Here is a 55,169-nt window from a genome sequence, read left to right as displayed (position 1 = left end):
GCAGCCATGTCTGCCTTGGCAAAAGAGGTGATCCGCCTTGGGCATCGGCGGATCGCGATGATTTCCGGGATCAGTCAGGGCAATGACAGGGCAAGGGAGCGTATCGAGGGCCTGAAGGACGCGCTGAGGGAAAGCGCGCTAGACGTGGATGATCTTGAGATCATTGAAACAACTTACGAAGTTGAGAACGGCGCAGAGGCGTTCACTCAACTCATGTCACGCGACGTACCGCCAACGGCCGTGCTCTGCGGCAATGATGTTCTGGCCGTCGGTGCGTCGCTTGGTGCCAAACGTCTTGGGTTACGTGTACCGCAGGATGTCTCCATCACAGGTTTTGATGATATTGAACTGGCCCGAATTACCAGTCCGGCCCTGACGACAGTCCATGTGCCGCACCGTGAAATGGGACGTAAAGCTGCGGATGCCCTTATTGACATGGTCGAGGGCAAAAAGAAGGTCGTCTCCGCCAAACTGGAGACCTCAATCAAAAAGCGGCATTCCCTGGGGCCCTGCCCCGGCACGAATGACGACCCCGATCACCCCTGAGTGTTCAGCCGTTCGACAATGCTTTGAGCGGTGACTGTCCCAAGAGGTGTATCCCCCTCGACGACCGTCAGAGCGCCCTCATCGCCGCTCAGTTTCTCAATCAGCTCTGACACCGGTGTTTCGACCGGGACATTCGGCGCATCGGGATTGATCGTGTCGCCCATCACATCCCGTGCTGTCAGCACACCAAGCGGGTTCATATTCGCCACAAAATCGGCCACGTAGTCGGATGCAGGGTTCGAGAAAATCTCGCGCGGGGTGCCAAGCTGGACGATCCGTCCGCCTTCCATGATCGCAATGCGCCCGCCCAGTTTGAACGCCTCATCCAGATCGTGGCTGACAAAGATGATGGTGCGTTTCAAATCACGTTGAAGGTCCAGCAATTCATCCTGAAGCCTTGTGCGGATCAGCGGATCAAGCGCCGAGAACGGCTCATCCATCAGCAAGATCGGGGCTTCGGTCACAAAGGCGCGGGCGAGGCCCACGCGCTGCTGCATCCCACCAGAGAGTTCGCCCACCTTGCGATCGGCCCAGTCTGACAACCCAACCAAAGCAAGCTGCTTGTCGGCACGTTCCAGCCGCTCTTTCTTGGGCACATCGGCAAGCTCAAGTGCGAGCGCCACGTTGTCGCGCACCGTACGCCATGGCAGCAGACCAAATTGCTGAAAAACCATCGACACACATTCGCGCCGCACCCGACGCAGGTCATTGTCAGAACATTCCTGCACGTTCGCCGACCATTTTCCGTCGTTGACCACCACATGTCCCCGCGCCACCGGGTTCAAACCGTTCACCGCACGCAGCAGCGTGGACTTCCCCGATCCCGACAGGCCCATGAGAACAAGGATTTCACCCTCCGCCACATCGAGCGTGCAGTCATGAACCCCAAGGACCTGTCCTGTTGCAGCTTCGATTTCGGACCGGGATTTCCCGGCGTCCATCAGCGGCAGCGCCTTGCCGGGTTTTTCGCCAAATACGATCGAGACGGAGTGGAATTCTACAGCGTTGGTCATTTCTCACCCACCCGCAGCATCCGGTCCAGCATAATGGCAACCACAACGATGATGAGCCCCGATTCAAAGCCCAAACCGGTATTGACCTGATTGAGCGCCCTGACCACCGGCACCCCAAGTCCATCCGCCCCTACGAGGGCCGCAATGACGACCATCGACAGAGACAGCATGATGGTCTGGTTCAGACCCGTCATGATCTGGGGCAGCGCATATGGAAGCTCGATCTTCCAAAGTGTCTGGCTGGGTTTGGCCCCGAATGCCTGCGCCGCTTCCAAAAGTGCCTTCGGCGTTGACGATATGCCAAGCTGCGTCAGGCGGATCGGCGCAGGCAACACAAAAATTACTGTCGCGATCAAGCCCGGCACCATGCCGATCCCAAAGAACACGATGGCGGGGATCAGATACACAAAGGTGGGCAATGTCTGCATCAGGTCGAGCACGGGCCGCATGAAACGGTAAAGCCGCGGGCGGTGTGCTGCAGCGATGCCGATGGGCACGCCCAGCCCCATACAGACCACGCAGGCAGAAAGAACCAGCGTGAGGCTTTCGGTGGTTTCCTCCCAGTAGTCCTGATTAAGGATGAACAAAAAACCCAGCACGATAAAAACAACGGTTTTCCAATTGCGCTGTATCAGCCACGTCAACCCTGCAAAAAGTGCGATGATGATCAGTGGGTGCGGGGTTTGCAGAACCCAGAGGATCGCCTCGATCAACTGCTCCATCAACAATGCAAGGCCGTCAAAAAACCAGCCGCCGTTGATCTGAAGCCATTCAAACGCACCTTCGGCAACGTCGTCGATGGGCACCTTGTTGTCGGTCAGCCAATTCATCCTGTCGAGGTCCTATTGATGAGTAATTGATACACCAATGCCCGCCCGAAAACCGGGCGGGCATCCTTTGAAGCGAGGAGGCTTTTACTCCATCGCCGCTTTCGCAGCTGCCATCGCATCACCACCGTCCTTGGTGGTGACACCATCCAGCCAGCCGTTTAGAACGTCCGCGTTGGCCTTGATCCATGCGGCTGCCGCCTCTTCAGGTTCTTCGCCGTCATCAAGGATCGCGCCCATGATCTCGTTCTCCATGGCCAGCGTGAACTCCATGTTCTGCAACAGCTTGCCAACGTTTGGGCATTCCTCGACATACCCTGCGCGGGTATTGGTATAGACCGTTGCACCGCCCAGGTCGGGACCAAAGAAGTCGTCGCCGCCCTCAAGATAGGTCAGCTCGAAATTCGCGTTCATCGGATGTGGCTCCCAGCCGAGGAAGACGATGGGATCACCCTTGCGGGTCGCACGCTGGACCTGCGCCAGCATGCCCTGCTCAGAGGATTCGACCACTTCGAAGTCGCTCAAGCCAAAAGCATCGCCATCGATCATCGACTGGATCAGACGGTTGCCGTCATTTCCGGGCTCAATGCCGTAAATCTTGCCATCCAGTGCATCAGCCTGGGCGACAATCGTATCAAAGGACGTGATGCCCATGTCGGCCGCCGGCTTGTTTACTGCCAGGGTGTACTTTGCGCCTGCAAGGTTCGCGCGGACGGTGTCGACGGTCCCTGCTTCACGATAGGGCGCGATATCTGCCTCCATCGTGGGCATCCAGTTGCCCAAGAACACGTCAATGTCACCGGCTGCCATAGAGGTATATGTTACCGGCACGGACAGGATTTTCGTTTCTGTGTCATAGCCCAGCGCATCCAGCACGACCGAAGCCGCTGCGGTTGTGGCGGTGATATCTGTCCAGCCGACGTCCGAGAAGGTAATCGTGTCGCATCCTTCTGCGGCAACAGCGGTGCTAAACGTCACGGCAAGAGCCGTTGAGGCGAGCAAACGTTTCATTAGAAATTCTCCCGTTCTTTTTATGGGTTGATGCGTGAATAGAGAGCGAAAGGGCGTTGAAATGCAACTCGAAACATCCGCAGCTGATGCACCGCACCGGTTTTCACCGGCGCACACACGACATTCCGTTGCGATATCTAACTTCGATGAGGAATTGAGTTTTCGTGTCAGGCTGTTACCCTGCGCAAAGCCAAAACCGAGGGGCACCTGAAATGACGCTGGCGCAAACCAGTACTGACTTTACCTCCTGCTCAGACTGTAACATCCGCTATCGCGCGGTATGTGCGACCTGTGACACAGATGAATTGCGGCGTCTGGAGGACATCAAGTATTATAGAACATTCGACGCAGGCCAGCCCATCATGTTTGAGGGTGATGACATGAATTTCGTGGCCTCTGTGGTGTCCGGCGCCGCGCGGCTGTCGCGGACCTTGCCTGATGGGCGGCTGCAAATGCTGGGGCTTTTGCTGCCTTCGGATTTCATTGGTCGTCCGGGTCGCGATACGGTCACTTATGATGTTGAGGCGATTCAAAAGGTCACGCTGTGCTGTTTCCGCCGCAAGCCTTTCGAGGATCTTGTCGCAACGACACCCCATATCGGTCAGCGCCTTCTGGCAATGTCGCTTGATGAACTTGACGTGGCCCGCGAATGGATGATGCTGCTGGGTCGCAAAACCGCTCGGGAAAAGATCACCTGTCTTCTGTCGTTGATCGGCCGCCGGACCGCCTCTCTGCATTTGCAGCCCATTGCAGACGGGTTGTCGTTTGAAATGCCCATGTCACGCGAAGCGATGGGTGATTATCTGGGGCTGACTATCGAAACGGTAAGCCGCCAGATGACAGCCCTTCGCAAGGACGGCGTCATTGAACTTGAAGGCAGCCGCATCATTACGATTCCCGATCTTGCCGTGCTGATGGCAGAAACCGGCGACGATGCCGACGGTGGGATGCTGGCCTGATCTGTTTCTGCGCTAATGCGCCATGAAAACAGGTGCCTTTGCGTTCATAAGGATGTCTCGGGTGGTGCCGCCAAAGATGGCCTGCCGGAGACGAGAGTGGCCGTAGGCACCCATGACGATCATGTCACAGCCCAGTTCTTCTGCCCGGCGTTCAAGCGTGGCCGAGATGCTGTTGTCGGTCCGGTTGCAAACCGACACTTCGCATTTGATCCCATGCCGTGACAGGAACTGGGCAAAGGCACCACCAGGATCTGACCGGTCAGGCGCGTCCTTGGGCGGATCGACCAGCACGACGTGCACATAGGCCCGGTCTGAGAGCAGCGGAAGCGCCTGTCTGGTCGCCCGGAGTGCCGCCGCACTTTCATCCCATGAGATCATGATCTTGCTTGGTGGCGCGATCAGGCTTGTCTCTGCAGGCAGCAGCAAAAGCGGCGTATCTGCATCGAAAAGGATCGTCTCTGCAAGGATACGCGTCTGCTCATGGCCCTCACCTTGTGGCAAGCGCTGCTGTATTACCAGATCGCTGAACCGCGTATGTTGAACGATTTCTGTGGTACTGCTGGCAGCTGGCGTGGTCACTGTCTCGACATTCCAGCGGATATCTTCCTTGGACAGATGATCCGTCACCAGTTTTTCGATCTCTTGGACCTGTGCTTCGTTTTGCTCCAGCCCGACGCCCACAGGCAGCGCTTCGAGAGCGGAAGGCATCAGTCCCGACTGGTCCATACCCGACACAATAATAAGTACATGCAGGTGTGCATCCATCGCACGTGCGAATCCGGTAGCAGCGACAAGCTGTGTGGTCACCTGATCCGCATCGGTCAAAATCGTTGTAACCGTCTGAATTGACATAATTTCTACATTCCCGAACTGATTTCCGGTCACTCTGCAAGCAAGCAGAACCCGCGTCTTTGACCTTGCCCAAAAAGAAAACCATTGGGCTTTGATACAGATCAAAGACCCCCTTCCCCTGCTTTGAAAGAAACATGCAAAAGCGAACAACCCATCCGTGCGACATCAGGCTGCGTGCGGGTGAAAGAAGGGACAGCAAAATGACGTCTGACTATTTCAAACTCATAGCATTGGGTCTGATCACCCTGTTTGCGGCGCTTGCCGCAAGCTGGGGCCGCGATCTGGCCTATCAGGTGCATGCGGTACTGATCATGGTGATCTCCGCAGGCATGTTCATCTGGGTACTGCGCAATACGGATGAGCCGGTGACGGCTGGCGTGGATGCCAACGGCTATATGGACGATGTTGTCCGGGCCGGTGTCATCGCCACGGCGTTCTGGGGCGTCGTGGGTTTCCTCGCGGGAACCTACATTGCGTTTCAGCTGGCATTTCCTGCGCTGAACCTTGAATGGGCACAGCCCTACGCAAACTTTGGGCGGCTGCGCCCCATCCACACCTCTGCGGTGATTTTTGCGTTTGGGGGCAATGCCCTTTTGATGTCGTCGTTTTACATCGTGCAGCGCACCTGCGGCACGCGCCTCTGGGGCGGCAATCTGCGCTGGTTCGTGTTCTGGGGCTATCAGCTTTTCATCGTGCTGGCGGCAACCGGATACCTGCTGGGCTCGACCCAGTCCAAAGAATACGCCGAGCCTGAATGGTACATCGACATCTGGCTGACGATCGTCTGGGTGTGTTTCCTTGCCATCTACATGGGGACGCTGATCAACCGGAAGGAAAAGCACATCTATGTGGCCAACTGGTTCCTGCTGAGCTTCATTATCACCACCGCGATGCTGCACCTGGTGAACAACCTCTCACTCCCGGTGAGCATCTTTGGCTCCAAGTCGGTGCAAGTCTTTGCAGGCGTGCAGGATGCGATGACGCAGTGGTGGTACGGCCACAATGCCGTGGGCTTCTTCCTGACGGCGGGCTTCCTTGGCATGATGTACTATTTCGTGCCCAAGCAGGCCGAACGCCCCGTCTTCAGCTATAAACTGTCGATCATCCACTTCTGGGCGCTGATCTTCCTGTATATCTGGGCCGGTCCACACCACCTGCACTACACCGCCTTGCCTGACTGGGCTTCGACCCTTGGCATGGTGTTCTCGATCATCCTTTGGATGCCCAGCTGGGGCGGCATGATCAACGGTCTGATGACGCTGAACGGCGCATGGGACAAGCTGCGTACCGATCCGATCATCCGGATGATGGTGATTTCGCTGGCCTTCTACGGCATGTCGACCTTCGAGGGTCCGATGATGTCGATCCGCGCGGTTAACTCCCTGTCGCACTATACCGACTGGACCATCGGCCACGTACATTCCGGTGCTTTGGGCTGGAACGGCATGATCACCTTTGCCGCTCTCTACTTCCTGACACCACGGCTTTGGGGGCGTGCGCAAATGTATTCCATGTCTGCGATCAACTGGCACTTCTGGTTGGCAACCATCGGCATCGTCCTCTACGCGGCGTCCATGTGGGTCACCGGCATCATGGAAGGCCTGATGTGGCGCGAAGTCGACGCACAGGGTTTCCTCGTGAACTCCTTTGCCGACACCGTGGCTGCGAAGTTCCCGATGTACCTTGTGCGGGGTCTGGGCGGGGTCATGTACCTCACCGGTGGCCTGATCATGGTCTGGAACCTCTGGATGACCATTCGTGGCGGGGAACGCGTCAACGCCCCCGTCGGTGTGCCAGCTGAGTAAGGAATAGAGAAATGTCTGATACACCAAACAATCCATCCACCAAGGGCATCCTTGGCAAGCACGCAGTGATTGAACGCTCTGCAACCCTGCTTATGGTTCTGTCCCTGCTGGTCGTCACCATCGGTGGCATCGTGGAGATCGCGCCCCTCTTCTACCTTGAAAACACGATCGAGGAAGTCGATGGGATGCGCCCCTACACACCACTTGAGCTTGCAGGGCGCGACGTCTACGTCCGGGAGGGTTGCTATGTCTGCCACTCCCAGATGGTCCGCCCGATGCGAGACGAAGTGGATCGCTACGGTCACTATTCACTTGCGGCGGAAAGCATGTATGACCATCCGTTCCAGTGGGGCTCCAAGCGCACAGGGCCAGACATGGCGCGTGTGGGCGGGCGGTACTCGAACGCTTGGCATGTCGATCACCTGATGGACCCACAGTCCGTGGTACCTGAATCGATCATGCCGAAATACGCGTTCCTGTCACGCACCCCGATCGATGGGGAGCACATCGAAGATCTGGTCAAGACACACCGGGCCGTTGGCGTACCCTACTCCGACGAAATGGTGGAAAACGCACGCGCTGACTTCCTGGCGCAGGCTGATCCTGACAGTGACTTTGACGGGCTGATTGAGCGCTACGGCGAGACTGCGAATGTCAGCAACTTCGATGGCCAGCCAGAGTTGACCGAGATGGATGCGCTGATCGCTTATCTGCAAATGCTGGGCACGCTGGTGGACTTCTCCACCTTCACGCCAGACGCAAGCCGCTAAGGGAGGATCTGACAATGGATACCTATTCCTGGATGCGCCAATTCGCGGACAGCTGGATGCTTTTGGCGATGACGCTGTTCTTTCTGGGTGTGATTGTCTGGGCCTTCCGGCCCGGCAGCAAGGCCACCCACCGCGACACGGCCAACATCCCGTTCCGCAATGAAACCCTACCTGTCAGCGACAACGAGCAAACCGCCGCTGGCAAGGACGACATCCTCAAGATGGGAGGCGCGTCATGAGCGACCCTAAAGCCAAAAAACCCGTTGATGACGTCACAGGCACCGAGACCACCGGCCACACCTGGGACGGCATTGAAGAACTGAACTCCCCGCTGCCGCGGTGGTGGCTGTGGACCTTCTACGCCACGGTCGTCTGGGGCATCGCCTATACCATCGCCTACCCAGCATGGCCGATGGTATCGAGCGCAACATCCGGGATCCTGGGGTATTCGACCCGCGGTGAAGTTGCGCAAGACATCGACGCCTTCCGCGAGGCAAGTGCGGCACGCGATTCGCAGCTGGCGAGCGCTGATCTTGCGACCCTGTCAGAGAACGAAGATCTCTATAGGTATGCGGTCTCGTCCGGCGCTGCGGTTTTCCGCAACAACTGCTCGCAGTGTCACGGCTCAGGTGCTGCAGGCGCCAAGGGGTATCCCAACCTGCTGGATGACGACTGGCTTTGGGGCGGCAATCACGAAGCGATTGCCTATACCGTGCGCCACGGCATCCGAAATGAGGCCGACGACGATGCGCGCTATTCTGAGATGCCCGCCTTTGGCGAAATACTGGAAGAGGGTGAAATCCCGATGCTGGTGGAATATGTGCGCGGCCTTGCCGGTGCAGAACATGATGCCGCCATGGCCGAAGGGGCCGCCGAGCTTTACGCCGACAATTGCGCCGCCTGCCACGGGGACAATGGTATGGGCGACCGGGAACAGGGTGCGCCCAACCTCACTGATGCGATCTGGCTTTACGGCGGTGATCGCGACGCACTGACCGAAACCATTACCTACTCGCGCTACGGCGTGATGCCACCTTGGGGTCCACCCCGCCTGACCGAGGCGCAGGTGCAGGCTGTTGCCACCTACGTTCACCAGCTCGGTGGTGGCGAGGCCGACCCGGCAGAGTAGCACAGAGATACGTCAGGCGGTTCTGTTCGCACCAATCCCGTTTGACGTTAGGGGTGCCTTATCAAGGCGCCCCTTCTTCTTTTTTCGAACATTCTGACACACTATCCGGCGCTATTGACCCAGATCAAAGCACCTGAACCCACACCTTGGCATGAGAAAGGGGCGAACAGAAACAGGAGCCCAAGATGGCTGACACTCCCCCTTCCCTCTACGTTGCGCGCGAGCCGATCTTTCCGCGCCGGGTGTCGGGCTTTTTCCGAACGTTGAAGTGGTGGATCATGGGTATCACCCTCGGCATCTATTACCTGTTGCCCTTTGTCCGTTGGGATCGTGGTCCGAACATGCCCGATCAGGCAGTGCTTGCCGATCTGGCAAGCCGCCGTTTCTTCTTTTTCTGGATCGAAATCTGGCCGCATGAGTTCTATTTCGTGGCGGGCCTTCTGATCATGGCGGGTTTGGGGCTGTTCCTGTTCACCTCGGCACTGGGCCGTGTCTGGTGTGGCTATACGTGCCCTCAGACGGTCTGGACTGACCTTTTCCTGCTGGTCGAACGCTGGATCGAGGGCGACCGGAATGCGCGCATTCGCCTGAACCGGGCAAAGTGGGATTTCCACAAATTGGGCCTGAGGGTCAGCAAATGGGTTGTCTGGCTGCTGATTTCGGTCGCGACCGGCGGTGCCTGGGTCTTCTATTTCACCGACGCACCGACGCTGGCGGTGAACCTCGTCAATTTTGATGCGCCCTACGTGGCCTACGCCTCGATCGCCATACTGACCGCGACGACCTTTATCTTTGGCGGCTTCATGCGCGAACAGGTCTGCATCTACATGTGCCCTTGGCCGCGCATTCAGGCCGCAATGATGGACGAAGGCACACTGACTGTCGGCTATCGCGACTGGCGCGGCGAGCCCCGTGGCAAGCACCGCAAGGGCGCGCGCGCCGCTGCCGCATCCACCACAACGACCGCTTATGCCGAAGCAGACGTGCCTGACATAGAGCCACTGGGCGACTGCATCGACTGCATGGCCTGCGTCAACGTCTGCCCGATGGGCATCGACATCCGCGACGGGCAACAGCTTGAATGTATCACCTGTGCGCTTTGTATCGATGCCTGCAACGAAATGATGGACAAGATCGGCAAGCCGCGCGGCCTGATCGACTATCTTGCACTGGACGACGTCCCCCCGACCGAGCCTGGCGATCTGGCTGCCGTGCGCCCTATGGGCACCGACGCCGTCGATCCCGCACCTACCGTTTCGGTTCCGGTTGAAGGTCGCGTGGCTGATGTGCCTGCGGGCAATCCTGCGCCCACGATTGCGGTTGCCAGCACCGAGTGGAAGCCAAAGCCGATCTGGAAGCATATCTTCCGACTGCGAACCATGATCTACACCGCGCTTTGGTCGCTCGTGGGCATCGGCCTTGTGGTCGCGCTCTTCATCCGTTCTGATATTGAATTGACGGTATCACCCGTGCGCAACCCGACCTTCGTGATGCAAAGCGACGGATCTATCCGCAATATTTACGATGTGCGTCTGCGCAACAAATCGGGCGACAATCGGTTGTTCCACCTGTCGCTGACCTCGGATGAAACACTGCGGATCGAACTCGAAGGAAGGCCCGAATTGAGCGTGACCGTCCCCGCCAACGAAACCCTGCTGCAGCGGGTCTACGTTACTGCACGGCCACAGGACCCCGCCTCAAGCGCGGACCGGACCGATCTGCGGCTCTGGGTTGAAGACGTTGAAACCCAAAGTCGCGCCAGCAGCGCAACGATCTTTAACGGTACAGGAGTGGAATAATGAAACGCACGTTGAACGGCTGGCACGTCCTTGCGATTTTTGGCGGCTGCTTTGGTATCATCATCGCTGTGAACCTCACGCTTGCATTTAAGGCCGTTTCGACCTTTCCGGGGCTTGTGACCAAGAATTCCTATGTCGCCAGCCAAAGCTTTGATGCGGACCGGGCGGCACAAGATGCCTTGGGGTGGACGCTGGAGACCACGCTGGAAAATGACGTGCTGATGCTGGCAATCACAGATGTTGACAACAGGCCAGTTCGCCCAGAACAGATCAATGCAACGTTGGGACGTGCGACACATGTCGCTGAGGACATCAAACCGGTTTTTGAATGGGACGGCACAGCACTCAAAGCGGCCGCCCCCGTTGAGCCGGGATATTGGACACTCTGGCTTGAGATCACAGCTGAGGATGGCACACCGTTTCGCCGCCGCATTCCCCTGACCGTGGAGGAGGCTGCATCGTGAGCCTTGCCGAAAACCCCACTTTTGCCGCCTGCCCCGGCTGTCTGGCAGCACCAGCCACAGGGGGCGAGGCATCTGACGCGGTTGGCGAGACCCTTTATCTGTCGCTGCCCGGCATTCACTGCGCTGCTTGTATTGCCTCGGTCGAACGGGGGTTGCTGTCACGCGATGACGTCTATCAGGCGCGTGTGAACCTCAACCGCAAACAGGTCCAGATCACTCATTCGCCGCTGACCTCGCCCGAAGCCTTGATGGATTACCTTGGAAGTATCGGTTTCGAGGCGCGCCTGTTGGACGCCAACGCACTTGGGCAGACAGGCGACGCCGCCGGGCGCGCTCTGCTGTTGCGGATCGCCATTGCCGGTTTTGCGATGATGAACGTAATGCTGATGTCCGTCGCCGTCTGGTCAGGCGCGGAAGAAGCGACGCGCACTCTTTTCCACTGGATTTCCGCAGCGATCACGCTGCCAGCCATAGGATACGCCGGACAACCGTTCTTTCGAAACGCCTGGACGGCGCTGCGCGTAGGTCGGCTCAACATGGATGTGCCTATTTCGCTGGCGCTGATCCTTGCGTCAGGCATGTCGCTTTATGAAACTGCCGCAGGGGGTCACGAGGCCTATTTTGACGCCGCTCTATCTCTGACCTTTTTTCTGTTATGTGGCCGCTACCTTGATCACCGCTGCCGCAGCACCGCGCGGTCCGCTGCACGGGAACTGGCCGCCCTTGAGGTGCCGAGGGTCACACGCCAGACTTCTGAGGGACGCGAGACCATCAACCTGTCAGAGGCAAAGATCGGGGATCACATCGTTGTGTTGCCGGGCGCGCGCGTGCCGGTCGATGGTATCGTCACCGAAGGGACCAGCAACCTTGATCGCGCCTTGCTGACAGGCGAAAGCCTGCCCGTCGCCGCCGACGTGGGGAGCAGTGTAAACGCGGGCGAAGTCAATTTAAGTGGTCCGCTGGTCATTCGTGCAACGGCTGTTGGTTCGGACACCAGCCTGCGCCGCATGGTTACGATGATCGACGCAGCTGAATCAGCGCGCAACAAATACACGGCCTTGGCCGACAGGGCGGCACGGGTCTACGCACCTGTTGTCCATTTGCTGGCACTCGCGGCTTTCGTGGGGTGGTTTCTTGGTGCTGGCGACGCACGCCTTGCGCTTAATATCGCGATTGCAACTTTGATCATCACCTGCCCCTGCGCATTGGGTTTGGCCGTCCCCGCGGTATCCACAGCTGCAGCGGGACGCCTGTTTCGCGAAGGCCTGCTGGTTAAAAACGGGACCGCAATGGAGCGGATCGCCGAGACCGACGTCATCGTTTTCGACAAGACCGGCACACTGACCGAAGGCCAGCTTGAGGTTGAAGCCCTTGAAGGTCTGACCGATGCGGCACGCGACGTAGCGCTGGCGCTGTCACAAAGCTCAACGCACCCGATTTCCCGCGCACTCGCGATTGGCCTTTCCGCGAACGGGGCGCAACCTGCCACGCTCAACACTATCAAAGAGCATCCCGGCAAAGGGCTCTCTGCTGTCTGGAGCGGCAAGGATGTGCGCCTTGGCTCTGCCGATTTTGTCGGGGCTCCCCCGACAGACAGGCCGGGTGCATGGCTGAAAATCGGGGCCGCGCCTGCCCAGCATCTGACCTTGCGGGCTGAGCTGCGCAAAGGTGCCGCCGAAATGGTCACAACTTTGTTGGCCGATGGCCGGGAATTGCACCTGATTTCCGGAGACACCCCAGAAGCAACAAGAGCCGTCGCGCAACAACTGGGCATCACGCAATATCGCGCAGCGCAAAGCCCGGCGGACAAGATCACCTATCTGAACGCGCTCGCTGAAAAAGGGCACAAGGTGCTGATGGTCGGGGACGGTCTCAACGATACCGGCGCACTTGCCAGCGCCTACGCCTCGGTTGCGCCAGCGGCTGCGGCGGATGCAGCGCGTGCCGCATCAGACGTTGTGCTGCTGGGCGAAAGTCTCGCCCCCCTTCCAGACCTTATTGACACCTCGCGCAAGGCAAAGCGTCGGATCCTTGAAAACTTCGGCATCGCGGCAGGTTACAATGCCTTCGTCATCCCACTGGCCCTTGCCGGGTTTGTCACCCCACTTTTGGCTGCCATCGCGATGTCCACCTCCTCCATCACTGTGTTGCTAAATGCTTTGCGGGTGTCGCGAAAGGCAAGATCATGAACATCCTCGCCATCCTGATACCGGTGTCCCTTGCCCTTGGCGGTCTTGGCCTCCTCGCCTTCCTGTGGAGCCTGCGGTCCGATCAATATGACGATCTGGATGGGGCGGCGTGGCGTGTCCTGCTGGACGACGACGCGGCAGACCCAGTTGACCAAGATCAAAGACAGGATCCAGACCGTGCTGGATGATCGACCTATGTTGAGTTTCGATACCCTCAAGGCCCGCGGCCTATTCGATGAGCGCCTGCCGCGCTACACAAGTTACCCCCCTGCCCCCGCTTTTCACAGCGACACCGGGGCAGCGTTTCAGGTCAAGGCTCTCGAAGGTCTGGATCCGGATGCACCCATATCGTTGTACCTTCACATCCCTTTTTGTGAGCGGCTGTGCTGGTTTTGCGCCTGTCGTACGCAGGGTGTGCGCAGTATTGCACCGGTTGAGCACTACATCGGCACGCTTGAAGCCGAACTGGCGTTAATCGCCAAGCACCTCCCCGGGAAATTGCGCGTCAAGCAGATGCACTGGGGCGGCGGTACGCCCACCATTTTGCCACCACATTTGATCGAACGATTAGCCGCCGCGCTGCATGATGTCTTTACCTTCGAAGATGACACCGAATTCTCGGTCGAGATTGATCCCACGCTTGTCGACAAGGACAAAATCGCAGCCCTACGCGCCGCTGGCATGACACGGGCCAGCATCGGTGTGCAGGACTTCGCAGAAGTCGTCCAGTCCTGCATCGGTCGCTTACAAACCTTTGAACAGACACGTGAGGCAGTCGAGATGTTGCGCGCTGCCGGGATCACGTCGTTGAACATTGATCTGGTCTATGGCCTGCCTTTCCAGTCACTGACCGGCTTTGGCAAAACACTCGAACAGGTCTGTGCGCTGGACCCCGACCGCATCGCGCTGTTCGGATATGCCCATGTGCCGCACATGGCACAGCGCCAAAAGCTGATCCCCGAAGCGGCATTGCCAGATGACCGGGCGCGGTTCGATCTTTTCAACAAAGCAACCGAAATGCTTGGGGCGCACGGGCTATTGCCCATCGGCATCGACCATTTCGCCAAGCCGACAGACAGTATGGCGATTGCCGCTGATGCGGGTCAGCTGCGCCGGAACTTCCAAGGATATACCGTCGATGGGTGCAGTACTTTGCTGGGCCTCGGAGCATCTTCGATATCTCGGTTCGAAGGAGGGTTCGTTCAGAACACGGCCCAAACCGGCCCCTACACCAAGCTGATCCGCGCAGGCGAACTGGCCGGTGCGCGGGGATATCAACTGACCGCCGAAGACCGCTTGCGCAGCCGGGTGATCGAAATGCTGATGTGCGACTATGCGATCAACTTCAAGGAATTGGCGCTGAGCGACGCCGAACAGGCGATGCTTCGCTCTGGACTGGAAGCACTTCGTACGGAATGCCAAGGATTGATCACCGAAACACCTGAACGATTGTCATTGTCGCCCGAAGCCCGCCCCTTGGTGCGCAGGCTGGCCCATTTCTTTGATACCTTCACGCTACAGAACGTCAGCTTTTCGCGGGTGTCCTGAAGGATCGTTAAGTCGAGGACTGCAACAGGTCTTTGGCGATCATCATATGCACGCCCTTTTCACGGTTCACCGTCTGGGTGATCCGCAGATCGGCGGCCAATGAACACAGCATATACGCCTCCGCCCGGCTGATCCCGATCCGGTGCGCCACCTCTGTGATCATTCGGCGCAGGGCAATCTCAACTGCTTGGTCAAGGTCGGCATGCATTCCCATCGTGATCAGATGCGATGGCGTTTCCGCCTGTGGATAGGTGATATCCAGATCCGTGCGTCGGGTCAGACGGAAGCGGCCCTGCAACGCCGTTTCAATCGCCGTGACGCAGACCTCTCCATCGCCCTGTGCGCCATGCCCGTCCCCGCAGGAAAACAACGCCCCTTCGACATGGACGGGCAGATAAAGGGTCGTGCCTGCGACGAGTTCCTTGTTGTCGATGTTGCCACCATGCGCGCGCGGCTCAATCGTTGATATCCGGCCCCACTCAGCGGGTGGTGCGACACCCATGACCCCAAAGAACGGGGCCAGAGGCAACTCGAGCCCCCATGGCAGCGTGGCGATCCCGCGCGCCTTGTCCAGCGGCAGGATTGTCAAATGTGTTTCGTCAAAATCCAGCGGCAAGGTGCCGGACAGAGGTCGGATGACGTTGTAGCCCCAGTCCTGCCGCAAGCTCGCTTCGATAATATCGATCTGCAAGACATCTCCCGGCATCGCCCCTTTGACCGCGACAGGTCCCGTCAGGATATGCCCCGGCATCGGCGGCGGGCCGGCCGCGTGGATGGCAAGAAGTTCCGGCGGCACATCATAGCCCTCTTCCGGCAAGACCTGCGGCGCACCTGAGACGGTATTGATAGTGATCTCAGCCCCGCTGTCGATCTCGGCAACGGACGCGCGACCAGCGTCGAAATACCCCCAATGGCAGGTGTCGGGTGAGGCGTCGATGATCATGGGTGCGACCTTTCGCTGTTTCATTGCAGTTACCCCACACCACAGGCATAACGCAATCTTACCTTGGCGGGGCTACGCAATGATGGTCCTTTCATGCCAATCCAGAACAAAGGTCAAATCTCATGGATCTACGCGCCCATCATCATTACCCCTCTCGCCGCTCCGCCGTAGCGGCGGAAAACATGGTGGTCACGTCTCATCCCCTTGCCGCACAGGCCGGTTTGGGCATGTTGGCCCAAGGTGGTAACGCTGTGGATGCCGCCCTTGCCACGGCCATTGCGCTGACCGTGCTGGAACCAACAGGCAACGGTATCGGATCGGATGCCTTTGCCATTCTGTGGGATGGATCAGAGCTTCACGGCCTGAACGCCTCTGGCCGTTCTCCGGCGGCCTGGAATGCAGAGCGGTTCGTCGGCCACTCTGAAATGCCCTATCGCGGCTGGGAAAGCGTCACGGTTCCGGGCGCGGTATCCTCTTGGGTGGCCCTGTCAGACAGATTTGGTAAATTGCCCTTCGCCAAGTTGTTTGAACCGGCGATTGGCTATGCAGAAAAAGGCTTCCCGGTCTCTCCCGTGATTGCCACCTTGTGGGCACGGGCGGGCGAAGAACTGGGCAAACAGCCTGGATTCGCCGAGACCTTCATGCCAGGTGGGAGCACGCCCAAGGCCGGAGAGTTTTTTGCAAGCCCGGGCCACGCCCGCACGCTTGCCCGCATTGCCGAGACGAAAGGCAAAGCCTTTTATGAAGGCGAGATTGCAGAGGAAATCGCGGCCTACGCCAAGCAGCATGGGGCGGCTCTGACAGTCGAAGATCTTGCTGCGCATGAAGCAGATTGGTGCGGGACCATTTCGAAACGCTTTGATGACGTCACGCTTCACGAAATCCCGCCGAATGGTCAGGGTATCGCGGCCCTAATGGGGCTTGGGATCCTTGGCCAGACCAATATCCGCGATCTGGACGCTGACGATCCGGCGGCGTTTCATCTACAGATCGAGGCGATGAAACTCGCGCTCAGCGATGCTGAGGCTTTCGTGGCCGACCTTGAACACATGCGCAGGATCACAACGGATGACTTGCTGGACGACGGATATCTTGCCTCACGCGCCAAGCTGATTGACCCTAACAAGGCGACGGATTTTGGCGCTGGCGCCCCGAAATCTGGTGGGACCGTCTATCTGACGGCTGCGGACGCCTCTGGAATGATGGTCTCCTTTATACAGTCCAACTATGCCGGGTTCGGTTCTGGTGTAGTGGTGCCGGGAACAGGCGTTGCCTTGCAGAACCGTGGTGCTGGATTCTCGCTCGATCCCGGTCATCAAAACCATGTCGCGCCCCGCAAGCGCCCTTTCCACACCATCATCCCAGGTTTCCTGATGGGCGCGACCGGTCCCCTGATGAGCTTTGGCGTGATGGGCGGGCCGATGCAGGCGCAAGGGCATGTGCAGATGGTGCTGCGCACGCATCTTTGGGGACAGGACGTTCAGATGGCCGCAGACGCGCCCCGTTGGCGGGTGACGAAAGGTCTGGGCGTGGCCTGCGAAACGACGTTGCCAACGAACACGATCGAGAAACTCCGCGCGCTTGGCCATCAAATCACGCTTGAGGCGCCTGACAATGCCTTTGGCTTTGGCGGTGCGCAATTGATCCATCGGCTTGGTACGCGGGGGTATGCGGGCGGATCGGACCCACGCAAGGACGGGGCAGCCATCGGGTTTTGACGCATCAGGGTGAGCGGCAGTAACCGTGCCGCCACCTTTGGCCCTGCGTTGCTCAACACTGGACGTCCTGCACCGACACCGGGCCGATGCATTTTGCTTTGTGGTTGCTTCATTCAGGAGTACATTGGAGCCTTCTCAAGGAATGGGCGGGCACAATGGGCATAAAGGCGACCAAACCCAAACGAAAGCTGTTCGGCAAGATCAAGGATCTGGACAGCGCTGTTGCAAAGTCCAAGACCACCGCTGCGGATACCAAGGCGCTAAGCACCGCTGCCAAGGAATTTGATGCAACGAAAAAGGTTCTTGGGAAAGCGGTAGAAAAGACCTTCAAGTCTTTCGATGGTGCCTGCAAGACAATCCCCGATCCTGAAAAAACCCCATCGCCAGCCGGACCAGTACCGATTCCTTATCCGACCTTCTCGAAACTCGAAAAGGAAACGAGAGGCGCAGTTCAGGACGCTGAGAAGGCGCTGAAAAAGCATGAGAAGGCCTACAAGAAGTTGGTCAAAGTGATTGATAAGGAGCTGAAAGTACTGAAAGCGAGTGCCGCATCCTCCAAGGGTGACGAAGCTGGCACGATGAAGGGACTGGTTTCAGCCAAAAACACGGCCAAGTCGCATATGACGGCGTTTTCATCGGACGTAAAAGCGGAAGGCAAGGCAGTGACACGCTTTTTCGATCTGGCGAAAAAGAACTATTGATGGGCTGCCTGGCGCGTGGATGTGGCAAAATCAGGCCCAGACTGGATCGAAGCGGCTGGGACTAAGGCCAGAGTTTTCTTCGCCATGATCATGGCAATGGTAATAAGCGTGGCCTTCGGTGGCACGATCACGCTTGGCAATGGCTGAGCCCAAATCATAGTCTCCACTGTCAGTGGCAATCGCCACCCCCTCTTTCACATCTGGTGTATTTACCCGATTTGCGAATTTGCATTTGCCCTCTACGATTGTTGAGGAGAACAGGTTCTTTTGCGTCGCGACATTTAGCCTGCTCTAGCCGTCAACCGAGATCAGGCCCAGCTTGATCGCCTTCATCAGGAGCATCGCCGACGAATGAACCGACAGCTTTTTCATCAAATTAGTCCTGTGGGTGTCCACGGTCTTGGAACTGATGCCCATGTCATCGGCCATCGCGGCATTCGACAGCCCTTTCGCGATGCCCTGTGGCACCTGCAATTCCCTATTGGTCAGCTCAGGCATATCCCTTTGCGGCGTGACGATGGTGATCACAGAGGGTGACAGAACCGTTTGGCCCTTCAGTACGCGCGCGATGCCAGAACAGATTTCCGCCGGATCATCAGATTTAAGAAAGATACCGTTCACCCCCGCCTCAACGAGGTTGGCAAAAAGAGTGGCCGATGGATGCGCCGTGAGGATTGCAAATTGGGTCTTGGGAGACCATCGTTTCGCTTCCAAAAACACCTCTGCCCCGTTCGCACCGGGCATGTTGATGTCTAGGATCGCGCAGTCCGGTTGGAGCCTTTTGATCATTGAAATGGCATCAAGGCCATTGTCGACAATCGCCTCAACGTTATGGCCCCGAAGTTTCAGCTCAACAGCCAAACCGGAAGCGATAAGTCGATGATCATCCGCGATAATGAAGCGATGCTGATTGCTTTGTCCCATGTACTCCCGGTACGGCTTACCGCTTGGTTCTGCCATATCATCGTGGTTTTTCTCATCGTCGCAAGCGTTTTAACCGCCTCCGTCAGCTTGGCCTCAGCAGAGGTTCCGGTGACAGACCTAAACGGACCTCACCTGCCAGAGACGCTGGAGGGGCACATCGAGTTTCTTCTCGACCCGACGAAATCGCTGACGATTGAGAACGTGACCGACACGCAAGCGTCAGGATTCCAGCCTGTAAGGACAATATTTCCGGACTTCGGCTACGTTGACCAGAACATCTGGCTTCGCTTGGTCGTCCAGAACACCACAGACGATGTCCGGTCATGGCGCATCCACTTTCGTGAGAATTTCAAACAGTTCATGGCGGTCCATATCATCAGGGACGATGGCGCGATCGAGACGGTCTATGACGTTGGATTCACCGATGGGTTCTCGCAACGCCCCGTCCAATATCCCGAAATGGTTGCCCCGATGGACCTCGAACCTGGAGAGACGGCAGAAGTCTATATCACATATTGGTCCGAAGGATCATCTCACCTTGCGTTCGGATTTGAGACCGAGATCAGTTTCGCCACCACTGCTGCCAAGCGAACGGCAAAAAATTTCCTGTACTACGGGATGATGATACTGCCGGTGTTGCTCGCACTTTTGGGGTTTGCCGTCTATCGGCACGGCGTCTTTCTTGCCTATGTTTCCAACTGGCTGGCCGCACTTCTTTACGTCATGCACGCCGATGGGGTGACGTTTCAGTATCTCTGGCCTGACAATCCGTCCTTTAACAGTTTCGCCTCGATCCCTATTGGCGCGGCAATCATCATCTTGTCGCCAAATTTTGCGCGCGTCTTCCTGAACACACGGGCAAACCATCCCATAATCGACAAGCTGCTTTGGGCAATCATGATCGTAGCCATTGCCTTGACAGTGTCATCCATATTCCTGGACCGGCAAGTGTTGAAAAAGCTTCTTGTTCTGCTCTCACTGATCTCGGTCAGTATGTGCGCGTTCTCTGGTTTCGTTGCCGCCCTGACCCGTTTCAAGGAGGTGCGGTTTTTCGTGATTGCATGGGTTGGTTTTCTTGGCGCTGCCGCGATCATGAGCATGCGGCATTGGCTCGGCATAGAGATCTCTCAGGATTTCCAGAATGATGCGATCCGATCTGTTATGGTGATTGACGCCACGCTGATGGGATTATCAATCGCGGATCGGTACAATCAATTGCGCCTCTCGCGACAGAAGGCTGTCGCTGAACGGTATGAAGAGGAAAACCGAAATCTGAAACTCCTTGCCCGCCTTGCGGACCTTGAGAAACGCTATGCTCAGGAAACTGAAAAACTGCGCGACCGCGACACCGCAAGCGCCGATACCTTGCACGATCTGCAGCAACCTCTTGCAGTGCTCCGGCTGAACATTCGCGCCCTCTTGGACAAAAAGCGCGAAGCCCCGGCCGCCATGGACGAAATGGAAGGATCATTTGCCTATATCGAAGAACTGATGGCTGCCGCCACACGTCAGCGCGAGAATGAGGTGACACCAGACAGCCTGACTGCGCTTGGCCCGGAACAGGACCGTAATATCTACGGATTGCGCAAGGTCACTGACAGCGTGATGCAGATGTTTCTGCCAGACGCTGCCACCAAAGGGCTTGAACTGCGCTATTATCCTTCAGGCCATGACATCACGGTGCAGCCCTTGGCAGCAATGCGGATCATTTCCAACCTGCTCTCCAATGCGATCAAGTACACTGAGGACGGCAAGATCCTGTTCTGCGTCCGCAAGCGGGGTGACGGGTTGCGCGTGGAAATCCATGACACCGGTCCCGGCCTCAGCAACGCAGAGTTCGAACGGGCCAAGGGACGATCAACCCGGATTTTCGAGACCGCCGAAGGAAAGCACGGCGAAGGGTTGGGTCTGGCGATCGTGAACGAAATAGCAGAAAAACCAGGCTACGAGGTGACGACGCTCTGCAACCGCAAGAACGGGCTTAGCGTTGGAGTGACCTTTCCGTCCAGTGTGACCACACGCGAGGGGGTCTAGGTGAAGACTTCAACCCTCAGACGAACGCCCGATACCTCTGATCAGCGAATTGCCCTGTGGCGGAAACACAGGACGGCAGAGGCAACTTTCTGCCCTCTGGTCTGACTGAACGCCGTGATTTCAAAGATCAGATCTTGGTAGGGTTTATGATGGGGATACTCAAATTCACAGAAAAACGCGGCCATCCGATCCCAGGTCTGGGTCCGATGCCGAGTTTCTTGAGTAAATCCAAATGAGCCTCTGAAACATGGACTGGGCGGCTGGATGCCGCCCAGCCCGTAGCTATCACCAGCTGTTATATCCCAGATATTTGCCCGACATCTCGACCTTGACGCGGTCACCCTTGGGATTTTCGACCCGCGTCACTGACATGTCAAAATCGATTGCCGACATGATCCCGTCACCGAATTTCTCTTGGATCAATGCCTTTAGTGTCGGGCCATAGACCCCGACAATTTCATAAAAGCGATAGATGCATGGATCGGTCGGCACCGCCTGTTCCCAGATCTTGGTCGGGCTTTCGGCAAGCACGCTTTCGGCCTCTTGTGGCAGGCCCATCACGCTGACCATCAGGTTTGCCTTTTCAACCGGAAAGGCATTCATTCCCATTGCCGCAGAATGGGTCCAGACCGGGGACATGCCGATCTTGTCAGCGATGTCTTCCCATGTCAGCCCAGCCTGCCTTTTGGCAGACAGGATCATTGCGGTCACGTCTTCCTTGGTCATCATGTCGTTCATGGCGAGGTCTTTCATCTGTTTCTCCTCCAGTTCTTAATCGTTCACTGCGCGCAAAACGGGTTGCTTGTTGTCGGGGTCGTCGTCTGGTTCCGTCTTGTCGATATGAATGGTTTCAGGCGTTGTTTGGGTGGTTGTCTTGCCGGACAGCTCCTTCGAACGTTTGCCAAGGAACTGCACCAGATGGTTGCGGATCGCATAATAGTTGGGGTGGTCGATGATCTCTGTCCGGTTGCGCGGCCGCGGGATGGTGATATCGACGCTTTCGGCAACCCGCGCAAAGGGCCCGTTTGTCATCAGCAGAATTCGGTCGGCCAGCAGGATCGCCTCGTCAATGTCGTGGGTGATCATGAAAACGGTCTGTTCGGTTCCGCCCCAGATCTTGAGCAGTTCGTCCTGAATCGTACCGCGCGTCAAAGCATCAAGCGCCCCGAACGGTTCATCCAGCAAAAGCAATTTGGGGTGGTTAGCAAACGCACGTGCAATGGATACCCGTTGCCTCATACCGCCTGAAAGTTGGCTTGGCTTACGATGGATCACATCACCTTCCAGACCGACCATCGCAAGGTACTTGGTCGAATGCTCCACCACCTGCGCCTTTGACCATTCCGGATACCGGGCAGCCACGCCAAAGGTGACGTTCTTGAGCGTGGAAAGCCACGGCAACAGCGAATAGTTCTGGAACACGACCCCGCGATCAAGGCTCGGCCCTCTGACCTCCTTGCCATCCATGATCACAACGCCGCCCGTCGGATCAGCAAGACCGGCCAGGATGTTCATGATGGTGGATTTGCCGCAGCCAGAATGGCCAAGGATGACGACGAATTCGCCCTTTTCGACGCCGAAGGTGGCGTCTTCGAAGACCGTCAGTTCACCGCCCTTGCCGTCCGGATAGCGTTGGGTAAGGTTTTCAATACTCAGGTACGGTTTCATCTTTTACTCCTATTCGGCGTAAGCGACGCGGCGCTGCAAGAGACCGAAAATGGCGTCCAGCAACATGCCGACAATGCCGATCATCAGGATTGAGAATATGACGGAGGTCAGGTCGAGATTGTTCCACTCGTTCCAGACGTAGTATCCGATCCCCGTGCCCCCAACCAACATCTCGGCCGCTACGATCACAAGCCAGGCAATGCCGATTGAAATTCTCATACCCGTGACAATCGTCGGTGCAGCTGCGGGCAGAATGACGGTAAACGCGGTCTTGAGCGCACCAAGTTCATGCGTGCGGGCAACGTTCACCCAGTCTTCTCGCACACCTGCCACGCCAAAGGCCGTGTTGATCAGCATCGGCCAGATCGAGCAGATGAAGATCACGAAAATGGCAGACGCTTCGCTGTCTTGAATGATGAAAAGGGCAAGCGGCATCCACGCAAGTGGAGAGATCGGTCTGAGGACTTGAATAAACGGGTTCAGCGCCTTGTATGCGACACTGGACATGCCGATCAGGAACCCCATCGGGATTGCGATAAGCGCTGCCAGAAAATAGCCCGTCAGAACACGATAGATCGAATAACCGATCTGAATACCGATGCCCTTGTCATTCGGACCTGCATCATAGAACGGGTCAGACAGTTGCTCCCAGGCCTTGCCAAGGACCTGACTGGGAGGCGGCACCCCTGCCTTGGGCTGACCGCCGCCTGTGAGCAATTCATATTCCGTCAATTCCCCCGCCGCCTTTTGGGCGGGGATAGACAATTCCCATATCAGGCAGCCCACGATCAATAACAGAATTGAAAGCAGGGCTGCCTTTTTGTTTTCGGACAAGACTGTCATCAGTTCGCCTTGATCGCAAAGCTGTCGACATAGGCTTCAGGCGTTTCAGGATCAAAGCTTTTGCCCATGATCATATGTGATTTGTAGGTGATATCGGGCGCATCATAGCCAAGGTCTTCCATGACTTTCTTGGCATCTGAAGCCAGATAGACCTGCTCGGCCACTGCCTTGTAATCGACATCGCCGTCGATATAGCCCCAGCGTTTCATCTGGGTGAGGATCCAAACCCCCATCGAATGCCACGGGAAGGGGTCAAAATCGATCCGGTCAGGCACGCGCTTTACCTCGCCCAAGCCATCGGCATAGGTTCCTGTAAGCACCTGCTGGATCACGGTCACCGGCTGGTTGAGATAATTTGTCGGTGCGATTGCCGCTGATATCTCGACCCTGTTGTCCGGGTTCGACGCATATTGTGTGGCGTCAATGATCGACTTGAGCAATGCGCCATAGGTGTTGGGCAGTTCGGTCGCAAAGGACAGTGGCGCTGCGAATGCGCAGCACGGATGCCCTTCCCAGATTTCTTTGGTCAGTATGTGGATAAAGCCGATGCCCTCATAAACCGCGCGCTGGTTGAAAGGATCAGGTGACAGATAGCCATCCAGGTTCCCAGCCCGCAGGTTGGCCACCATCTCTGGCGGCGGAACGACACGGATCTGGATATCGACATCAGGGTCCAGACCGAATTCGGCGACGTAGTAGCGCAGCAGGAAGTTGTGCATCGAATATTCAAATGGAACACCAAAGGTGAAGCCCTTCCACTGGCTGGGATCACGCTTGTCGAGGTGTTCGTTCGACAGCACGATGGCCTGGCCGTTGATATTTTCGACCGCTGGCATGATGTAGGGTTCGGCGACGGACCCTGCCCCCAATGTCATTGCCAAGGGCATCGGCGTGAGCATGTGGCTTGCGTCGTATTCCCCGGACAGTGACTTGTCCCGTGCCACAGCCCAACCCGCGGTCTTGATGACCTGCGCGTTCAGCCCGTACCGTTCGTAAAAGCCAAGGGGTTGCGCCATGATGATCGGCGTCGCGCAGGTGATCGGCACAAAGCCGATATTCAGATCAGTCTTTTCAGGCGGTCCCAGGTTATCAAGAATGGCCGCCTTGGCTTCGTTCAATGGAAAGACAGACGCAAGCGCCGCCGCCATGGTGCTGCCGCCCATCATCCCCATGAATGAACGGCGCCCGATATCGCTTTGCCCGAACACAGACCGCACAATTGCGCTTTCCACCGCGCGCTCCATCATTCCTTCTGACGTGCTGAGGTCAATTTGATCATCCGGCTCGATCGGGGATGTCGTACAGCTTTGACAGCTGCAATCTGCGCCATGTCGCAGATCAGTTTTCGATGAGAATGGATTTCCAAGACTTTTGATTGGCATTGTGCTCTCCTTGGCTGGGTCACTCCAATGCTGCTGCAGAAAATTGCCTGTGTTAATGTCGATGCAAAAAAATCGAGAATTCAATTAAATTAATTATTATCAGTTACTTGATAAATATTTCCCCGCAAACAGTATTACGATAATTCGTAAATTACGAAATATCGTATTGCTGCAAGTGCACTGATGCAGAATACTCGCGACATGAAGGATTCCGCTGCTTCATACGATTCTGCCCTTGCCGGAGCATTTGGTGCGACGGTCATAATTGATCCCGCCACTGACCGCATTTGCGCGGCAACGCGGGATGCTGAACACTTGTTCGAAGACAACGGGCTGGTCGGGTCAGTTTTCTCGACCCGCATCGCCAGCAACTTCGCCGCTTTCGTCGTATTCGTCGATGAGGTGTGTCATCGGGGCGCTGCATGGACCCGTGAACTGACATTACAAAACAGCCAGCATCAACCGCTCAATTGTGAAATCAATGCGCGCATACTGACCTTGGATGGCGCCGACGTGCTGCTGCTGAATATCGTCGACCTGCAAGCCTTCGAGCGCCGTGCAGAACAATCCGACGCGGCCCGCATCTACAGCGGCGGACTGGTTGAGTGGCAGCGCGCGCAGGCGTTCTTTTCTGACCTTGAGCGCGAAAATCAACTGATCCTGAATGCCGCAGGGGAAGGTATCTATGGTGTCAACGCGGACGGCAAGACAACCTTTTTAAACCGCGCCGCGCAGGAAATGCTGGGGTGGACGGCCGAAGACCTGTTGGGCCGAGACATTCACTCGATGATCCACCATCATCACCTGAATGGCGAAACCTATCCGTCACATGACTGCCCGATCTATCAATCCTTTCGCTATGAGCAGGTCAATCGCATCGAGGATGAAGTCTTTTGGCGCAAGGATGGCAAACCGATCCGCGTCGAATACGTATCAACCCCGATCTACGACGGACCTGTTCTGGTCGGCGCTGTGGTGATCTTTCGCGACATCACAGAGCGTTGGGAGAATGAACGCAAGCTGCGCGATGCGATGGATGAGGTGGCCGCCTTGCGCGACCAGCTGATGCAAGAGAACGCGTACCTGCAAGAAGCCATCAACATTGAACGCGCGCACCATGATATCATAGGCCACTCACCCCAGATCCGATACCTCATCTCTCAGATCGAACTGGTCTCGCGGACCGATGCAAACGTTCTGATAACCGGTGAAAGCGGAACAGGAAAATCACTGGTTGCAACGGCGATCCACAATGACAGCAGCCGAAGCCGCAGGCCGCCCATTCATTTCCGGGGCGGCGCAGTGTCAGCCGAGATGATCGAAAGTGAGTTGTTCGGGCATGTCCGTGGTGCTTTCAGTGGCGCATTGAAGGACAAGCCAGGCAAACTTGAGCTGGCCCACGGCGGCACGCTCTATGTGGACGAAATCGCCGATATTCCCATCGAACAGCAAGCCAAACTGCTCGATGCCCTGCAAAACGGCGCAGTCGCACGCATGGGCGACGACAGAATGCGCGCACTCGACGTGCGTCTGATCGCATCAACCAGCCGCAATCTGGAGCGCGAGGTACAGGCGGGCCGGATCAGGCAGGATCTGTTTCTCTACCTCAATGTGTTTCCAATTCACTGCCCCCCGTTACGGGAACGGCCCCAGGACATTCCGCCATTGGTGGCGCATCTGCTCAGGCTGGTATGCAAACGGCTTGGCCGCCGCCAGCCCATTGTGACCGAAGGCATCATGCGCAAGCTGCAAAGTTATGACTGGCCCGGCAATGTGCGCGAGTTGGCGAATGTCATCGAACGCGGTGCGATTGTGTCCCAATCCGGCAAGCTGATCATTGATATCAACAACCCCGCTGCGCCCGCGGTTCGAAATACATCTGCTCTGTTGACGGAAGCCGATATCGAACAGATCCGCATTGCCAACACAATCGCCTGCATGAAAGAGGCAGGCGGGCGCGTTTCGGGCAAAGACGGTGCCGCCAGCCTGTTGGACATACGCCCGACAACGCTTTACTCGCGCCTTCAAAAGCTGGGGATTCGATCCGAAGACTGGTCATGACTGCGCCACCAACGCGACCGACTTCATGGCCGCGAAAGGCGAATGACGAGCTCTTTGGATGAGTGGCGTTTAGGCGCATGACCAGATGGAAATCAGCCCTGCTACGTCGGAAGCTGACCTAAAACGGTCATAGCCCTCAAACTGGAACCAATGAAGTAAGCACTTTGATATGGTGCTCTGGCGGAGGCTCAGGGATTCGAACCCTGGGGACGCTCTCACGCCCGCCGGTTTTCAAGACCGGTGCATTCGACCACTCTGCCAAACCTCCGCAGTCCGCCTCTCCTAATCTGCTGCGTTCGATTCGGCAAACATGCAAATGCAGGTGCACGCATCTTTCTCATCAATGCTGAAAATTGCTCACCGGGGCGTTCAGTCTTTTCAGGTAGGCCTATGCAGGTTACAGTGCCGCCAAGATCCTCCTCAGAGGACCCTTAGGTGTGCCGTGAATGACGGCAAAATGAGGCCGGGAACGGCCCGCAGGCAAGGATGAAACCATGACGAGCAGGCCCATGGACAACCCGCGCACCCCCACCGGGCGGCGATACCTAAGAACAATTAGTGCGTTCGGCAGCAGCCTGCTGGCGTTGGCGGTTTTGGGTGCATGTGACGATGCGGGACAGTTCAGACTGCCGTTCGCACAAGCAAGCAAGGCAACAAGCACAGAGGGCACTACCGCATCGAAGAAGCTGATCGAGCGTGATGTCGAGGCACCGGAGGTGTTCTCCGCGACCGATCAGGGGCTTTGGGACGGACGCCCGTCACTGGGTGGCGTTTGGGTGGCGCATCCGGATGTGTCCGAACCGGAGCGGGTGATCATCCGCAACGAAGCCAACGGCAAATTCGTCATCGGCGCATTGTTCCGTAAGGAACGTGATTTGCCTGGCCCCAAGTTGCAGATATCTTCGGACGCGGCTGCCTCGCTTGGCATTCTGGCCGGTGCGCCTGCGCCCCTGAACGTGACAGCCCTACGCCGGGAAGAAGCCGAAGAGCCGGTAGCGACCGAGGAGACCACGGCCCCGGCCGACACTGTCGCTGCCCCTGCCGAAGTGACCGAAACATCGCTTGATCCGATCGCGGCTGCGGGCGCGGCGATTGAAGCGGCCCCGACGACACCTGCGGTCGCTACAGCGGCTGCCAAACCTGCTGCAGCCCCCGCGCCTGCATCAAAACCCGCCTCGTCGCTGGCCAAACCTTTCATTCAGATCGGCATTTTCAGCATCGAAGGGAATGCGGACCGCGTCGCCAAGCAGATGCGCGGCGCAGGCATCATCCCGACAGTCAAGAAATCGCAGATCAACGGCAAACCGTTTTGGCGGGTGTTGGTTGGCCCTGCCACGAACAAATCCGAACTGAACAGTCTACTCAAGGCAATCAAGGCCGAAGGTTTCTCTGATGCCTATGCCGTGACGAACTGATATCTGACAGGAGCATATACAAATCATGATCCGCCTTATTGCTGCCAGTCTGGCGCTGATCCTAACCACCTTTTCCGCTGCCGCCTTCGAAACCAAGGCGACGGCAGCCTATGTGCTGGACCAAACCACCGGTACCGTCTTGCTGTCCAAGAACGCCGATGAGCCATTGCCGCCTGCGTCTATGTCCAAACTCATGACGCTCTACATGGCGTTTGAGGCCGTATCGACGGGCCGGCTGGAGCTGGATCAGGAACTTTTGGTGTCATCAGAAGCGGCGCGCTACGGCGGCTCGACCATGTTCCTGCAGGAAGGCGAGCGTGTGTCAGTCGAAGACCTGCTGCGGGGCATCATCGTGCTGTCCGGCAATGACGCTTGTGTAGTGATTGCAGAGGCGCTGTCAGGTACGGAATCCCGCTTTGCCCGCGATATGACCATGCGCGCCCAGCAGATGGGGATGACAAATTCGACGTTCATGAACTCAAACGGCTGGCCGAAACCGGGGCACCGCATGTCGATGCGGGATCTTGGTTTGCTGGCGAACCGCTTGATCAGCGATTTCCCCCAGTTCTATCCAATGTTCGCCGAACGTGAGTTCCTGTTTGATGAGAACGAAAGCGCGAACCGCTTTAACCGCAACCCGCTACTGGCGCTGGACATCGGCGCAGACGGTCTCAAGACCGGGCACACGCAGGAAGCGGGCTACGGTCTGGTTGGCAGCGCAAGGCAGGGGGACCGCCGCGTGATCTTTGTGATTTCAGGTCTGCAGACTGTCGCAGAACGTGCGCGCGAATCGGAATCGATCGTCAATTGGGCCTTCCGTCAATTCAGTCAACAGACGCTGGGCACGGCAGGTACGCAACTTGCCGAAGCACCGGTTTCGATGGGCATGCAAACCTCTGTCGGTCTCGAACTGGCCGAAGACCTGTCCGTCCTGACCCCGATCAGTGCCAGCGGCGGCCTGGAAGGGGAGATCGTTTATACTGGTCCCTTCCGCGCCCCGGTTGCCAAGGGGGATGCCTTGGCCGAACTGATCCTGACCCGTGAAGATCTGCCGGAAATCCGGGTGCCGCTTGTTGCGGCTGAAACTGTGCCGGTGGGCGGTTTCATGGTCAAGGTGACGGCGGCTGCCAAACACCTCTTGGCCCGACTGAACGCCGGGCCTCAGGACGCTTCGTGAGAACGGACGGCCTTTTTATCAGCTTTGAAGGCATTGACGGGTCGGGTAAGTCCACGCAGGCGAGGCTTCTGGCTGAGCATCTGCGCGCCCAAGGCCGCGATGTCGTCCTGACCCGCGAGCCCGGTGGCTCTCCTGGGGCTGAGGAAATTCGCGCGCTTGTCTTGCAAGGTGATCCTGACCGCTGGTCCGCCCGCACCGAAATCCTGCTGTTCACCGCAGCCCGGCGTGACCACCTGGAACGCACCATTCAACCCGCACTGGATGCGGGCAAAGTTGTGATCTGTGACCGTTTCGCAGATTCTACACGCATGTATCAGGGCCTGTCGCGGGGCAATCTGCGCGGCTTGGTCGATGAACTGCACCGCCTGATGATTGGAATTGAACCGGACATGACGATCCTCATCGATATGGATCCAGCCAAAGGTCTATCTCGGGCCCTGTCCCGACAAGGGGTGGAGGAACGGTTCGAGGACTTTGGCGAAGAACTGCAGCAGGCGATGCGGGATGGTTTTCTGGCCTTAGCGGGAGAGTTCCCGGAGAGGTTTGTTACCATAGACGGGGGGCGCCCCATCGAGGACGTCGCCGAAGATGTTCAGCGCACAGTGGCAAAGCGTCTGAATGCCTGACGGCACCCATCTTCCCTCTGCATGCAAACGTGCTACACCCGCCCCATGAGCGACGATGTCCCACAGCCTGACCGCATCGAAGGTGCCCTTCACCCGCGAGAAACCCCGCGTCTGATCGGGCAAGATGCGGCGCAGACGGCGTTTCTGGATGCGTTCAACGCGGGCAAATTGCATCATGCTTGGTTGCTGACGGGTCCGCGCGGTGTGGGCAAAGCAACATTGGCCTGGCGCATTGCACGGTTTCTGCTGGCAACCCCAGATGACGATGGCGGCATGTTCGCAGCACCCCAGCCGACAACGCTGGACATCGATCCAGATCACCCTGTTGCGCGCCGCATTGCATCGGGCGGCGAAGGCGGGCTGAAGGCCATCACACGCACGATGAACCCGGATACCAAGCGGATGCGCAAGCAGATCGTGGTGGATGATATTCGCGCGTTGAACGGCTTTTTTCAGATGTCATCCACCGACGGTGGCAGGCGAGTCGTGATCATTGATGATGCGGATGAGATGAACGTCAACGCAGCAAATGCTCTGTTGAAAATGTTGGAAGAGCCGCCTGAGCGCGCCACGCTTCTCTTGCTCAGCCACCAGCCTTCCAGCCTCCTGCCGACGATCCGGTCGCGGTGCCGCACCCTGCGGCTGAACACGCTGACGCCTGCGCAGATGGCCGAAGCGCTGGATGCCTCCGGCGTGGCCGTCGAAGGCGACCCAGCAGCCCTTGCCGCCTTGTCCGGTGGATCTGTTGGTGGCGCGTTGCGCTTGTCGCTGATGGGCGGTCTCAACATCTATGCAGAACTGATGGGCCTGATGTCGACCCTGCCCCGCATGGACCGCGCCCGCGCCATCAAACTGGCCGAAGCAGCGGCCCAACGCGGTGCTGAGGAAAAGCTGGCCCTGCTTTTCACGCTGATTGATCTGATGCTCAGCCGCCTTGCCCGGACCGGTGCCACCGGCGCACCACCCGCAACAGAAGCGGCACCGGGCGAAGCTGAGGTGATGAAAAGGCTGTCTCCCTCTGCGTATCAGGGGCGCAAGTGGGCCGATCTGGCCCAAGAGATATCTGCCCGGGCCCAGCACGGGCTGGCGGTCAACCTTGACCCTGCCGCACTGGTCCTAGATACCCTGCTGAAGATAGCCGATTGCGCGCCAAAATAGCATTCACGGACAGGCATGACCGACGTACCCCAGATCACAGACAGCCACTGCCATCTCGACTTTCCTGACTTCGAGGGCCACCTGCCAGAGGTGATCGCCCGCGCAGCCGAAGCGGGCGTGACGCGCATGGTGACGATCTGCACGAAACTCAAGAACGTGGACACTGTCCGCGCGATCGCCGAAGCCCATGCCCCCGTTTTCTTTGCCGCGGGCACACACCCAATGTCTGCCGCCACCGAACCTCTAGTCAGCGCCGATGATCTTATCGCGTTGACGCAGCACCCCAAGATGGTCGGGATTGGCGAGACCGGATTAGACTACCATTACACAGCGGAAAGTGCGGAGATCCAGCAAACCTCCCTGCGCATTCACATCGCCGCAGCACGTCAAACCGGTTTGCCACTGATCATCCACGCACGGGACGCGGATGATGACATGGCCCGCATTTTGACCGAGGAATACAGAAACGGCGCATATTCTTGCGTCATGCATTGCTTTTCCTCATCCGCCGATCTGGCCAAGGCCGCGCTTGATCTGGGCTTTTATCTCAGCATGTCGGGCATCACCGCATTTCCGAAATCGAATGAGCTGCGCGACATCTTTGCCGCGGCGCCGCTGGACCGGATACTGGTGGAAACGGATGCGCCTTATCTTGCGCCGCCGCCGCACCGGGGCAAACGCAATGAACCAGCCTACACCGCGCATACCGCCCGTCGCGCGGCCGAAACTTTCGGGATCGATTACGTCCAATTCGCCGGGCAAACACAGGCAAACTTTGAACGCTTGTTCGCCAAGGCCGCCCAGTACAAGGCGGCTGCCTGATGGCTGAACTACGGATCACCATCCTTGGCTGCGGCTCATCCGGAGGGGTGCCGCGCCTGGGCGGTCACTGGGGCGATTGCGACCCGGAGGAGCCGCGCAACCGGCGACAGCGATGCTCCATTCTGGTGGAACGGGTAACTGACGCTGGCACGACCACTGTCCTGATCGACACCTCCCCCGACATGCGCAATCAGCTGCTGGAAGCGAACGTCGGTCGCCTGGACGCGGTGCTCTATACGCACGCCCATGCCGACCATGTGCACGGCCTCGATGATCTGCGGATGATTGTCATCAATATGCGCGAACGTCTGCCCGTCTATGCGGATGCCCCCACCAAGCAAGCGCTTCTGGATCGCTTCGGCTATGCCTTCATCCGGCCCGAAGGGTCCATGTACCCACCGATCCTGAACCTGCATGACATTGATGGCGACGTGGCCATCGACGGGCCTGGCGGATCACTGACCTTTACGCCGTTTCTTGTAAAACACGGCGGAATGGATGCGCTGGGTTTCAGGTTTAGCGACGTCGCGTATCTGCCTGACGTGGCAAGCATTCCTGACGGCGTGTGGCCACACCTTGAGAACCTAACCTGCTGGATCGTCGACGCCTTGCGCCGCGAGCCGCACCCGACGCACAGCCACCTTGATCAAACCCTTGGCTGGATCAAAGACATGGCACCAAAATCCGCCGTACTGACCAACATGCACAATGATCTGGATTACCGTACCATAGCTGCCGAAACGCCCGATCACATCGCCCCGGCTTATGACGGGATGGTGCTGACCTTCCCAATTTCCTGATTTCCTACCTTCTCTGATCTAACAGTGCCGTCCTGTCGGCCAAATCCAAGGCCCGCACGTGCAAACCCTTCTTGATGTCATTCTGCCGGTCTTTCTGGTCATCGGGTTCGGCTATGTCGCCGTGTGGCGCGGGCTGTTCCCTATAGAAGGGATCGACGGCGTGATGCGGTTCACGCAGAACTTCGCCATCCCCTGCCTGCTGTTTCAGGCCATTGCCTACATCGACATCGGCACTTCTTTTAATCCGCGCTTGTTGCTCAGCTTTTACTCTGGCGCGGCCATGAGTTTTGCACTGGGGATTGCCGGTGCGCGGGTGTTTTTCAAACGCGACTGGGAGGACTGTATTGCGATTGGCTTCTGTGCGCTCTTCTCAAACTCTGTGTTGCTGGGATTGCCGATATCCGAACGTGCCTACGGCCCGGATTCCCTGACGGGGAATTATGCGATCATCGCCTTCCATTCGCCTTTTTGTTACGGCCTTGGCATCACGGTGATGGAAATCGTTCGTAACCGGGGGCAGTCGGGGCTCACCCTGGTCCGCTCCGTCAGCCGCGCGATGTTTCGGAATGCCTTGGTGCTTGGGATCCTTGCCGGATTTGCGGTCAACATCAGCGGTATCGCCATCCCCGACGTGGTCGATGACGCGCTGTCGCTGATCGTGCGCGCGGCCCTGCCCGCCGCCCTTTTTGCGCTTGGCGGCGTCCTGATCCAGTACCGGCCTGAAGGTGATATGAAAACCATCGCGATGGTTTGCGCGATTGCATTGCTGGTTCATCCGGCGATCACCTGGAGCATGGGCAAAGCATTGGAAGTGGAGCCTGAACTTTTCCGCGCGGGGGTCTTAACGGCAGCCATGGCGCCGGGGTTCAACGCCTATATCTTTGCCAATATGTATGGCCGCGCCCGCCGAGTAGCGGCATCAGCTGTGCTGATCGCCACGGCAAGCTCGATTCTGACTGTCTGGTTTTGGCTCTCGGCACTGTCATAGCAAAAGGCCGAAGCACTCTGCTGCGCAAGATTTTGAGCCTTGTTAGAAAGTGGTGCGGTCGGAGAGACTCGAACTCTCACGGGTATTACCCCACAGCGACCTCAACGCTGCGCGTCTACCATTCCGCCACGACCGCAAGCCATGGTTGGTGGCGAGGGTGTAGCGGGGAACGCCGCAGTTCTCAAGAGCAAAAAAGTACGAAAGAACACGGCGCCGCTAGGCGCCGGGGTTGGTTGATTTCGCGTCGACCAGCGGTGTTATTCGCTGATTGAAAATGTCGGCAAGCCAGTGCTTGACGCAGGCTGAGGCTGGGGCAAGTTCCCTGCCGCACCGCCGTTCGTCATTCGCTGGGCAGCGGCACGGATCAACTCCGTCCGTTCTGGCTGACCGGGAACGAAAACAGCAGCAGCGCCCGCATCCACAGCTGCCAATCCCGCATCATACCAGCTTGTCGCCATGTCCACACGCTTGGCTGGACCAAAGCCCTGGCTCAGGTGGTGGCCCATCAACTCACCGTAGACACCCTCGCCCATCGCATAGAGCAGCAGCGCCGATCCAACGGCCACATCCATGTTATCCGTCCGGTACCCGACGCCCATGCAAATCCGTGCGGTTCCGGCCAGCTGCGCCGGAGACATACCGGTGGTCAGGATGAATGAAGACACATCCGCCACGACCGCATCACGCGGCTTGAGCGACAACGACGAAACGTAGTCTTTCATCGCCGGTCCAAATCCTTCGCACTGTTGGGCGATCTGATCGGGGGTAAATCCCTGAATTTGACTCACCAGTTCTTCAGATTTGGCAATGGCATAGGTGCGTGCAAGGCAGAACTGTTCGTTTATCGCCACATTGGGGTCAGACATGCTGGCCAAAGTGGTGAAACCACTGTTGGTATTGGTGATCAGCGAGACGGTGTTGCAATGCGAGGCAAGAGAGGCCTGCGTTCCCGCGCCCATGAAATTCGGCAAGCCGGTCGAAGGCGCCACTGCAGCGGCAAGTCCTGCAGCCGCGCCAAGTGGTGCTGCGGCCACAGTTGTACTCGGTACCGGCACGGGCTGCGGCGCAGGTTGCGGTGCAGCAACGATTGTCGTCTGAGGCGCAGGCACACCAGCGGGCGACTGACCCGCCATCTCGGCCCGGTACGTCTTGAGCAAACCACGCGTGCCGTCCGGAGTGGCCGCAACTTGCTGCTGAACAGCATAGCCACCTGCCTGAGCCCGGTTGTAGCTTGAGATCAGCAGATTTTGTTCAAACGCTGACAGCTGTCCCGTAACCGGATAGCCAAGATAGGCCTGATATTGGGAAATCGCATTTCGGCTCTTGCGGCCCAACTGACCGTCTACGCTACCTGCATCAAAACCAAAGTAGTTCAGCGATGCCTGAATACTCCGACCCTGTTGTGTGGACGGGATCGTCGAACGATACGTCTTCTTCCTGTAGGTCCGGTTGGTTGAACTGCGTTGTTTCTTGGCATTCGCCCCTACAATGCCGCCAATGATGGCACCCGCGATAAAGTCGCCGGCATCCGCCCTGGCTGTATCTGCGGGAACTATGGCAAGTGAGGCGCCAAGTACGGCCCCTGTGATCATCTTGAAATACATCAATACGCTCCGTGAAAAATGAATCGTGGTATTATTGGAAAGTTAACACAGCTTTTGCGGGTGCCAAAGCGCGATCACGTCCGAAATTGAGGGTTCCCCTTGAAACAGGGTCCGGAATTCCCGACCTTGGCACCTGAACACGTCAGAAAGGTCTAGCATGACAAACGCCGAAACCCCGACCGATGGGCCCGTCGTTCAAATCGACATCGTCTCGGATGTGATGTGCCCATGGTGCATCGTCGGCTTCAGGCAGCTGGAACAGGCTTTGGGGTTGGTCGGGGCTGGCGCCTATATCCGGTGGCATCCCTTCGAACTTAATCCCCAGATGCCAACCGAAGGTCAGTATCTCACCGAACACATTGCGGAAAAATACGGAAGCACACCGGAACAATCAGCGCAGAATCGCAAGATGTTGACGGACCTAGGCGCATCGCTTGGCATCACTTTCAATTTCTCAGACGACAGTCGCATCGTGAATACCTTCGCAGCACATCAGCTGTTGGGATGGGCACAGTCGCAGGGCCTGCAACACCCCCTGAAGATGGCGCTGTTTGATGCGCATTTCACCCAAGGTCAGAATGTGTCGGACATCGACGTTTTGCTAAACGTGGCAGAATCGGTCGGTTTGGACCGCGAGGCAGCGGCAAAGGTTCTTTCAACGGGCAGTCATGCAGAAGAGACCCGCGCGCACCAGCAGTTCTGGACATCACGCGGCGTTTCTGGCGTTCCTTCGATGGTTTTTGACGGACGTTATCTTTTGACCGGCGCGCAAGGGGCCGAGACATATGCGCAGATGCTGACGAAAGTGATCGGCGAAAAGGACGCAGCCTAAGCAGCGCTCTTGCCGGTTCCCCTGCAACTGTCATAGACCCGCGTCATGGTAGAATGGATCACAACAGACGGGCTGACCGATTACCGCGAAGCCGAACGCTGGATGGAAGCGCGTGTCGCGGCAATTGCTGCGGGCGAAGCGGATGAATGCATCTGGCTGGTTGAGCATCCACCCCTTTACACGGCGGGCACATCAGCCAAAGCGGCTGATCTGACTGATCCTGATCGATTTCCTGTCTTTTCGACCAAACGCGGCGGACAGTATACGTACCACGGACCGGGACAGCGCGTGGCCTACGTTATGCTTGATGTCGGCAAACTGGGACGCGACGTACGCTGTTTCGTGCGGGATCTTGAAGCCTGGGTCATCGCGACGCTGGATCAGTTTAACCTGCGCGGAGAAATACGACCGGGGCGCGTTGGCGTTTGGGTACAAAGACCTGAAAAACCAACGCAGGCCGATGGCAGCCCCGCCGAAGACAAGATCGCCGCCATTGGCATCCGTCTGCGCAAATGGATCAGTTATCACGGCATTAGCATCAACGTTGAGCCGGACTTGACCCACTTTGGCGGTATCGTGCCCTGCGGCATCACCGAACATGGGGTAACGTCGCTTGTCGATCTGGGCTTGCCCGTGACGATGGACGACGTGGACGTCGCGCTGCGCAGCTCTTTCGACGAGGTCTTTGCGAAAAAGACATCTGTCTGTGCGGGGGGCTGAGACGCACCGCTTAAACAAAGAACGATTCAAGCTTTCTGGTCAGCGCGTCCCAGTCGGTGAATTCATGTTCCGTCTCGGACGGATCAAATGGACGGCCCCGCATGACAACGTGCTGGATCACCTGCAGGGCAAAATAGTCGTAGTGCGCGGTGCGCAAGGCCCCTCCGACCAACATATCGTCCGTCGGCGTAAAGTGCGTCCGCATTTCCATATCGGTCACATACTCGCGGGCCTCTTCGTGTCCTTCGGGAAAGGCTGCGTTCAGGCTTACGGACAAGAGCAACGTCTTGACCTTCGCAAGGTCAGCGGCATGGGCGGTTAGCAAAGCCTCGAATTTGCGGGGATGGCGGCGTTGGTGGACCGATGCAGCCAGAATTGCGGCATCGACGCCTGCAAAAGAGATCTCTGCCGGGTCATCGGCGTCGATCAACTCTACCTCGTGACCCAGTCTTTCGAGAACCTCTGCGGCATAGCGTGCGATCTTGCCAGTCTGGCCTTCAACTGTGCCGAAAATGATAAGCGTTTTCATGGCGATCTCCTTGTCGAGACGGTTTTGGGGCACCGTTCCCTGCGTCGCGCCTTCCGGACGACGAACAGGCGGATGTACCTTGGTGGCTCCCTTCTCATTTGCCTTGGATACCGCGCCTCGGATTCAGCGTCGTTGTTCCATGTCAAACGGCATCTGCGGCGAAGGAGGCGGCGAGCCCTATCACACCCTGACACAGCGCCCTGCGCCCGACCAAGCGGCCAAAAAGACAAGGAATCAGCCATTGGCTGCAGCAGGCCGCAAAGCGAAAGAGGTCATACATCAGATTCGTGGCAAACCGCGTCAAAATAACTCGTCCTGCGACCATCGCGCCCATTGCCCCCACGCGTGCATCCGACTAGAACGTTCCGGAGTTCACACCACGATCAGCCAACAGGCGTGGTGTATCCAGAGTTAAATATCGAGGAGGCACCGCATGGCAGACGCAGCCATTCACGGGCACGATCACGAGGACGAACGGGGCTTTTTCACCCGTTGGTTCATGTCCACAAACCACAAAGACATCGGTATCCTGTACCTGATCGTCTCGGCCTTTGCCGGTTTCGTATCCGTCGCATTCACCGTTTACATGCGGTTGGAGCTGATGAACCCCGGCGTTCAGTACATGTGTATGGAAGGCGCGCGTTTCATTGCTGATTCCGCCGCTACCTGTACGCCAAACGGCCACCTCTGGAACGTTTTGATCACGGGTCACGGCATCCTGATGATGTTCTTCGTGGTGATCCCGGCGCTTTTCGGCGGTTTCGGCAACTACTTCATGCCGCTGCAGATCGGTGCGCCGGACATGGCGTTCCCGCGGATGAACAACCTGTCGTTCTGGCTCTACGTCGCCGGTACAACGCTGGCTGTCTGTTCTGTTCTCGCCCCCGGTGGTAACGGTCAGGCTGGCTCCGGCGTGGGCTGGGTTCTGTATCCACCGCTTTCGGTGAAAGAAGGCGGCATGTCGATGGACCTCGCGATCTTCGCGGTTCACGTTTCGGGCGCGTCCTCGATCCTCGGTGCGATCAACATGATCACGACCTTCCTGAACATGCGTGCCCCCGGCATGACTCTGTTCAAGGTGCCACTGTTCTCCTGGTCGATCTTCGTGACAAGCTGGCTGATCCTGCTGTCCCTGCCCGTTCTGGCCGGTGCGATCACCATGCTGCTGATGGACCGTAACTTCGGCTTTGCCTTCTTTGACCCTGCAGGCGGCGGTGACCCGGTTCTCTACCAGCACATCCTGTGGTTCTTCGGCCATCCGGAAGTGTACATCATCATCCTGCCCGGTTTCGGCATCATCTCTCACGTGATTGCCACCTTCAGCCGCAAGCCGATCTTTGGCTACCTGCCGATGGTCTGGGCGATCATCGCGATCGGTGCATTGGGCTTCGTCGTATGGGCGCACCACATGTACACGGTGGGTATGACCCTGAACCAGCAGGCCTACTTCATGCTGGCCACCATGGTCATCGCGGTGCCGACGGGTGTGAAGGTCTTTAGCTGGATCGCCACAATGTGGGGCGGCTCGGTTGAGTTCAAGACGCCGATGCTCTGGGCCTTCGGCTTCCTGTTCCTCTTCACCGTTGGTGGTGTGACCGGCATCGTACTGTCGCAGGCCGCCGTGGACCGCTACTACCACGATACCTACTACGTGGTGGCGCACTTCCACTACGTGATGTCGCTGGGCGCTGTCTTTGCCATCTTTGCGGGGATCTACTTCTACTTCCCCAAGATGACAGGCCGCATGTACCCTGAATGGGCAGGCAAGCTGCACTTCTGGACGATGTTCATCGGCGCAAACCTGACCTTCTTCCCACAGCACTTCCTGGGCCGTCAGGGCATGCCACGCCGCTACATCGACTATCCCGAGGCGTTCGCCTACTGGAACTACTGGTCAAGCTGGGGCGCGTTCCTGTCGTTCGCTTCGTTCCTGTTCTTCTTCGGTGTTATGGCCTACGCTCTGACACGCGGCGCGCGCGTCACAGAGAACAACCCATGGAACGAGTATGCAGACACGCTGGAGTGGACACTGCCATCCCCACCACCGGAGCATACGTTCGAGATCCTGCCAAAGCAGGAAGAATGGGACAAACAGCACAGCCATTAAGGTGCTGAACATATCAAATCAGAAAGGCCCCAACGCAGGTTGGGGCCTTTCTTTTTTGTCGACCTGTCGCAACCGCTTTGACAATGGTTGCATGGCAGCCTCAAATCCCGCTCGACACTGACACCACGCGAAGGACACCCCATGACCCTCACCATCACGCCGATCTATGCGGCCCTGCTTGCCCTTCTGTTTCTGGTCCTCAGTTGGCGTGTGATCCAGTATCGCCAGGCCAAGATCATTTCTTTGGGCGATACCGGCGACAAGAACCTTCTCAAGCGTATGCGCGCGCAGGCGAACTGGGCAGAATACACCCCCATTGCGCTGATCCTGATGCTGCTGACAGAACTGCGCGGCGCGCCACAGGTCGCGGTACATCTGATGGGCATCGCATTGCTGACCGGACGGGTGTTGCATGCCATCGGCTTTGCCTCGACACCGCAAAAGATCATCCTGCGGCAGATCGGGATGGCTCTGACGCTTGGCATGATCGCGCTGGCAGCCTTGGGGCTGATCGGTCATGCGCTGATCTGATTATGCACCGCGTAGGAGCACTATCGCCCACAGCAATCCCTTTCACGGAATGCCCCAATCACCGACAAAGCCCGATCTCAACCAACACATCGGGGAATTCTCGTCCTTCCCGTTGATTTGGGCCATGATGACGGATGAACGATCCGTCGAAATGCTTGATGTCCTGATTCAGGCCGGCGCGAACGTCAATTTTGCGACACCCGAAGGCTACACGGCGCTCCATTGGGTTGGCGACTACAGTTACCGTTCTGACACCACCGCAGAGGATGACTATGCCATCGCCGCCTACCTTGTCGCCCAAGGTGGCGATCTGAACGCGCGCAATCACTATGGCTGGACCCCGCTTTACCGCGCGATCCGCGAAGGGGTGGCCGAAGAAGTTGAGGCCCTGCTGCGCGCTGGCGCTGATCCGAATGCCCGCATGCCAACACCAAAAGCCTTCGCTTTCGAACCGGGAGATACACCACTTGCGAACGCCTTGTCCGATCCGAAAAAAGTGAAGCTGCTTCTGGCGCACGGCGCTGATGCCAGTGTCGGCACTGAGGAGGGCCAGAGCCTGATCGAGAAAATCGACGCCGAACTATCTGACCAGACCCCCGTCAGCTACGCCCCCTACTACGACGGTCTGCGCCAAAGTCGCACTCTGATATCAGCGACAATTCGGCCAAACTAAACTCAAGCCAGGGAGAGCATCGAAAATACGTGAATTTTTGCAATTGGTGGAGTTTTCCCTCTTGCACGGAACCGACAGGATGGGTATGTCCGCCTCACCCAAGGATGCGGGCGTAGCTCAGGGGTAGAGCATAACCTTGCCAAGGTTAGGGTCGGGCGTTCGAATCGCCTCGCCCGCTCCAATTGGGACCTGCCAGCCCCGGCAGGAGATAGAAAAGACCGCCCCTACGGGCGGTCTTTTTCATTTGAGAGACATGGATCATCCCCAAAGCCTTGCCACGCCGTCTGCCCTGCTTTGCGCATCGTACCGGCATGACTTCGGCACAATCGTTAAATTTTGATGAAATGTCGTCATACAATTGCCGGTTTCTCCCGGTCTAAAGGTCGCAACTTCATGTTCGTAATGAGTTGCGGACTGTTCTGAAAAACAGAGGTGCCCGATGAGATTGCTTGCTGTCGATGATGATCCGCTGATCCTTGACCTGTTGCCGATTGTCTTCCGGCAGGCGAACTTGCCGCATATCACAGTGGCGACTTCTGGCCCGGACGCGCTTGAGACATTGTCTGACCCAGAGGTCGAAGTGGACGGGCTCATACTTGACATTGAAATGCCCGATATGTCCGGCATCGAATTGTGCCGCCGGATCCGTCAGATGCCCCGTTATCGCCACACGCCGGTGCTGATGCTAACCTCAGCCACTGACAGCACACGGATTGAACGTGCGTTTGCGGCGGGCGCGGACGACTACATCACCAAACCCTTCGACGTAAAAGAGATTGCCACGCGGGTTCGGGTGGCACAGCGCATGACCGAAAAATCCGTTCACGCGCCCTTGCTTGATCCTGAAAGAATGAGCGGGGGGGGCCTTGCAGGCGAACATGGCTTTAGCATCGCCGATCCCGTTCGTCTGGCGCATGCAGAACAGTTGATCCTGCCCTTTGCATTAGGCAACTATCTTTCCCAGCTTTCGCGCAGGCGGCTGGACAGCTGCACCATCTTTGCTGTGCGCGTGACCAATATCGATACGCTCTTTGCCACTACCACCGCCCGTGAATACGCCAGCGCCCTCTGTGGAATCGTCAATGCGGTCTCCAGCGTTGTGGCCTGTCCGAACATGCTGATGACGTATGAAGGTGATGGTGTTTTCCTCTGCATTACGCAAGGCACAGAGGCACCTGCATGGCCCGAAATTGAAGACGATATTCAGGCTGCATTGACCAAGGCCAGCCTTTCGTTTGACGATGGCCGGATCATGGATATCAAGATCGCGGTAGGCAATCCGGTCACCCCGAACGCGAGCCGCAACCAGCGCGTCAAAAAGACATTCGACCGTGCCAGAGACCGGGCGATGAGCCGGGAGAAAATCAAGACCAAACATACCGGCAGTGGCGCCAAGGCAGGCGGTCCGGGCCTTTTTCCGTCCTGACTGCTGCATCAAGGGCAGTGCCTGCCGTCAACTGACGACACAGTTATCAGTTGATGGGAAACTGCTGCAGGCAGCGTGCCGCATTCCGCTGATAGTCTTCGATCGTGTCCTCAACAGAGCGACGGTCTCGCATGATGGTAAGTGCGGCTTTTTTCTGCGCCCAGGTTCCGCTGACGTGCCGCTCAAGGATCAGAATGGTGATGCCCAACATCACTTCCTTTTCCGTCTCATCTATCATCCCTGCCCTGGATAGGGCCACCGCCGTTAAGGCAAGCGTATTTGCACAGCGAAGCGCTGCAGCTTCCTCTCCGGCATAGGTCCGTTGGCTTAGCGCCATCACCGGCGTGGTCGTGGTTATGCAAAAAAGCGCCGCAGCGGCCGGCCAGTGCCGCATCAAAAAACCTTGAAGGTCATCGTGGTCAAAGACCGTTCTATTCCTTCAATATCCAGCAGCTTGTCGTTGATGTAGACACCAACATCTTCGCCCTTCGGGATATAAAGCTTCATCAGGAGATCGTATTCGCCGGATGTCGAATACAGTTCCGAGTGGATTTCCCGCAGCGCGATCTCTTCGGCGACCCTGTAAGTGGTGCCGGGCTTGCAGCGGATCTGGATGAACACGCAGGTACTCATAAGGGGCCTCATTGCTCTGTCGTCCCAAGGTCGCATAAGCCCCTGCCCCCCGCAATGGCTGATCTGAAGTTGAGCGGGCTTGGCCTGCCCGTGCGGACTGTTATAAGAGCCTCAGATGACCCTCGCCCCGGAGGCAAAGACAATGCGTACAACCAGCCTGACCCGCACCACCGCAGAGACGGATGTGAGCGTCGAGATTAATCTTGATGGCACAGGTGCTTATGACAACCAGACCGGGGTCGGCTTTTTTGATCACATGCTTGATCAACTGGCGCGTCATTCGCTGATTGACATGACCATCCGCGCCAAGGGCGATCTTCACATTGACGATCACCACACGGTCGAAGACGTCGGGATCACGCTTGGTCAGGCGCTGACAAAGGCGCTTGGCGACAAGCGCGGAATCCGGCGGTATGGCGCCTGCCTGTTGCCAATGGATGATGCGCTTGTGCGCACCGCGCTCGACCTGTCCGCGCGTCCCTTTCTGATCTGGAACGTTGATCTGCCCACCGCCAAGATCGGCACCTTCGACACCGAACTGGTGCGTGAGTTCTTCCAGGCGCTCAGCACTCATGGCGGCATCACCCTGCACGTGGATCAACTGCACGGGATCAACAGCCACCACATTGCGGAGGCTGCGTTCAAATCCGTTGCCCGCGCCCTGCGCGAGGCCGTCGAGGTCGATCCGCGCAAGTCACAAGATATTCCGTCGACCAAGGGCGCACTCTAGGCGATGCTTACGGCCATTATCGATTACGAATCCGGCAATCTGCATTCGGCCCACAAAGCCTTTGAGCGGATGGCACGCGAAGTTGACGCAGGCGACGTTGTTGTCACCGCCGACGCAGGTGTTGTTGCGGGGGCGGATCGTATCGTGCTGCCCGGTGACGGGGCTTTCCCGGCCTGTATGGCCGCGCTCAAGGGCTCGGGAGGCCTGTATGACGCTATGGTCGAGGCTGTCGAGATCAAGGCACGTCCCTTTCTTGGCATCTGCGTCGGCATGCAGTTGATGGCGACCATCGGACGGGAGTACGAAGACACGCCGGGGCTGGACTGGATCAAGGGCGAGGTCACACGCATTACGCCCAGTGACCCCGCACTCAAAGTGCCGCACATGGGGTGGAACGATTTGATTATCGATCATCCGCACCCGGTTTTTGCAGATCTCAAGACCGGGGATCACGCCTATTTCGTGCATTCCTATCACATGGCCGTATCGGACCCTGCCGAGCGGTTGGCACACGTGGAGTACGGCGGCGATGTCACGGCGATCATTGGCCGTGACACGATGCTGGGCATGCAGTTCCACCCGGAAAAAAGCCAGCAGACCGGCCTGCGTCTGATCGCGAATTTCCTGACCTGGACACCCTAAGCGCGATCAGCGCACGCGGGTCCATTCCTCGCGCACGCAAGCGGTTCCATCGCAATTCTCAAACCGCATGACGTTGCCGGTTACTTGGATGCGCGCAGTCAGGATCCGGTTGCGCTGCGGCTCCCAGACCTGTCCGATAAAGCTGCCATCGGGTTGAGCCTGCATGTCCAGCAGCATCCGTCGCCCCACCACACTGGAAGGCCTGTCATAGCCGAAACGGTTCTTCGCACGCTCAACCCGCCCGCAAATGGCACTACCACAGGGCTTGGTCCTCACATGTACAACCAGCCCCGCACGATCCGGGGCCGATTGCCACAGACCGACCGGCCAATCCGCAAGAACAGGCACCGCAGATGAAACAACAAAAATTAAAGAAAACAGAGACTTGGAAAATCTCATGTGCATCACTCCCCAAAGCGATACGGGCGTGCATTGCATTCTGCCGACCACCGGCAGGTATCAATGCGCATCGATTCCATTACGCCTGATTTCAGCTTCGGTCAAATGATCTCTGAGGGCTTGCGACGCTATCTTATGCGTGTCCAGACCAGCTTTTTGCAGCTTTGCTCATCACAGGCCTGCAGGACCATTTCGCGCCCAAAGACCTGCGCGCGCGACTTGAGATATCTGTTCGCACGCGGTCCCCGGTATTCGCCGTAAAAGCTGCCGTCAGGCTGGGGGCGCATCTCCCAAAGGACCTGGTCGCCCACAGCATTCGACGGAGTGTCATAGCCGCGCCGGTTCTTGGCGCGTTCCACGCGACCACAAAGCGACCGTCCACAGCGCCGCGTGCGCACGTGCAAGACCACCCCAAGCGCATCCGGCTCCGTTTCCCACAGGCCGCGGGGAACTTCGATCTGTTCGCCTTGCTGGGCTGCCAGACTGCTGCCAAGGCACATGCACAGAAAAGCGGTCAAAAGGGGCAACGCTTTCAACTTCATCACAGATTCCATCACGTCGTGATTTTCTGCCAAACAGTCTAGGAAAGCGTGGACGCCTGTTCAATCCCGGCGCAGCCGCGGGTTGAATCGCGTGCTTACTTGACCCGCTTCCACTTGCCGCCGCTGCGGCAAATCCCCAGAACGCAGCCCTTCACATCCAGCGAATTGCCAGACAAGACGAGCTGACCGTTATAGGTCTTGCCCCGGTCGGGCGAAAACACCTTGCCACCCCCATACTTGCCGCCACCTTGGTTCTGCATGTCCCAGATCAACTTGCGGCCCTGATTCTCGGACTTGAAGGTCTTACCCGCCTCATCAAACGATTTTACCAACGTTCCGCAAATGGCATTCCCACATTCCACGATGCTGATCTGTCCAGAATTGCCGTTGTCGTCCTTGATCGTCTGCCATGTGCCAATGATCGGGTCAGCGGCAAAGGCCGCGCTTGCCATGGCAAAGCTCAAGGCGGCTGCAGTCAAAAGCGTTTTCATAGTATCCTCCCGGTTTTCACGGCAGTTTGCGCGGAGCATCCCCTTTCTGGCAAGCATGACGTGAGGGCGCGTTGCAAATCCTTACGTCACATGCAAAACCGCGCTCAACAAAATCAAAGGCCAGCTCATGATCCTGTATCCCGCCATTGACCTCAAAGACGGTCAGGCCGTGCGCCTTGTCCACGGCGATATGAAACAATCCACCGTCTTCAACGACGACCCGGCGGCACAGGCCCGCAGTTTCGTGGAAGCGGGGTGCTCATGGCTGCATCTGGTGGACCTGAATGGCGCGTTTGCTGGCACACCTGTGAACGCCGCCCCGGTCGAGGCGATCCTGAAAGCCTGCGACGTGCCCGCGCAGCTGGGTGGCGGCATCCGCGACATGGCGACCATCGAACGCTGGCTGGATCAGGGTCTGGCCCGCGTGATCCTTGGCACGGTAGCGGTCGAAAACCCTGATCTGGTGCGTGAAGCCGCGCGGGCCTTTCCGGGTCAGGTTGCCGTTGGCATCGATGCGCGCAACGGAAAGGTCGCGACCAAGGGCTGGGCAGAAGAGACGGATGTGCTAGTCACGGATCTGGCCAAGTCTTGCGAGGACGCAGGCGTGGCCGCCATCATCTACACCGACATTCTGCGTGACGGGGCAATGGGCGGTCCAAACATCGAAGCGACGGCGGCGCTGGCCCGGGCAGTTTCCATCCCGGTCATTGCGTCCGGGGGTGTGTCTTCGCTCGACGACCTGATTGCATTGAAAGAAACCGGCGTGATCGAAGGGGCCATCTCGGGCCGCGCACTCTATGACGGTGCGATTGATCTGGCCTCCGCCCTCTCGGCACTTGCCGACTAGCATTCAGGCCAGCAGCGCATTACATCACACTCATGCTTAAGACCCGCATCATCCCCTGTCTCGACGTGGCCGATGGCCGCGTGGTCAAAGGCGTGAATTTCGTAGGTTTGCGCGATGCCGGCGATCCGGTGGACGCAGCCATCGCCTACGATGCCGCCGGCGCGGACGAGCTGTGCTTTCTCGACATCCACGCGACCCATGAGAACCGTGGCACCATGTTCGACCTCGTTCAGCGCACGGCCGAGCATTGCTATATCCCGCTAACTGTCGGCGGTGGCGTGCGCACCGTTCAGGACGTGCGTGCGTTGCTCTTGGCAGGTGCAGACAAGGTCAGCTTCAACTCCGCCGCTGTCGCGAACCCCGACGTCATCGCCGAAGCCGCAGACCAGTTCGGCAGCCAATGCATTGTCTGCGCGATCGACGCAAAAACCGTCTCGCCCGGCAAATGGGAGATATTCACCCACGGCGGTCGTAAACCCACCGGTATCGACGCCGTTGAATTCGCAGAGACTGTCACCGAAAAAGGTGCGGGAGAAATCCTGCTGACTTCGATGGACCGCGACGGCACCAAGCAAGGCTTCAATCTCCCCCTGACCCGCGCCATCTCGGATGCTGTCCACGTTCCTGTTATTGCGTCTGGTGGCGTCGGCACGCTGGACCACCTTGTGGAAGGCGTCACCAAGGGGCACGCATCAGCCGTTCTTGCTGCCTCGATTTTCCACTTTGGCGAATTCACCATTGCAGAGGCCAAGGCGCACATGGCCGCCGCCGGTATCCCGATGAGGCTGACATGACCCTCGACGATCTCTACGCCACGATCCTCTCCCGCAAGGATGCAGACCCCAGCAGCAGCTGGACAGCGCAACTGCTGGCCAAAGGTCCAGAGAAGTGCGCCGAGAAATTTGGCGAAGAAGCTGTCGAGGCCATCATCGAAGCGGTCAAGGACGACAAGACCGCCCTCACGTCTGAAGCTGCCGACGTCCTTTACCACCTTTTGGTCATGCTGGCCGCACGTGACGTTCCCCTGACGGACGTTCTGAGTGAACTCAGCCGCCGCCAATCCCAATCCGGCATCACCGAGAAAGCCTCGCGCTAACTTTGCAGACGATCACTGCGGTCCAGCCGCCATTACGGTCTGAGCTTTTGATTGAACACAGCCGAAGGACAAGAACGGCCGGGCTTCACCCCAACCACTGAATCACAGCTTCGAAGAGATCACTCCGGTCGCGAATCCGCCCATCCTGAGTTCCCCGAAAAGGCGCTGATACTCGATCTTTGGACAGCGGTTCTGGATGACTGTTACGCCCCGCGCTTCAGCCTTTTCAGCCGCGCCGGGATGCTCCACCCCGATCTGCATCCAGACGGTCTGCAGATCAGGAAACGCCTCCAATGCCTCGTCCACGATTTCGGGCACGGCTTCTGAGCGGCGAAATATATCGACCATATCGATGCCGCCTTCGATCTCGCTCAGCGCGCCCAGCACTGGTTTGCCAAACAGTACCTCGCCCGCATGACGTGGATTTACCGGCACGACATCATAACCCCGCAGGCCCAGATACCGCGCCACGAAATAGCTGGCCCGCACAGGATTCATTGACACGCCGACGACGGCGACGCGTTTGGCGCGGTTCAAGACATCGCGCAAGAGCTGATCAGTATATGTCATGGCGTCACCCTATCCCCTGTCGCAGGCAAAAAAAAGCGCCCAAAGGGCAGACCTGTGGGCGCTAAAGTGTGGAACGAGGGACAGTTAGGGACGTCGGGCGTTCCAAGACCCGTGCGTCTCGAACTTGAGATAGGTATCCCCGCTGATCTGCAAAAGGGGCATCCGCCGTCTATGGACAAGAGCGCAAGGCATTCGGCGAGGATCCGCCGAACGCCAGCCGTCAATCGAAAATGTCTTCGACCAGATCAATCACCTCTTCGGCCAGCCCCTTCAGCCAGCTTTTGCGCTTTTTGACCTTGCGCGGCTTGGTCTTTTTGTAGGCAGCCGCGCGTGGATTCTCGGGAAAGTGGCGCAGATCCGGCTGATGGCTTACAGCGCGGCGAACGGGCTTGGCGGTTTCTACAGATTTCGGCAGCATTTTCAGGTCGCGCAAGGGCGCGCCGCAACTGGCACAGCTCAATTCGCGCCTGCTTGTGTCCAGCTTGAGGGCCGCCTTGCTTCCACAATGACAGCACGTCGCGATTTTTGTCGGATAGCCCATGACCTTGGCCTTATGCGTTTTCTCTAACTGCATATAGGGCGATTGCAGCCGCATTTGAGACATTGAGAGAGCCAAACTGCCCTGCCGCGTCAATGCGCACCAACCGGTCCACCGTTTCGCGCGTCTTGGCCCGCAGGCCAGGACCTTCCGCCCCCAGCACCAGTGCCACGGGGCGGTCCCGCTTGCCTTCGACTGCCTCTTCAATCGTGACGGTTGCGTCGCCGTCCAACCCCAGCACCAGATAGCCCATATCCTGCAACGCCCGAATGGCATCGGCCAGATTGCGGACCCGCAGATAAGGCTGGCGTTCCAGCGCACCGGATGCGGTTTTGGCCAACGCACCGGTCTCAGGCGCCGAATGATGCCGCGTGCCGATCACCGCCGAGGCGCCAAGAACCTCTGCCGAGCGCAGGATCGCGCCCACATTATGCGGGTCTGTCACACGGTCCAGCAGCAACACGCGCGGCGCGGCATCCCCGATGCAGACATCCTCCAACCGCCCCCAATTCAGCGGCTTGACCTCAAGCACAGCCCCCTGATGCACCGAAGTCTTGTCAATGGGCGGATGAAACTTTCTCGGGTCCACAATCTGCGGCGTGATGCCTGCCGCAGCAATCGCGTCTTCCAGTTTGGCCGCCGCGTTGGGCGTCACCATCAGGGTCAGCTTTTCGCGGGCCGGGTTCATCAGCGCATCCCGCACTGCATGCAATCCAAACAACCAGACCGTCGCATTTGCATCGGCCTTCTTGTCCTGCTCTTTGGCAATCACCCACTTTGGCTTTTTCATTCCGAACCCCGCGTTTGGCACGCGGTCTACCGCTTGCCGCAGGACAAGCCAAGGTGATTGCGCACTGCGCCGTGGGAAGGCCTCAAACAGCAGGATGCGAATTGCCCTGCATTCCCCTGTTTTTGAGGTTGACGCACCCCAGACCCACGGGTAATCAGCGCGGCAGTGGGCGACAGGCCGCAAGGTGTGGCAGGGGACTGTAACTCCCTCGCGGAGACGCACGCCTGGTTCGATTCCAGGGTCGCCCACCATTCAGTCTCTTCAAAAACACAGATATGGCATGCTTCGTGGATAGCGCTGATTTATCCGTAAGTTAGCAAGGAGCAGGCCGCCTGAGACCTCGCGATTGGTCTCTGTTTGACGCGATTTGGCGGCATGTTCGGCAGAAGTCTCTGCGGCACACTTCCGCATGAGGTCTTGGGCGGAACCGGCCCCCTCAGAGATACAAGAAGCCCAGAATCCGCCGTTGCTCTTCCCAGCTCAGCGGCAGTTCAGGAAGACCGCGTAAGAACTTTGCGGTGAGATGGGGTGGTTGGCGGCCTTCGAGAATGGCCGTTGTGATGTCCGGGGCAAGCCAGGCGAGCGGAAGGACGCGGCTGACAGACCCGCTGCGTAGACCTTCCCGCTCGGTTATCTGCTGAATGGTTTGAGGTTTCCCTTCGAGAAGTTCGCCAGCCCATCGCCTGGCATCAGCGACAAGTGCAATGAGGTCTGGATCCGGCTGCGGCGTGTCTTCGGGTGTAATGACGAAGGGTCGGGAGGAACCGTTCTGGCGCTTCCTGAACGGCACTTCAAAGCTGGCCATTACTGGGCTTTGACCTGCATCTTGCACCAAAAGCGCATACAGATTTAGCCAAATGCAAAGACGATCCCCTGTCGCTTCGATGCGATCGATCAATCTGCTAAGGCACTGGGTGCTGGCAGCACGGTCGTCTGAGGTAATTCTTGACTGCCAGGCTTCCGCCGCCCTTAGAATGTCAGCCATCGGAGCATCAGCCACGTCGGCCCGAGATATCTGATCTGCCAGCCAGGATCTGTCGCACAATCGGGTCTTAAGACTGCTGAGAACAAGGCGCTCAATCTCTTTAGCGGGAAGACGCGCGATGTCGCTTCCGTCCTCTGCGCCAGTTGGTTTTGACGTATAATACCAATATCGCTTCGTCCGGGCAGTTCCGCCGTGACGCACAGACTTGCTTGCATATGTTGTGCGCATTGCCCTGCCATTTTGATCGAACAGCACACCATCCAGAAGACGCTTTGCAGCTCTGCGGGGCGCGCTGATCTTCTTGCTACCATGATCCGCCAGCAGGGCCTGCACCCTTGCCCAAGTGACATCATCAATGATGGCCTCGTGAAGCCCGTCATGCAGTGAGTCTTTGTGACGGATTTTGCCGATGTAGATCGGATTGCGCAGGATGTTGTAGAGTGAGCCGCGAGAGAAGGCTTCTCCACCGCTGACACGTCCGTGCCTGTCAGTCCTTCGTTTGCTCACAACACCAAGTTCTTTCAGTCGGGATACCAGCTGCCGCACTGACCCAACAGCAAGGTATTCCGCAAAGATCGTGCGGATTGCACTGGCTTCGCCTCGGTTTATGACCAGTGATTTGTCCCTGGCATCGTAGCCTAAAGGCACGGCGCCCCCCATCCACATACCCTTGCGTTTGGAGGCAGCGACTTTGTCCCGGATACGCTCGGCCGTTACCTCGCGTTCGAACTGAGCAAAGGACAAAAGCACATTCAGAGTCAGGCGCCCCATCGAAGACGTCGTGTTGAAGGCTTGGGTCACCGAGACGAACGACACCCCTGCCCCGTCGAACAGATCAACCATCCTGGCGAAGTCGGCTAGCGATCGCGTCAGCCGATCCACCTTGTAAACGACGATGACATCGATACGCCCGCGTCGTACGTCCCCCAGCAAATGCTTTAGACCGGGGCGGTCCATCGTTCCACCAGAGTAGCCGCCATCGTCATAGCGATCCGAGAGCTCCATCCAGCCTTCGTGCTTCTGGCTGAGAATGTAAGCCGCACAGGCCTCGCGCTGTGCGTCAAGGGAGTTGAACTCCTGCTCCAGCCCCTCCTCGGTCGACTTGCGGGTGTAGATGGCACAACGCTGGCGGATCATCGCTTCACATCCTCACGCAGCCCGAAGAACTTTGGACCGTTGCGATTGGTGCCCGTCATGGCTCGCGCGACCGCAGAAAGAGACGTGTACTTCTCACCGTTCCAGATAGCGCCACCGTTCTCCGTGATCAGCACCTCATGGGGAGTGCCGCGCCAAATCTTGAGAAGACGGGTGCCAGTACAGACGGTCGGCGAAGTCGCGTGTTCGTCGCTGTTGCCAACCCTGCCCCGCATCGCGCGCTTCCAAGCCCGGCGCGTTGACGCCGCCTCGCCCCCAGCCAAGGCAGCCTGAGCCTCCCAGGCGAGTGCAAGGCGCATCAAGCGCGCAGTGAAGTTCCTGGGCGGCTGGGACCCTTTGGTTTCCGCCCAGAGCCGTCGAAGCGTGGCCGCGGTCGCCTGGTCCAACTCTTGAAGGCTCAGTGCTGCTAGGGGCCTTGTCACTGGCCTTCTCCGTCGATCACACGGTAGCGGGCAACCTTGCCCGACCGATCAAGCTCGATCGATACGCCGGAAGATCGCAGCCGGGAGATCGCGGCGCGCACCGTATGCGGCTGCCAGTCCAGCTGTTTCTGAAGCTGAACAACGGTTGCGCCGTTCCGCCGCGACAAGAGCTTGTGCATAGTGGCGGCTTTGGATCCGCCGATCCGCTTTCGAGGCTCCGCCTCCAACAGACAAGTCGAAGGCATTTCTGTGGTTTGGTCGGTCATTTTGGTCTCCATACAGTCGCTGGGCATCAATGCCCCGTACTGCCCTAAGCCCGGCAAACCGGGCACGAGACCACTATTCTTGGTGACCACACTGACGCTCACATGGACTCGGAAGTCCAGTGGAAGTTCGAAGACCTCGGGACCAAATGCGGGCGGCCGTGACCGCCCGCCGAAAGATCAAATGTCGATCCCCTCGGCAATGCTCAGGGCATCTTCAAGTTCGACACCAAGATACCGTACTGTGCTATCCACCTTTGTATGGCCAAGCAGAAGTTGCACCGCGCGTAGATTGCCGGTTTTGCGGTAGATCAGCGCGGCCTTGGTGCGTCTCAGCGAATGTGTGCCGTACCCACTGGGATCAAGACCAATCGCCGAAACCCAATATCCGACAAGGCGCGCATATTGCCGCGTGGAAACATGCCGCCTATCGTGAAAACGACTTGGGAACAGGTAGATACAGCCAAACATCTCGGGGCGACATACCCAACCCCAAATGGAATTGCGGGTGTTCTCCGAAACCTCAAACTGCACTGGCTGCCTGGTTTTGCTCTGAATGATCGTAACGCGCTCGCGTACCCGATCTCCCGCAATGAGATCAGAAATCTTCAAGCGAACCAGGTCGCAACCGCGCAACTTACTGTCGATCGCAAGATTAAAAAGGGCCAGATCCCTCAGATTGCCAGAGAGTTCGAGCCGGGCACGGATGGCCCAGACCTGTTTCGCGAGCAGCGGACGCTTTTGGCCAACGAGACGCCCTTTGTTCCAAGGTCGGCGTTGCGGTTTGATGGCAGGAAGTTGGATTTTAGACATGGTCTATCCTCAATCCATCCCTCCCACTCCAAGCGTCGTCACCGTGTTGACCAGCAGAATGTATCAAGAGACAGAACGACCCCTTCCATGCGCGTAGCCGACATTCATATCAAGCGCAGCGAATGACCCAAACGAGCCCGAAGGAGACATCTCGCAGGCCAAATGCTAGCGTGGCTTCATGACCTATTATCCTCTTCCTTGTATGCTTGCGCTGCACCCCGGCTCTCGCGGCGGAAAGGGGTGCACTGCATGAAACTTGAAATCTGGTTCGAATTCGCAAGCACATACTCTTACCTGACAGTTTCGCGCGCCGAAGCGATGCTAAGAGACGCCCAGATCGAGTTGGTTTGGAGACCATTCCTACTTGGACCGATCTTTCGCGACCATGGGATGGACACGTCGCCCTTTGTGCTCGACCCCGTCAAAGGTCGCTACATGTGGCGAGACATGGAGCGTCGCTGTGAGAAGTATGGTCTTCCTTTCAAGCGCCCCGGTATATTTCCAGTGAACGGGCTGAAGGCTGCACGGATCATGACCGCAGCCTTGGACGAACCATGGTGCGGCGCCTTTGCGCGTTCTGTTTTCACGGCGCAGTTCGCGCGTGCTGCGGACATTTCGAATGAACATGTTCTTAGTGTTGCTCTTGAAGGACACGGCGTCTCGCCGGAGCCATGGCTTGAACGGGCACAAGATCCCGAAACAAAAGAAGCACTGCGTGCAACTACCGAGCGCGCTCAAAGCATCGGGATCTTCGGCGCGCCCAGCATGCTGGTGGGTGACGAACTGTTCTGGGGCGACGACCGATTAGAGGATGCGATCACATTTGCCTGCAGCGAGTGTCGCCAGTAGCGTCGCAACTCAGCTACGTATTCCAAAGGGAGTCTGCTCATGAAGGATGAAACGCTTGGTTCGGGGCCAGTATTAAGGCTGTTTCAGGTGCATACCAAGCCCGGCTGCGGCGCAGAGCTCATCCGGAAATTCGCGCGCACGTCGGCGGACGTCGTGGCGGGCCAACCCGGGAACCAAGGTTACTTCTTTGGTCATGGAGTCGGAGCGGATGAAAACTACGTTGTCTTCACTTCGGTCTGGCGGGATCTCGATGCAGTGAAGGCGCGGTTCGGCGATACATGGCGAGACTCGTTTCTGCCCGCGGGTTACGAGGAACTGATCGAGGACTGTTCCGTTCGCCACATTGACGTTGGCACAGGTTGGTTTGTGAACATTGCCAACGACGCATAGCTTTCCAGGAAGGGTGGCCTGTTCAATGTCTGCTTCGTCCGGAGGCTGTGTGAAAACTATTTGCGCGGCGGCAAAACGACAAAAACAGCAAGATTTGCAGCCTCTCTCGTTGAGCTGAGCCACAAACACCTCGCTTCGGGAAAAGGAGCGGCACCAAAAGGGCGCGAATTTCGAGTTTTCACACACCCTCTCCGCATGTAAGACATCGGACGCAGTCGCAGCAAATGGCCGGTGTTCGTAAGAGCGGCCGTTGCGGCCCAAAGCAGACCTCGGCGCAATCTGCAGCGAATGACGAGCCGATTGTGTTGAAAAACTCGAAAAATCCGCACTCTCGCTTTTCCGCCAAAACCCTTTGCATCGGAAAAGCTGGCACTGTTCGAACGGAGAGGGCATTTAGAGCTGCACACATCGCCAAAGCCC

At 57.9% G+C, this 55,169-nt stretch carries 60 protein-coding genes and 4 tRNA genes (1 of these 64 running past the window's edge); 38 read left to right on the top strand and 26 right to left on the bottom strand.

All coding sequences use genetic code 11. The features are described from left to right. Positions 1-546 carry the 3' portion of a LacI family DNA-binding transcriptional regulator gene (locus tag GV827_RS05790; protein ID WP_386334089.1) on the top strand. The gene continues 501 nt to the left of window position 1, outside the view, so the window shows 546 of its 1,047 coding nt (coding positions 502-1,047); its start codon lies off the left edge, out of view; it ends in the stop codon at positions 544-546. Here the strand turns inward: GV827_RS05790 and choV are convergent. From choV to choX, 3 genes are all read right to left on the bottom strand, one after another. Then, positions 537-1,559, bottom strand: a complete 1,023-nt coding sequence (gene choV, locus GV827_RS05785; RefSeq protein ID WP_164352832.1) for a choline ABC transporter ATP-binding protein — start codon at positions 1,557-1,559, stop codon at positions 537-539. The genes GV827_RS05790 and choV overlap by 10 nt on opposite strands. Beyond that, positions 1,556-2,389, bottom strand: coding sequence for a choline ABC transporter permease subunit (choW, locus tag GV827_RS05780; RefSeq protein WP_164352830.1), 834 nt, complete (start codon positions 2,387-2,389; stop codon positions 1,556-1,558). Before choW ends, choV begins: the two co-directional genes overlap by 4 nt. An 84-nt stretch (positions 2,390-2,473) precedes the next feature. Beyond that, the gene (gene choX, locus GV827_RS05775) at positions 2,474-3,397 is read right to left on the bottom strand and encodes a choline ABC transporter substrate-binding protein (protein ID WP_164352828.1); all 924 of its coding nucleotides are present in this window, start codon (positions 3,395-3,397) and stop codon (positions 2,474-2,476) included. A gap of 212 nt (positions 3,398-3,609) precedes the next feature. Between choX and fnrL the strand changes: the two genes are divergently transcribed. Next, on the top strand, positions 3,610-4,356 hold the full coding sequence (gene fnrL, locus GV827_RS05770) for a transcriptional regulator FnrL (protein WP_164352827.1): 747 nt from the start codon (positions 3,610-3,612) through the stop codon (positions 4,354-4,356). Between the two features lie 12 nt (positions 4,357-4,368). Here the strand turns inward: fnrL and GV827_RS05765 are convergent, their stop codons facing one another. Continuing rightward, positions 4,369-5,208: a universal stress protein gene (locus tag GV827_RS05765; RefSeq protein ID WP_164352825.1), complete on the bottom strand. Its 840-nt coding sequence runs from the start codon at positions 5,206-5,208 to the stop codon at positions 4,369-4,371. Positions 5,209-5,408: 200 nt separating this feature from the next. On the opposite strand from GV827_RS05765, the gene ccoN reads away from it, so the two are divergent. From ccoN to hemN, 9 genes are all read left to right on the top strand, one after another. After that, positions 5,409-7,013, top strand: a complete 1,605-nt coding sequence (gene ccoN, locus GV827_RS05760; protein WP_164352823.1) for a cytochrome-c oxidase, cbb3-type subunit I — start codon at positions 5,409-5,411, stop codon at positions 7,011-7,013. Positions 7,014-7,024: 11 nt separating this feature from the next. Then, positions 7,025-7,783, top strand: a complete 759-nt coding sequence (gene ccoO / locus GV827_RS05755; protein WP_164352821.1) for a cytochrome-c oxidase, cbb3-type subunit II — start codon at positions 7,025-7,027, stop codon at positions 7,781-7,783. A gap of 14 nt (positions 7,784-7,797) precedes the next feature. Beyond that, the gene (locus tag GV827_RS05750) at positions 7,798-8,022 is read left to right on the top strand and encodes a cbb3-type cytochrome c oxidase subunit 3 (RefSeq protein WP_164352819.1); all 225 of its coding nucleotides are present in this window, start codon (positions 7,798-7,800) and stop codon (positions 8,020-8,022) included. After that, positions 8,019-8,912, top strand: a complete 894-nt coding sequence (gene ccoP, locus GV827_RS05745; RefSeq protein WP_164352816.1) for a cytochrome-c oxidase, cbb3-type subunit III — start codon at positions 8,019-8,021, stop codon at positions 8,910-8,912. The genes GV827_RS05750 and ccoP overlap by 4 nt, the downstream gene beginning before the upstream one ends. Before the next feature lie 185 nt (positions 8,913-9,097). Continuing rightward, on the top strand, positions 9,098-10,711 hold the full coding sequence (gene ccoG, locus GV827_RS05740; protein ID WP_164352814.1) for a cytochrome c oxidase accessory protein CcoG: 1,614 nt from the start codon (positions 9,098-9,100) through the stop codon (positions 10,709-10,711). Beyond that, the gene (locus tag GV827_RS05735) at positions 10,711-11,175 is read left to right on the top strand and encodes a FixH family protein (protein ID WP_164352812.1); all 465 of its coding nucleotides are present in this window, start codon (positions 10,711-10,713) and stop codon (positions 11,173-11,175) included. Before ccoG ends, GV827_RS05735 begins: the two co-directional genes overlap by 1 nt. Further along, positions 11,172-13,364, top strand: coding sequence for a heavy metal translocating P-type ATPase (locus tag GV827_RS05730; RefSeq protein WP_164352811.1), 2,193 nt, complete (start codon positions 11,172-11,174; stop codon positions 13,362-13,364). Before GV827_RS05735 ends, GV827_RS05730 begins: the two co-directional genes overlap by 4 nt. Beyond that, positions 13,361-13,552 (top strand): cbb3-type cytochrome oxidase assembly protein CcoS, encoded by a 192-nt coding sequence (gene ccoS, locus GV827_RS05725; RefSeq protein WP_164352808.1) that lies wholly within the window; start codon positions 13,361-13,363, stop codon positions 13,550-13,552. Before GV827_RS05730 ends, ccoS begins: the two co-directional genes overlap by 4 nt. Positions 13,553-13,559: 7 nt before the next feature. Continuing rightward, the gene (gene hemN, locus GV827_RS05720; protein ID WP_164353207.1) at positions 13,560-14,912 is read left to right on the top strand and encodes an oxygen-independent coproporphyrinogen III oxidase; all 1,353 of its coding nucleotides are present in this window, start codon (positions 13,560-13,562) and stop codon (positions 14,910-14,912) included. A 7-nt stretch (positions 14,913-14,919) separates the two neighbouring features. Here hemN and GV827_RS05715 read toward each other — a convergent pair whose 3' ends face one another. Continuing rightward, a complete protein-coding gene (locus tag GV827_RS05715) occupies positions 14,920-15,855 on the bottom strand; it encodes an acetamidase/formamidase family protein (RefSeq protein ID WP_164352806.1) in 936 nt (311 codons plus the stop codon). Positions 15,856-15,977: 122 nt separating this feature from the next. On the opposite strand from GV827_RS05715, the gene GV827_RS05710 reads away from it, so the two are divergent. Then, entirely contained in the window at positions 15,978-17,573 is a 1,596-nt protein-coding gene (locus GV827_RS05710) for a gamma-glutamyltransferase family protein (protein ID WP_164352804.1), read from the top strand. A 155-nt stretch (positions 17,574-17,728) separates the two neighbouring features. Then, a complete protein-coding gene (locus GV827_RS05705) occupies positions 17,729-18,274 on the top strand; it encodes a DUF4150 domain-containing protein (protein WP_164352802.1) in 546 nt (181 codons plus the stop codon). 291 nt (positions 18,275-18,565) lie between these two features. On the opposite strand, the gene GV827_RS05700 is transcribed toward GV827_RS05705, so the two are convergent. After that, the gene (locus GV827_RS05700; protein WP_164352801.1) at positions 18,566-19,234 is read right to left on the bottom strand and encodes a response regulator; all 669 of its coding nucleotides are present in this window, start codon (positions 19,232-19,234) and stop codon (positions 18,566-18,568) included. Between the two features lie 72 nt (positions 19,235-19,306). On the opposite strand from GV827_RS05700, the gene GV827_RS05695 reads away from it, so the two are divergent. Then, on the top strand, positions 19,307-21,232 hold the full coding sequence (locus tag GV827_RS05695) for a sensor histidine kinase (RefSeq protein ID WP_164352799.1): 1,926 nt from the start codon (positions 19,307-19,309) through the stop codon (positions 21,230-21,232). A gap of 285 nt (positions 21,233-21,517) precedes the next feature. On the opposite strand, the gene cynS is transcribed toward GV827_RS05695, so the two are convergent. From cynS to GV827_RS05675, 4 genes are read right to left on the bottom strand one after another with little or no spacing between them, the layout of a single operon-like run. Next, complete coding sequence (gene cynS, locus GV827_RS05690; RefSeq protein WP_164352797.1) at positions 21,518-21,985, bottom strand: cyanase; 468 nt, start codon at positions 21,983-21,985, stop codon at positions 21,518-21,520. 18 nt (positions 21,986-22,003) lie between these two features. After that, positions 22,004-22,900: an ABC transporter ATP-binding protein gene (locus GV827_RS05685; RefSeq protein WP_164352795.1), complete on the bottom strand. Its 897-nt coding sequence runs from the start codon at positions 22,898-22,900 to the stop codon at positions 22,004-22,006. Between the two features lie 9 nt (positions 22,901-22,909). Then, entirely contained in the window at positions 22,910-23,743 is an 834-nt protein-coding gene (gene ntrB, locus GV827_RS05680; RefSeq protein ID WP_164352792.1) for a nitrate ABC transporter permease, read from the bottom strand. Beyond that, positions 23,743-25,125 carry a CmpA/NrtA family ABC transporter substrate-binding protein gene (locus tag GV827_RS05675; RefSeq protein WP_164352790.1) on the bottom strand — a complete coding sequence of 461 codons (1,383 nt, stop codon included), beginning with the start codon at positions 25,123-25,125 and terminating at the stop codon, positions 23,743-23,745. The genes ntrB and GV827_RS05675 overlap by 1 nt, the downstream gene beginning before the upstream one ends. 201 nt (positions 25,126-25,326) lie before the next feature. Here GV827_RS05675 and GV827_RS05670 point away from each other — a divergent pair, with 201 nt between their 5' ends. Next, positions 25,327-27,186 carry a sigma-54 interaction domain-containing protein gene (locus tag GV827_RS05670; RefSeq protein ID WP_164352787.1) on the top strand — a complete coding sequence of 620 codons (1,860 nt, stop codon included), beginning with the start codon at positions 25,327-25,329 and terminating at the stop codon, positions 27,184-27,186. Between the two features lie 178 nt (positions 27,187-27,364). On the opposite strand, the gene GV827_RS05665 is transcribed toward GV827_RS05670, so the two are convergent. Then, positions 27,365-27,454 (bottom strand) — tRNA-Ser (locus GV827_RS05665). 226 nt (positions 27,455-27,680) lie between these two features. Here GV827_RS05665 and GV827_RS05660 point away from each other — a divergent pair. The 7 genes from GV827_RS05660 to GV827_RS05630 are packed head-to-tail and all read left to right on the top strand — an operon-like array spanning position 27,681 to position 34,172. Further along, positions 27,681-28,601 carry an SPOR domain-containing protein gene (locus GV827_RS05660; RefSeq protein ID WP_235930259.1) on the top strand — a complete coding sequence of 307 codons (921 nt, stop codon included), beginning with the start codon at positions 27,681-27,683 and terminating at the stop codon, positions 28,599-28,601. A gap of 25 nt (positions 28,602-28,626) precedes the next feature. Continuing rightward, a complete protein-coding gene (locus tag GV827_RS05655) occupies positions 28,627-29,778 on the top strand; it encodes a D-alanyl-D-alanine carboxypeptidase family protein (RefSeq protein WP_164352786.1) in 1,152 nt (383 codons plus the stop codon). Beyond that, on the top strand, positions 29,775-30,404 hold the full coding sequence (tmk, locus tag GV827_RS05650) for a dTMP kinase (protein ID WP_164352784.1): 630 nt from the start codon (positions 29,775-29,777) through the stop codon (positions 30,402-30,404). Before GV827_RS05655 ends, tmk begins: the two co-directional genes overlap by 4 nt. A 45-nt stretch (positions 30,405-30,449) precedes the next feature. Then, positions 30,450-31,562 (top strand): DNA polymerase III subunit delta', encoded by a 1,113-nt coding sequence (locus GV827_RS05645; protein ID WP_164352782.1) that lies wholly within the window; start codon positions 30,450-30,452, stop codon positions 31,560-31,562. A gap of 15 nt (positions 31,563-31,577) precedes the next feature. Further along, positions 31,578-32,384: a TatD family hydrolase gene (locus GV827_RS05640; protein WP_164352781.1), complete on the top strand. Its 807-nt coding sequence runs from the start codon at positions 31,578-31,580 to the stop codon at positions 32,382-32,384. After that, entirely contained in the window at positions 32,384-33,184 is an 801-nt protein-coding gene (locus GV827_RS05635; protein ID WP_164352779.1) for an MBL fold metallo-hydrolase, read from the top strand. Before GV827_RS05640 ends, GV827_RS05635 begins: the two co-directional genes overlap by 1 nt. Positions 33,185-33,242: 58 nt before the next feature. Next, entirely contained in the window at positions 33,243-34,172 is a 930-nt protein-coding gene (locus tag GV827_RS05630) for an AEC family transporter (protein WP_164352777.1), read from the top strand. A gap of 50 nt (positions 34,173-34,222) precedes the next feature. On the opposite strand, the gene GV827_RS05625 is transcribed toward GV827_RS05630, so the two are convergent. Then, positions 34,223-34,308: transfer RNA gene (locus tag GV827_RS05625), tRNA-Leu, on the bottom strand. A gap of 121 nt (positions 34,309-34,429) precedes the next feature. Then, on the bottom strand, positions 34,430-35,776 hold the full coding sequence (locus GV827_RS05620) for a peptidoglycan-binding domain-containing protein (RefSeq protein WP_235930258.1): 1,347 nt from the start codon (positions 35,774-35,776) through the stop codon (positions 34,430-34,432). A 157-nt stretch (positions 35,777-35,933) separates the two neighbouring features. Here GV827_RS05620 and GV827_RS05615 point away from each other — a divergent pair, with 157 nt between their 5' ends. Both GV827_RS05615 and lipB read left to right on the top strand, forming a co-directional pair. Next, on the top strand, positions 35,934-36,608 hold the full coding sequence (locus GV827_RS05615; protein ID WP_164352775.1) for a DsbA family oxidoreductase: 675 nt from the start codon (positions 35,934-35,936) through the stop codon (positions 36,606-36,608). A 45-nt stretch (positions 36,609-36,653) separates the two neighbouring features. Continuing rightward, complete coding sequence (gene lipB / locus GV827_RS05610) at positions 36,654-37,328, top strand: lipoyl(octanoyl) transferase LipB (RefSeq protein ID WP_164352774.1); 675 nt, start codon at positions 36,654-36,656, stop codon at positions 37,326-37,328. 10 nt (positions 37,329-37,338) lie between these two features. Here the strand turns inward: lipB and GV827_RS05605 are convergent, their stop codons facing one another. Further along, the gene (locus GV827_RS05605) at positions 37,339-37,857 is read right to left on the bottom strand and encodes a flavodoxin domain-containing protein (protein WP_164352771.1); all 519 of its coding nucleotides are present in this window, start codon (positions 37,855-37,857) and stop codon (positions 37,339-37,341) included. A gap of 433 nt (positions 37,858-38,290) precedes the next feature. Here GV827_RS05605 and ctaD point away from each other — a divergent pair, with 433 nt between their 5' ends. The 5 genes from ctaD (at position 38,291) to GV827_RS05580 (ending at position 42,594) form a co-directional block, all read left to right on the top strand. Beyond that, positions 38,291-39,964, top strand: a complete 1,674-nt coding sequence (gene ctaD / locus GV827_RS05600; protein ID WP_164352770.1) for a cytochrome c oxidase subunit I — start codon at positions 38,291-38,293, stop codon at positions 39,962-39,964. Positions 39,965-40,105: 141 nt separating this feature from the next. Beyond that, positions 40,106-40,495, top strand: coding sequence for an MAPEG family protein (locus tag GV827_RS05595; RefSeq protein ID WP_164352768.1), 390 nt, complete (start codon positions 40,106-40,108; stop codon positions 40,493-40,495). A gap of 49 nt (positions 40,496-40,544) precedes the next feature. After that, entirely contained in the window at positions 40,545-41,168 is a 624-nt protein-coding gene (locus GV827_RS05590) for an ankyrin repeat domain-containing protein (RefSeq protein ID WP_164352766.1), read from the top strand. A 106-nt stretch (positions 41,169-41,274) separates the two neighbouring features. Further along, a tRNA-Gly gene (locus GV827_RS05585) sits at positions 41,275-41,349 on the top strand. A gap of 258 nt (positions 41,350-41,607) precedes the next feature. Beyond that, complete coding sequence (locus GV827_RS05580; protein WP_164352764.1) at positions 41,608-42,594, top strand: response regulator; 987 nt, start codon at positions 41,608-41,610, stop codon at positions 42,592-42,594. Positions 42,595-42,640: 46 nt separating this feature from the next. On the opposite strand, the gene GV827_RS05575 is transcribed toward GV827_RS05580, so the two are convergent. Then, a complete protein-coding gene (locus GV827_RS05575; RefSeq protein WP_235930257.1) occupies positions 42,641-42,988 on the bottom strand; it encodes a hypothetical protein in 348 nt (115 codons plus the stop codon). Beyond that, complete coding sequence (locus GV827_RS05570) at positions 42,988-43,227, bottom strand: Lrp/AsnC ligand binding domain-containing protein (protein WP_164352762.1); 240 nt, start codon at positions 43,225-43,227, stop codon at positions 42,988-42,990. The genes GV827_RS05575 and GV827_RS05570 overlap by 1 nt, the downstream gene beginning before the upstream one ends. A 142-nt stretch (positions 43,228-43,369) precedes the next feature. Here GV827_RS05570 and hisB point away from each other — a divergent pair, with 142 nt between their 5' ends. Continuing rightward, positions 43,370-43,957, top strand: coding sequence for an imidazoleglycerol-phosphate dehydratase HisB (hisB, locus tag GV827_RS05565; protein WP_164353203.1), 588 nt, complete (start codon positions 43,370-43,372; stop codon positions 43,955-43,957). A 3-nt stretch (positions 43,958-43,960) separates the two neighbouring features. After that, positions 43,961-44,599, top strand: coding sequence for an imidazole glycerol phosphate synthase subunit HisH (gene hisH, locus GV827_RS05560; RefSeq protein WP_164352760.1), 639 nt, complete (start codon positions 43,961-43,963; stop codon positions 44,597-44,599). A 6-nt stretch (positions 44,600-44,605) separates the two neighbouring features. On the opposite strand, the gene GV827_RS05555 is transcribed toward hisH, so the two are convergent. The 3 genes from GV827_RS05555 to GV827_RS05545 all read right to left on the bottom strand — a co-directional run bounded on the left by GV827_RS05555 (position 44,606) and on the right by GV827_RS05545 (position 46,031). Continuing rightward, complete coding sequence (locus GV827_RS05555) at positions 44,606-44,998, bottom strand: DUF2147 domain-containing protein (protein ID WP_164352759.1); 393 nt, start codon at positions 44,996-44,998, stop codon at positions 44,606-44,608. A gap of 128 nt (positions 44,999-45,126) precedes the next feature. Next, a complete protein-coding gene (locus tag GV827_RS05550) occupies positions 45,127-45,540 on the bottom strand; it encodes a DUF2147 domain-containing protein (protein ID WP_164352757.1) in 414 nt (137 codons plus the stop codon). Between the two features lie 95 nt (positions 45,541-45,635). After that, positions 45,636-46,031: a DUF2147 domain-containing protein gene (locus tag GV827_RS05545; protein ID WP_164352754.1), complete on the bottom strand. Its 396-nt coding sequence runs from the start codon at positions 46,029-46,031 to the stop codon at positions 45,636-45,638. Positions 46,032-46,158: 127 nt separating this feature from the next. On the opposite strand from GV827_RS05545, the gene hisA reads away from it, so the two are divergent. From hisA to GV827_RS05530, 3 genes are read left to right on the top strand one after another with little or no spacing between them, the layout of a single operon-like run. Continuing rightward, complete coding sequence (gene hisA, locus GV827_RS05540) at positions 46,159-46,878, top strand: 1-(5-phosphoribosyl)-5-[(5-phosphoribosylamino)methylideneamino]imidazole-4-carboxamide isomerase (protein ID WP_164352752.1); 720 nt, start codon at positions 46,159-46,161, stop codon at positions 46,876-46,878. A 32-nt stretch (positions 46,879-46,910) separates the two neighbouring features. Next, on the top strand, positions 46,911-47,672 hold the full coding sequence (gene hisF / locus GV827_RS05535) for an imidazole glycerol phosphate synthase subunit HisF (RefSeq protein WP_164352750.1): 762 nt from the start codon (positions 46,911-46,913) through the stop codon (positions 47,670-47,672). Then, positions 47,669-47,974 (top strand): phosphoribosyl-ATP diphosphatase, encoded by a 306-nt coding sequence (locus tag GV827_RS05530; RefSeq protein ID WP_164352748.1) that lies wholly within the window; start codon positions 47,669-47,671, stop codon positions 47,972-47,974. The genes hisF and GV827_RS05530 overlap by 4 nt, the downstream gene beginning before the upstream one ends. A gap of 102 nt (positions 47,975-48,076) precedes the next feature. Here the strand turns inward: GV827_RS05530 and GV827_RS05525 are convergent, their stop codons facing one another. The 3 genes from GV827_RS05525 to rlmB form a co-directional block, all read right to left on the bottom strand. Beyond that, complete coding sequence (locus tag GV827_RS05525; RefSeq protein ID WP_164352746.1) at positions 48,077-48,544, bottom strand: CoA-binding protein; 468 nt, start codon at positions 48,542-48,544, stop codon at positions 48,077-48,079. A gap of 220 nt (positions 48,545-48,764) precedes the next feature. Further along, a complete protein-coding gene (locus GV827_RS05520; RefSeq protein ID WP_164352744.1) occupies positions 48,765-49,085 on the bottom strand; it encodes a hypothetical protein in 321 nt (106 codons plus the stop codon). Between the two features lie 10 nt (positions 49,086-49,095). After that, positions 49,096-49,872: a 23S rRNA (guanosine(2251)-2'-O)-methyltransferase RlmB gene (gene rlmB, locus GV827_RS05515; protein WP_164352742.1), complete on the bottom strand. Its 777-nt coding sequence runs from the start codon at positions 49,870-49,872 to the stop codon at positions 49,096-49,098. A gap of 167 nt (positions 49,873-50,039) precedes the next feature. Here rlmB and GV827_RS05510 point away from each other — a divergent pair. Further along, a tRNA-Tyr gene (locus GV827_RS05510) sits at positions 50,040-50,123 on the top strand. A gap of 185 nt (positions 50,124-50,308) precedes the next feature. On the opposite strand, the gene GV827_RS05505 is transcribed toward GV827_RS05510, so the two are convergent. From GV827_RS05505 to GV827_RS05490, 4 genes are all read right to left on the bottom strand, one after another. Beyond that, positions 50,309-51,994, bottom strand: a complete 1,686-nt coding sequence (locus GV827_RS05505; protein WP_164352740.1) for a recombinase family protein — start codon at positions 51,992-51,994, stop codon at positions 50,309-50,311. Beyond that, on the bottom strand, positions 51,991-52,434 hold the full coding sequence (locus tag GV827_RS05500; RefSeq protein WP_164352738.1) for a DUF2924 domain-containing protein: 444 nt from the start codon (positions 52,432-52,434) through the stop codon (positions 51,991-51,993). The genes GV827_RS05505 and GV827_RS05500 overlap by 4 nt, the downstream gene beginning before the upstream one ends. After that, positions 52,431-52,700, bottom strand: coding sequence for a DUF3489 domain-containing protein (locus GV827_RS05495; protein WP_164352736.1), 270 nt, complete (start codon positions 52,698-52,700; stop codon positions 52,431-52,433). The genes GV827_RS05500 and GV827_RS05495 overlap by 4 nt, the downstream gene beginning before the upstream one ends. 177 nt (positions 52,701-52,877) lie before the next feature. Next, the gene (locus GV827_RS05490) at positions 52,878-53,510 is read right to left on the bottom strand and encodes a tyrosine-type recombinase/integrase (protein ID WP_164352735.1); all 633 of its coding nucleotides are present in this window, start codon (positions 53,508-53,510) and stop codon (positions 52,878-52,880) included. A 249-nt stretch (positions 53,511-53,759) separates the two neighbouring features. Between GV827_RS05490 and GV827_RS05485 the strand changes: the two genes are divergently transcribed. The 3 genes from GV827_RS05485 to GV827_RS23340 all read left to right on the top strand — a co-directional run. Beyond that, positions 53,760-54,359 (top strand): 2-hydroxychromene-2-carboxylate isomerase, encoded by a 600-nt coding sequence (locus GV827_RS05485; protein WP_164352733.1) that lies wholly within the window; start codon positions 53,760-53,762, stop codon positions 54,357-54,359. 39 nt (positions 54,360-54,398) lie between these two features. After that, complete coding sequence (locus tag GV827_RS05480; RefSeq protein WP_164352731.1) at positions 54,399-54,749, top strand: antibiotic biosynthesis monooxygenase family protein; 351 nt, start codon at positions 54,399-54,401, stop codon at positions 54,747-54,749. Between the two features lie 224 nt (positions 54,750-54,973). After that, positions 54,974-55,169: hypothetical protein (locus GV827_RS23340; protein WP_204325749.1), on the top strand; the 196-nt coding region annotated here is incomplete at its 3' end.

Source organism: Sulfitobacter sediminilitoris, assembly GCF_010667575.1.
In the GTDB taxonomy this organism is placed as follows: Bacteria; Pseudomonadota; Alphaproteobacteria; order Rhodobacterales; family Rhodobacteraceae; genus Sulfitobacter; species Sulfitobacter sediminilitoris.
Note: the sequence above shows the minus strand (reverse complement) of the source record. Positions and strands in the feature narration are given on the sequence as shown.

Bases quoted from the DNA above. Each gene is read 5' to 3' on its own strand.
- choV (WP_164352832.1), bottom strand. From the start codon at position 1,559: ATGACCAACGCTGTAGAATTCCACTCCGTCTCGATCGTATTTGGCGAA.
- choW (WP_164352830.1), bottom strand. From the start codon at position 2,389: ATGAATTGGCTGACCGACAACAAGGTGCCCATCGACGACGTTGCCGAA.
- choX (WP_164352828.1), bottom strand. From the start codon at position 3,397: ATGAAACGTTTGCTCGCCTCAACGGCTCTTGCCGTGACGTTTAGCACC.
- fnrL (WP_164352827.1), top strand. From the start codon at position 3,610: ATGACGCTGGCGCAAACCAGTACTGACTTTACCTCCTGCTCAGACTGT.
- GV827_RS05765 (WP_164352825.1), bottom strand. From the start codon at position 5,208: ATGTCAATTCAGACGGTTACAACGATTTTGACCGATGCGGATCAGGTG.
- ccoN (WP_164352823.1), top strand. From the start codon at position 5,409: ATGACGTCTGACTATTTCAAACTCATAGCATTGGGTCTGATCACCCTG.
- ccoO (WP_164352821.1), top strand. From the start codon at position 7,025: ATGTCTGATACACCAAACAATCCATCCACCAAGGGCATCCTTGGCAAG.
- GV827_RS05750 (WP_164352819.1), top strand. From the start codon at position 7,798: ATGGATACCTATTCCTGGATGCGCCAATTCGCGGACAGCTGGATGCTT.
- ccoP (WP_164352816.1), top strand. From the start codon at position 8,019: ATGAGCGACCCTAAAGCCAAAAAACCCGTTGATGACGTCACAGGCACC.
- ccoG (WP_164352814.1), top strand. From the start codon at position 9,098: ATGGCTGACACTCCCCCTTCCCTCTACGTTGCGCGCGAGCCGATCTTT.
- GV827_RS05735 (WP_164352812.1), top strand. From the start codon at position 10,711: ATGAAACGCACGTTGAACGGCTGGCACGTCCTTGCGATTTTTGGCGGC.
- ccoS (WP_164352808.1), top strand. From the start codon at position 13,361: ATGAACATCCTCGCCATCCTGATACCGGTGTCCCTTGCCCTTGGCGGT.
- hemN (WP_164353207.1), top strand. From the start codon at position 13,560: ATGTTGAGTTTCGATACCCTCAAGGCCCGCGGCCTATTCGATGAGCGC.
- GV827_RS05715 (WP_164352806.1), bottom strand. From the start codon at position 15,855: ATGATCATCGACGCCTCACCCGACACCTGCCATTGGGGGTATTTCGAC.
- GV827_RS05710 (WP_164352804.1), top strand. From the start codon at position 15,978: ATGGATCTACGCGCCCATCATCATTACCCCTCTCGCCGCTCCGCCGTA.
- GV827_RS05705 (WP_164352802.1), top strand. From the start codon at position 17,729: ATGGGCATAAAGGCGACCAAACCCAAACGAAAGCTGTTCGGCAAGATC.
- GV827_RS05700 (WP_164352801.1), bottom strand. From the start codon at position 19,234: ATGGCAGAACCAAGCGGTAAGCCGTACCGGGAGTACATGGGACAAAGC.
- cynS (WP_164352797.1), bottom strand. From the start codon at position 21,985: ATGAAAGACCTCGCCATGAACGACATGATGACCAAGGAAGACGTGACC.
- GV827_RS05685 (WP_164352795.1), bottom strand. From the start codon at position 22,900: ATGAAACCGTACCTGAGTATTGAAAACCTTACCCAACGCTATCCGGAC.
- ntrB (WP_164352792.1), bottom strand. From the start codon at position 23,743: ATGACAGTCTTGTCCGAAAACAAAAAGGCAGCCCTGCTTTCAATTCTG.
- GV827_RS05675 (WP_164352790.1), bottom strand. From the start codon at position 25,125: ATGCCAATCAAAAGTCTTGGAAATCCATTCTCATCGAAAACTGATCTG.
- GV827_RS05670 (WP_164352787.1), top strand. From the start codon at position 25,327: ATGAAGGATTCCGCTGCTTCATACGATTCTGCCCTTGCCGGAGCATTT.
- GV827_RS05660 (WP_235930259.1), top strand. From the start codon at position 27,681: ATGACGAGCAGGCCCATGGACAACCCGCGCACCCCCACCGGGCGGCGA.
- GV827_RS05655 (WP_164352786.1), top strand. From the start codon at position 28,627: ATGATCCGCCTTATTGCTGCCAGTCTGGCGCTGATCCTAACCACCTTT.
- GV827_RS05645 (WP_164352782.1), top strand. From the start codon at position 30,450: ATGAGCGACGATGTCCCACAGCCTGACCGCATCGAAGGTGCCCTTCAC.
- GV827_RS05640 (WP_164352781.1), top strand. From the start codon at position 31,578: ATGACCGACGTACCCCAGATCACAGACAGCCACTGCCATCTCGACTTT.
- GV827_RS05635 (WP_164352779.1), top strand. From the start codon at position 32,384: ATGGCTGAACTACGGATCACCATCCTTGGCTGCGGCTCATCCGGAGGG.
- GV827_RS05620 (WP_235930258.1), bottom strand. From the start codon at position 35,776: ATGTATTTCAAGATGATCACAGGGGCCGTACTTGGCGCCTCACTTGCC.
- GV827_RS05615 (WP_164352775.1), top strand. From the start codon at position 35,934: ATGACAAACGCCGAAACCCCGACCGATGGGCCCGTCGTTCAAATCGAC.
- lipB (WP_164352774.1), top strand. From the start codon at position 36,654: ATGGTAGAATGGATCACAACAGACGGGCTGACCGATTACCGCGAAGCC.
- GV827_RS05605 (WP_164352771.1), bottom strand. From the start codon at position 37,857: ATGAAAACGCTTATCATTTTCGGCACAGTTGAAGGCCAGACTGGCAAG.
- ctaD (WP_164352770.1), top strand. From the start codon at position 38,291: ATGGCAGACGCAGCCATTCACGGGCACGATCACGAGGACGAACGGGGC.
- GV827_RS05595 (WP_164352768.1), top strand. From the start codon at position 40,106: ATGACCCTCACCATCACGCCGATCTATGCGGCCCTGCTTGCCCTTCTG.
- GV827_RS05590 (WP_164352766.1), top strand. From the start codon at position 40,545: ATGCCCCAATCACCGACAAAGCCCGATCTCAACCAACACATCGGGGAA.
- GV827_RS05580 (WP_164352764.1), top strand. From the start codon at position 41,608: ATGAGATTGCTTGCTGTCGATGATGATCCGCTGATCCTTGACCTGTTG.
- GV827_RS05575 (WP_235930257.1), bottom strand. From the start codon at position 42,988: ATGCGGCACTGGCCGGCCGCTGCGGCGCTTTTTTGCATAACCACGACC.
- GV827_RS05570 (WP_164352762.1), bottom strand. From the start codon at position 43,227: ATGAGTACCTGCGTGTTCATCCAGATCCGCTGCAAGCCCGGCACCACT.
- hisB (WP_164353203.1), top strand. From the start codon at position 43,370: ATGCGTACAACCAGCCTGACCCGCACCACCGCAGAGACGGATGTGAGC.
- hisH (WP_164352760.1), top strand. From the start codon at position 43,961: ATGCTTACGGCCATTATCGATTACGAATCCGGCAATCTGCATTCGGCC.
- GV827_RS05555 (WP_164352759.1), bottom strand. From the start codon at position 44,998: ATGAGATTTTCCAAGTCTCTGTTTTCTTTAATTTTTGTTGTTTCATCT.
- GV827_RS05550 (WP_164352757.1), bottom strand. From the start codon at position 45,540: ATGAAGTTGAAAGCGTTGCCCCTTTTGACCGCTTTTCTGTGCATGTGC.
- GV827_RS05545 (WP_164352754.1), bottom strand. From the start codon at position 46,031: ATGAAAACGCTTTTGACTGCAGCCGCCTTGAGCTTTGCCATGGCAAGC.
- hisA (WP_164352752.1), top strand. From the start codon at position 46,159: ATGATCCTGTATCCCGCCATTGACCTCAAAGACGGTCAGGCCGTGCGC.
- hisF (WP_164352750.1), top strand. From the start codon at position 46,911: ATGCTTAAGACCCGCATCATCCCCTGTCTCGACGTGGCCGATGGCCGC.
- GV827_RS05530 (WP_164352748.1), top strand. From the start codon at position 47,669: ATGACCCTCGACGATCTCTACGCCACGATCCTCTCCCGCAAGGATGCA.
- GV827_RS05525 (WP_164352746.1), bottom strand. From the start codon at position 48,544: ATGACATATACTGATCAGCTCTTGCGCGATGTCTTGAACCGCGCCAAA.
- GV827_RS05520 (WP_164352744.1), bottom strand. From the start codon at position 49,085: ATGGGCTATCCGACAAAAATCGCGACGTGCTGTCATTGTGGAAGCAAG.
- rlmB (WP_164352742.1), bottom strand. From the start codon at position 49,872: ATGAAAAAGCCAAAGTGGGTGATTGCCAAAGAGCAGGACAAGAAGGCC.
- GV827_RS05505 (WP_164352740.1), bottom strand. From the start codon at position 51,994: ATGATCCGCCAGCGTTGTGCCATCTACACCCGCAAGTCGACCGAGGAG.
- GV827_RS05495 (WP_164352736.1), bottom strand. From the start codon at position 52,700: ATGACCGACCAAACCACAGAAATGCCTTCGACTTGTCTGTTGGAGGCG.
- GV827_RS05490 (WP_164352735.1), bottom strand. From the start codon at position 53,510: ATGTCTAAAATCCAACTTCCTGCCATCAAACCGCAACGCCGACCTTGG.
- GV827_RS05485 (WP_164352733.1), top strand. From the start codon at position 53,760: ATGAAACTTGAAATCTGGTTCGAATTCGCAAGCACATACTCTTACCTG.
- GV827_RS05480 (WP_164352731.1), top strand. From the start codon at position 54,399: ATGAAGGATGAAACGCTTGGTTCGGGGCCAGTATTAAGGCTGTTTCAG.